Origin of the sequence: uncultured Phyllobacterium sp. (genome assembly GCF_902479695.1) — a bacterium.
Lineage (GTDB): Bacteria > Pseudomonadota > Alphaproteobacteria > Rhizobiales > Rhizobiaceae > Phyllobacterium > Phyllobacterium calauticae.
The window spans coordinates 1-45,316 of sequence record NZ_CABSQF010000038.1; the positions used below are offsets into that span (position 1 = coordinate 1).

At 59.7% G+C, this 45,316-nt stretch carries 42 protein-coding genes and 1 tRNA gene; 25 read left to right on the forward strand and 18 right to left on the reverse strand.

The window, feature by feature from the left end; genetic code table 11:
• Positions 1–179 precede the first annotated feature (179 nt).
• The 4 genes from nth to RDL77_RS19205 form a co-directional block, all read right to left on the reverse strand.
• Positions 180–899 (reverse strand): endonuclease III, encoded by a 720-nt coding sequence (gene nth, locus RDL77_RS19190; protein ID WP_288194311.1) that lies wholly within the window; start codon positions 897–899, stop codon positions 180–182.
• Between the two features lie 79 nt (positions 900–978).
• Positions 979–1,953: a WD40 repeat domain-containing protein gene (locus tag RDL77_RS19195; protein WP_288194313.1), complete on the reverse strand. Its 975-nt coding sequence runs from the start codon at positions 1,951–1,953 to the stop codon at positions 979–981.
• Positions 1,953–3,059 (reverse strand): GTP-binding protein, encoded by a 1,107-nt coding sequence (locus RDL77_RS19200; RefSeq protein WP_288194315.1) that lies wholly within the window; start codon positions 3,057–3,059, stop codon positions 1,953–1,955. Before RDL77_RS19200 ends, RDL77_RS19195 begins: the two co-directional genes overlap by 1 nt.
• 109 nt (positions 3,060–3,168) lie before the next feature.
• The gene (locus tag RDL77_RS19205) at positions 3,169–3,954 is read right to left on the reverse strand and encodes a creatininase family protein (RefSeq protein WP_288194317.1); all 786 of its coding nucleotides are present in this window, start codon (positions 3,952–3,954) and stop codon (positions 3,169–3,171) included.
• Positions 3,955–4,254: 300 nt separating this feature from the next.
• Between RDL77_RS19205 and RDL77_RS19210 the strand changes: the two genes are divergently transcribed.
• From RDL77_RS19210 to RDL77_RS19225, 4 genes are all read left to right on the forward strand, one after another.
• Positions 4,255–4,746: a MarR family winged helix-turn-helix transcriptional regulator gene (locus tag RDL77_RS19210; RefSeq protein WP_223615934.1), complete on the forward strand. Its 492-nt coding sequence runs from the start codon at positions 4,255–4,257 to the stop codon at positions 4,744–4,746.
• 89 nt (positions 4,747–4,835) lie between these two features.
• Positions 4,836–5,729: a DMT family transporter gene (locus RDL77_RS19215; RefSeq protein ID WP_288194319.1), complete on the forward strand. Its 894-nt coding sequence runs from the start codon at positions 4,836–4,838 to the stop codon at positions 5,727–5,729.
• Positions 5,730–5,886: 157 nt separating this feature from the next.
• Entirely contained in the window at positions 5,887–6,906 is a 1,020-nt protein-coding gene (locus RDL77_RS19220) for a LacI family DNA-binding transcriptional regulator (RefSeq protein ID WP_223615936.1), read from the forward strand.
• Positions 6,907–7,004: 98 nt separating this feature from the next.
• Positions 7,005–7,448: a hypothetical protein gene (locus tag RDL77_RS19225; protein ID WP_288194321.1), complete on the forward strand. Its 444-nt coding sequence runs from the start codon at positions 7,005–7,007 to the stop codon at positions 7,446–7,448.
• Between the two features lie 6 nt (positions 7,449–7,454).
• On the opposite strand, the gene RDL77_RS19230 is transcribed toward RDL77_RS19225, so the two are convergent.
• Positions 7,455–8,225 (reverse strand): gamma-glutamyl-gamma-aminobutyrate hydrolase family protein, encoded by a 771-nt coding sequence (locus RDL77_RS19230; RefSeq protein ID WP_288194323.1) that lies wholly within the window; start codon positions 8,223–8,225, stop codon positions 7,455–7,457.
• A gap of 259 nt (positions 8,226–8,484) precedes the next feature.
• On the opposite strand from RDL77_RS19230, the gene RDL77_RS19235 reads away from it, so the two are divergent.
• Positions 8,485–9,591, forward strand: coding sequence for a TRAP transporter substrate-binding protein (locus RDL77_RS19235; RefSeq protein WP_288194325.1), 1,107 nt, complete (start codon positions 8,485–8,487; stop codon positions 9,589–9,591).
• Between the two features lie 66 nt (positions 9,592–9,657).
• Here RDL77_RS19235 and RDL77_RS19240 read toward each other — a convergent pair whose 3' ends face one another.
• Positions 9,658–11,421 carry a TRAP transporter large permease subunit gene (locus RDL77_RS19240; protein ID WP_288194326.1) on the reverse strand — a complete coding sequence of 588 codons (1,764 nt, stop codon included), beginning with the start codon at positions 11,419–11,421 and terminating at the stop codon, positions 9,658–9,660.
• Positions 11,414–11,995 carry a TRAP transporter small permease subunit gene (locus tag RDL77_RS19245; RefSeq protein WP_223615941.1) on the reverse strand — a complete coding sequence of 194 codons (582 nt, stop codon included), beginning with the start codon at positions 11,993–11,995 and terminating at the stop codon, positions 11,414–11,416. The genes RDL77_RS19240 and RDL77_RS19245 overlap by 8 nt, the downstream gene beginning before the upstream one ends.
• Positions 11,996–12,264: 269 nt before the next feature.
• Between RDL77_RS19245 and RDL77_RS19250 the strand changes: the two genes are divergently transcribed.
• Entirely contained in the window at positions 12,265–13,014 is a 750-nt protein-coding gene (locus tag RDL77_RS19250) for an SDR family NAD(P)-dependent oxidoreductase (RefSeq protein WP_223615942.1), read from the forward strand.
• Here the strand turns inward: RDL77_RS19250 and RDL77_RS19255 are convergent.
• Positions 13,011–13,910, reverse strand: a complete 900-nt coding sequence (locus RDL77_RS19255; protein ID WP_288194328.1) for a branched-chain amino acid ABC transporter permease — start codon at positions 13,908–13,910, stop codon at positions 13,011–13,013. The genes RDL77_RS19250 and RDL77_RS19255 overlap by 4 nt on opposite strands.
• A 65-nt stretch (positions 13,911–13,975) precedes the next feature.
• Between RDL77_RS19255 and RDL77_RS19260 the strand changes: the two genes are divergently transcribed.
• The 8 genes from RDL77_RS19260 (at position 13,976) to RDL77_RS19295 (ending at position 21,569) form a co-directional block, all read left to right on the forward strand.
• Positions 13,976–14,584 (forward strand): CGNR zinc finger domain-containing protein, encoded by a 609-nt coding sequence (locus RDL77_RS19260; protein ID WP_288194329.1) that lies wholly within the window; start codon positions 13,976–13,978, stop codon positions 14,582–14,584.
• Positions 14,585–14,588: 4 nt separating this feature from the next.
• Positions 14,589–15,089, forward strand: a complete 501-nt coding sequence (locus tag RDL77_RS19265) for a hypothetical protein (RefSeq protein WP_288194330.1) — start codon at positions 14,589–14,591, stop codon at positions 15,087–15,089.
• 230 nt (positions 15,090–15,319) lie between these two features.
• Positions 15,320–17,626: a bifunctional diguanylate cyclase/phosphodiesterase gene (locus RDL77_RS19270; protein WP_288194331.1), complete on the forward strand. Its 2,307-nt coding sequence runs from the start codon at positions 15,320–15,322 to the stop codon at positions 17,624–17,626.
• A gap of 118 nt (positions 17,627–17,744) precedes the next feature.
• The gene (locus RDL77_RS19275; protein ID WP_091878304.1) at positions 17,745–17,891 is read left to right on the forward strand and encodes a DUF3096 domain-containing protein; all 147 of its coding nucleotides are present in this window, start codon (positions 17,745–17,747) and stop codon (positions 17,889–17,891) included.
• Positions 17,892–18,038: 147 nt separating this feature from the next.
• Positions 18,039–18,260, forward strand: coding sequence for an aa3-type cytochrome c oxidase subunit IV (locus tag RDL77_RS19280; protein ID WP_223615947.1), 222 nt, complete (start codon positions 18,039–18,041; stop codon positions 18,258–18,260).
• Positions 18,261–18,422: 162 nt separating this feature from the next.
• Complete coding sequence (locus RDL77_RS19285) at positions 18,423–19,748, forward strand: Re/Si-specific NAD(P)(+) transhydrogenase subunit alpha (protein ID WP_288194337.1); 1,326 nt, start codon at positions 18,423–18,425, stop codon at positions 19,746–19,748.
• Complete coding sequence (locus RDL77_RS19290) at positions 19,748–20,158, forward strand: NAD(P) transhydrogenase subunit alpha (RefSeq protein WP_223615949.1); 411 nt, start codon at positions 19,748–19,750, stop codon at positions 20,156–20,158. The genes RDL77_RS19285 and RDL77_RS19290 overlap by 1 nt, the downstream gene beginning before the upstream one ends.
• A gap of 10 nt (positions 20,159–20,168) precedes the next feature.
• Positions 20,169–21,569 (forward strand): NAD(P)(+) transhydrogenase (Re/Si-specific) subunit beta, encoded by a 1,401-nt coding sequence (locus RDL77_RS19295; RefSeq protein WP_223615950.1) that lies wholly within the window; start codon positions 20,169–20,171, stop codon positions 21,567–21,569.
• Positions 21,570–21,621: 52 nt separating this feature from the next.
• Here RDL77_RS19295 and RDL77_RS19300 read toward each other — a convergent pair whose 3' ends face one another.
• The 3 genes from RDL77_RS19300 to rpsU all read right to left on the reverse strand — a co-directional run bounded on the left by RDL77_RS19300 (position 21,622) and on the right by rpsU (position 23,441).
• Complete coding sequence (locus RDL77_RS19300; RefSeq protein ID WP_288194338.1) at positions 21,622–22,221, reverse strand: NAD(P)H-dependent oxidoreductase; 600 nt, start codon at positions 22,219–22,221, stop codon at positions 21,622–21,624.
• Between the two features lie 9 nt (positions 22,222–22,230).
• The gene (locus RDL77_RS19305) at positions 22,231–23,076 is read right to left on the reverse strand and encodes a tetratricopeptide repeat protein (protein ID WP_288194351.1); all 846 of its coding nucleotides are present in this window, start codon (positions 23,074–23,076) and stop codon (positions 22,231–22,233) included.
• A 113-nt stretch (positions 23,077–23,189) separates the two neighbouring features.
• Entirely contained in the window at positions 23,190–23,441 is a 252-nt protein-coding gene (rpsU, locus tag RDL77_RS19310) for a 30S ribosomal protein S21 (protein WP_099997993.1), read from the reverse strand.
• A 410-nt stretch (positions 23,442–23,851) separates the two neighbouring features.
• On the opposite strand from rpsU, the gene RDL77_RS19315 reads away from it, so the two are divergent.
• The 5 genes from RDL77_RS19315 (at position 23,852) to RDL77_RS19335 (ending at position 30,415) form a co-directional block, all read left to right on the forward strand.
• Entirely contained in the window at positions 23,852–25,105 is a 1,254-nt protein-coding gene (locus RDL77_RS19315; protein ID WP_288194339.1) for a sarcosine oxidase subunit beta, read from the forward strand.
• A gap of 26 nt (positions 25,106–25,131) precedes the next feature.
• Complete coding sequence (locus RDL77_RS19320) at positions 25,132–25,491, forward strand: sarcosine oxidase subunit delta (protein ID WP_223615953.1); 360 nt, start codon at positions 25,132–25,134, stop codon at positions 25,489–25,491.
• Positions 25,492–25,494: 3 nt separating this feature from the next.
• Positions 25,495–28,500, forward strand: a complete 3,006-nt coding sequence (locus tag RDL77_RS19325) for a sarcosine oxidase subunit alpha (protein ID WP_288194340.1) — start codon at positions 25,495–25,497, stop codon at positions 28,498–28,500.
• Positions 28,493–29,050: a sarcosine oxidase subunit gamma gene (locus tag RDL77_RS19330; RefSeq protein WP_288194341.1), complete on the forward strand. Its 558-nt coding sequence runs from the start codon at positions 28,493–28,495 to the stop codon at positions 29,048–29,050. The genes RDL77_RS19325 and RDL77_RS19330 overlap by 8 nt, the downstream gene beginning before the upstream one ends.
• Positions 29,051–29,230: 180 nt before the next feature.
• Positions 29,231–30,415: an alpha/beta hydrolase gene (locus RDL77_RS19335; RefSeq protein ID WP_223615956.1), complete on the forward strand. Its 1,185-nt coding sequence runs from the start codon at positions 29,231–29,233 to the stop codon at positions 30,413–30,415.
• Here RDL77_RS19335 and RDL77_RS19340 read toward each other — a convergent pair whose 3' ends face one another.
• Positions 30,416–30,898 (reverse strand): MaoC family dehydratase, encoded by a 483-nt coding sequence (locus RDL77_RS19340; protein WP_223615957.1) that lies wholly within the window; start codon positions 30,896–30,898, stop codon positions 30,416–30,418.
• A gap of 71 nt (positions 30,899–30,969) precedes the next feature.
• Complete coding sequence (locus RDL77_RS19345) at positions 30,970–31,890, reverse strand: LysR family transcriptional regulator (protein WP_288194342.1); 921 nt, start codon at positions 31,888–31,890, stop codon at positions 30,970–30,972.
• An 88-nt stretch (positions 31,891–31,978) separates the two neighbouring features.
• Here RDL77_RS19345 and RDL77_RS19350 point away from each other — a divergent pair, with 88 nt between their 5' ends.
• Positions 31,979–32,938, forward strand: a complete 960-nt coding sequence (locus RDL77_RS19350; RefSeq protein WP_288194344.1) for an NAD(P)H-binding protein — start codon at positions 31,979–31,981, stop codon at positions 32,936–32,938.
• Between the two features lie 94 nt (positions 32,939–33,032).
• Here RDL77_RS19350 and RDL77_RS19355 read toward each other — a convergent pair.
• Both RDL77_RS19355 and cpdR read right to left on the reverse strand, forming a co-directional pair.
• Positions 33,033–33,107 (reverse strand) — tRNA-Val (locus RDL77_RS19355).
• Between the two features lie 101 nt (positions 33,108–33,208).
• On the reverse strand, positions 33,209–33,571 hold the full coding sequence (gene cpdR / locus RDL77_RS19360; RefSeq protein WP_091878276.1) for a cell cycle two-component system response regulator CpdR: 363 nt from the start codon (positions 33,569–33,571) through the stop codon (positions 33,209–33,211).
• Positions 33,572–33,846: 275 nt separating this feature from the next.
• Between cpdR and RDL77_RS19365 the strand changes: the two genes are divergently transcribed.
• A complete protein-coding gene (locus RDL77_RS19365) occupies positions 33,847–34,737 on the forward strand; it encodes an N-formylglutamate amidohydrolase (protein ID WP_223615960.1) in 891 nt (296 codons plus the stop codon).
• Positions 34,738–34,986: 249 nt separating this feature from the next.
• Positions 34,987–35,760 (forward strand): histidinol-phosphatase, encoded by a 774-nt coding sequence (gene hisN / locus RDL77_RS19370; protein ID WP_288194345.1) that lies wholly within the window; start codon positions 34,987–34,989, stop codon positions 35,758–35,760.
• A 10-nt stretch (positions 35,761–35,770) separates the two neighbouring features.
• Here hisN and RDL77_RS19375 read toward each other — a convergent pair whose 3' ends face one another.
• Both RDL77_RS19375 and RDL77_RS19380 read right to left on the reverse strand, forming a co-directional pair.
• Complete coding sequence (locus tag RDL77_RS19375) at positions 35,771–36,748, reverse strand: alpha/beta fold hydrolase (protein ID WP_223615962.1); 978 nt, start codon at positions 36,746–36,748, stop codon at positions 35,771–35,773.
• Positions 36,749–36,942: 194 nt separating this feature from the next.
• Positions 36,943–37,392: a hypothetical protein gene (locus tag RDL77_RS19380; RefSeq protein ID WP_288194346.1), complete on the reverse strand. Its 450-nt coding sequence runs from the start codon at positions 37,390–37,392 to the stop codon at positions 36,943–36,945.
• A gap of 298 nt (positions 37,393–37,690) precedes the next feature.
• Here RDL77_RS19380 and RDL77_RS19385 point away from each other — a divergent pair, with 298 nt between their 5' ends.
• Positions 37,691–38,161 carry an Hsp20 family protein gene (locus RDL77_RS19385; RefSeq protein ID WP_223615964.1) on the forward strand — a complete coding sequence of 157 codons (471 nt, stop codon included), beginning with the start codon at positions 37,691–37,693 and terminating at the stop codon, positions 38,159–38,161.
• A gap of 47 nt (positions 38,162–38,208) precedes the next feature.
• Here RDL77_RS19385 and RDL77_RS19390 read toward each other — a convergent pair whose 3' ends face one another.
• Positions 38,209–39,258, reverse strand: a complete 1,050-nt coding sequence (locus RDL77_RS19390; RefSeq protein WP_288194347.1) for a low specificity L-threonine aldolase — start codon at positions 39,256–39,258, stop codon at positions 38,209–38,211.
• A gap of 453 nt (positions 39,259–39,711) precedes the next feature.
• On the opposite strand from RDL77_RS19390, the gene gltB reads away from it, so the two are divergent.
• Positions 39,712–44,430, forward strand: coding sequence for a glutamate synthase large subunit (gene gltB, locus RDL77_RS19395; protein ID WP_288194348.1), 4,719 nt, complete (start codon positions 39,712–39,714; stop codon positions 44,428–44,430).
• A gap of 114 nt (positions 44,431–44,544) precedes the next feature.
• Positions 44,545–45,316 (forward strand): glutamate synthase subunit beta (locus RDL77_RS19400; protein ID WP_288194350.1); only part of this gene is annotated, 772 nt, incomplete at its 3' end.

Here is a 45,316-nt window from a genome sequence, read left to right on the forward strand (position 1 = left end):
CAACCAACCAAACAACCTTCCAACATAGCGCACTTCGCCAGGATCATAACCCAGAGCCTGAGCGCGGCCGCCCAAAGCCCCGGAAAGCAGTCAACCGGACTGTTTTAACACCCGAACGGGCAAAGCCGCGCACCGCAAACAACCAAAGCAACCTTCCAACATAGCGCACATCCTCAGGATCATAACCCAGAGCCTGAGCGCGGCCGCCCAAAGCCCCGGAAAGCGGCATAAGGGCATGCATCCTGTAAAGGACAGCCATGACATCGAGGTGTCCCCGAAACGCAAAATTCCTGTGCCAGCCGCTTTACCAGCACATGATGCTGTTCTGTATCCGCGGCGAGCCACGCGTCTGGTACCAGACGTTGAATGGCGCGTATTGCAGCTGCAGCATTGGCCCGCATATCCCCATGAACAAGTTGGAAGCGCAACGCAAAGCGTAGGTAATGGGTGTCGATCACCAATGCGCGCATCTGCAGTTCACTGAAATTTAGGACGCATGCGCTGATTTTTGGCCCCACGCCGCGCAAGCTTTGAAGCCACGTCAGTGCTTGTTCCACTGCCATACTGCGTAATGATTCCAGATCCAGTGCACCACATTTCCGGATAATGGCCTGAAGAGCTTCGGGAATGTAGGCTGCGTATGTCCTTGCAAAAGTGATCTCGCGAATACAGCCATAGACATCTTCGGGATCAGCGTAAGCCAGAACTTGGGGCGTTTCAAACTTCCTTTGCAGCTTATGATAAGCTCTTAACGATACATGATCACGAGTGCGGCTCCCCAGCATCGCCACAACAAGCATCTCTATGAGCGAAAATCTTAACCCGGCAGCGGGGCTTCCATAATGTGCTTTCAAGCGATTATGGATAATATCAAGCTGGTTCGGAGTTCCAAAATCCAAACTATACTGCATGATTGAATTATAGAACAAAACGCGAACAAATCAACTGATAATCACGAAGCGAAAAATGATCGACTTTTTAAGCCGTGATATCGACAACCCCGCAGTCGCCGCTCTCGCTGCCGAACACCAGGCGGTGCCCGGTTCTGTCCCAGTCCATGGACGAAACCGCGCCCTTGCCGGGACGGCGCAGCAGCACTTCCTTCTGATCGCCGAAGCGTCCGACGAGGATCATGCCATCGGCATAGCCGATGGCGACGATATCCTCGACCGGATGACAGGCCACTGCCGTCACCGCGCTGTCGCCGCGGGTTCCCAGCTCCAGCGGCGCCTTGCCCATCGGTCCGTCCTTGCCGGAAAACGGCCAGACGACCGTTGCCGGGGCGCCCGAAGTCGCCAGCCATTTGCCCTTCGGGCTCCACGACCAGCTTTTGACCTTGTTGGGATAACCCGTCATGCGCATGTGGCGGTTGTCTTCCAGGCGCCAGCCATGCAAGGCGTTTTCCTGCATGGCGGTAACGAGAAAACGGTTGTCGGGCGAAAAGATCACCGAGACATGGGCACCCTTCCATTCAAGTTCGGTCGGCGTGCCGTTGGTCGCCGGCCAATGCAGTGTCACGCCATTGTAGCGCGCGACCGCCAGCCGCATGCCCTTGGGCGCAAAGGCAAGCCCTTCGACGCTGCGTTCATGGGTGAATTCACGCACCGATCCGTCGGGTGCACGCACCCAGGCAGTCTTTCCCGATGCATAGGCCACCGCACCATTCGGTGCCGCCGCCAGCGCCGTCATCCACTTGCGCGGTATCCTGCTGAGTTCGGTGACTTCGCCATTCAGACCGATTGAGCAGACGCGGCCATCCTCGCCACTTGTAAGCAATGACTTGCCATCGACGGATGGTACGGCGCAAAGCAGGCCGTCATGGGCTTCCACGGTCTTGTGGCCATTGTCGAGCCGATGCACGCTACCGTCGGCAAGCGCGAAGAACGGGACATCCTGGATAAAGCGCGCATCAACGCAATGGCCGGCGAGGTCTAGCGGGGCAATGGTCGGCATCAGGCAAGGCAGCTTTCAAGTCCGGATTTCAGCGCATCATGGTCGAGTTCACGGCCGATGAAGACAAGGCGGCTCTCGCGCTTCTCGTTGTCTTTCCACGCGCGCTGATGATCGCCCTCGATGATCATATGGACGCCCTGGATGACATAGCGCTCGTGATCGTTCCGGAAGGCAAGAATGCCCTTGAGACGCAGGATATTCGGGCCCTGTTCCTGGGTGATCTTCTGCACCCACGGAAAGAACTTGTCGGGATTGAGCTCGCCGACGCGCAAGGAGACCGAGACGACCGTGGTGTCATGAATCGGCGATGCATGATCATGGTGGTGATGCCCATGGTCATGATCGTGATGATGATGCGCGTGATCGTGATCGTGATCATGATCGCAATCGGGCCCGCAGGCATGATCGGGGTGATCGTGGTCGAGGAAATGCGGATCGTTTTCCAACGCGCGCGTCAGGTCGAAAGCGCCGCGATCGAGCACCCGCGTCAGGTCAATGTCGGCGCGCTCGGTCCGGTGGATGACGGCATAGGGGTTGATGGCGCGCACCGTGGCTTCGACGGCGGCGAGTTCCTCCGGCGTGACCAGGTCGGTCTTGTTGAGCAGAACAACGTCGGCAAAGGCAATCTGGTCTTCCGCCTCGCGGCTGTCCTTCAGGCGCAGCGGCAGGTGCTTGGCGTCGACGAGCGCCACGACGGCATCCAGCATGGTCTTGCTGCGCACATCATCATCCATGAAGAAGGTCTGGGCGACAGGGACGGGATCGGCAAGGCCGGTTGTTTCGACGATGATGGCATCGAAACGGCCGGGACGGCGCATCAGGCCCTCGACCACGCGGATCAGGTCGCCGCGCACGGTGCAGCAGATGCAGCCATTGTTCATTTCGTAGATTTCTTCGTCGGATTCGACGATCAGATCATTGTCGATGCCGATCTCGCCGAACTCATTGACGATGACCGCATAACGTTTGCCGTGATCTTCGCTGAGAATGCGGTTGAGCAGCGTCGTCTTGCCGGAGCCGAGATAGCCGGTGAGCACGGTGACGGGGATCTGGGGGATGCGCGCCGCATCCGGCGCAGCACTGGTGGTCGTTTGAGCTTCACTCATCGTGTGCCTCTTTGAATGGATGAACACAGGATATAGGTGATCGCCGCCGCTTTTGCTACATCAACTATATTCAATTGCATGAATGGTTTGTTCAACCGGATTGAGCCTGTCAAGGCCGCAAGACCGAAACGTCGAAGCGGTCGACATCCTCGAGCAGTTCAATGATGCCTCGCACACTGTGCGCAATGATCTGTTCGCCCGCTTCTGCGGTGGCGCGGGCGGCATTGCCGGCAACGCCCAGCCGGTTGAGATCCGACATCTTCCAGCCAAAGGCATGCGGGCCGTAGGCGCGCAGGTGCTTGTAGTCCCGGATATAGGCGCGTTGGTTCGAATCGAAGTCCCGCGCCTTTGTCATATCAACTGTTTCCGGGTAGAGCGCCAGCATCACCGATGTTTCGATAAAGCCGCCATGAATGTCGAGCGCCTTGTCTTCCGGCGAAATCAAGCCATCCGGCAAACCAAACCGTGTCCAGCTTGTTGCCACGGCAAGCATATTGCAATGCACGCGCAGTTCCGTCGCGACGATGGTCATCAGCGGCGCATTGCCGCCATGGGCGTTGAGGATCACCAGTTTGGACTGGCCGCGGCCGGCAACCTGCCTGCCGATGTCGATCCAGCGGCGGACAGCCGCATCGAAGGCGAGGGTCTTCGTACCGTCCACATCCATATGCTCGATGGAGTAGCCGACGGGTTCAACCGGCAGGATGTCGACCGCAAGTGCGGGGGGAAGCGCCCGTTTCAGCCGTTCCGTCAACCCTTGCGCGATCAGCGTGTCGGTGTCGAAGGGCAGATGCGGGCCATGCTGCTCGTGGGCACCAAGCGGAAGGAGGGCAATGGTTCTGGCGGAAGAAGCGGGCATGGGGCACTCACGCGGTTTGACGGACCCTGTTAGCATAATTGTCGCGATGCCACGAGGATAGGCGCCGGAGGCCGGATTTTTACAGGCTTATTTCAAGCGCAACAGCAATTCGTCGGCAAATTTCATCAGAATGTCATATAAGAATTGTAACGCGGATTCATCGGGGGGATTGGACTTATGGTGCGGAGCTGAATGTTGGGGCGCCAAGATCTGTTTTCCATACAATTGCGGACTGCGCAGCGCCGATATTCTTCGCCTGATAATTGCCATTTACCAAAAAGAGCTAGCCGCCTTATCATCAACCGGACAATGGGTTCATAGCGAGCAGGAATTTGAATGGTCAAGGAACGCAAGCCTCTCATCCTTCATCGTCTGCAATCAACCGCTCGCTTGACGCGAACGGCACTGGCAACCCGGCTGCTGGCCCATGGTTTCTACGCCGGGCAGGATGCCGTCATGTTGCAACTGGCCCACGAAGACGGCCTTTCGCCGAGCGTTCTGGCAAAACGCCTGGGTGTCCGGCCGCCGACGATCACCAAAACCATCTCCCGGCTGCAAACACAGGGTTTCGTCAAGAAGGAAGGGTCGGCGACCGATCAGCGCCAGGCCCATATCTTTTTGACCGATACCGGCAATGAGGCGATCCGGGCGATCGAAAAATCCATCCGCAAGACCGAGAAGGATGCGATGAAGGGCTTCGACAAAAAAGAGCGCAAAGCCCTGATCAAAATGCTGCAGCGGCTGGAGATCAATTTGTCGGCTGCCGAACTGCTGCGCCAGACCGGCTCGGAGGACGATCACGAGGAGGATGAGGGAGAAGAAGAGTAATTTTCTCGTCGCTCGTGGTGATTTACCGTTACAAATGATGTGAAATTGCTAACATGACGGCACGTCCCGCCGTCTGATTGGTTAGCTCCTTGCCTGTACCCGCTCCTTCCTCCCAGGAAGCCGTTCCTGCTGCCGCAATTCTTTATATCTTTGCGGCGGGCATCCTGTTTTCCTGCCTGGATTCGAGCGCCAAATATCTGGTTCTCCAGGGTATTCCGCCCGCATTCATTTCGTGGATGCGGTTTGCCGAGCATACGGTGCTGGTTTTCATCTTCTTTCGCGGCTGGACCAATCCGGCGCTGTTCAGGGTCAAGAGCATCCGCTTTCAGCTGCTGCGCGGCCTGTGCCTGTTCGGTTCCACCTATTTCAATTTTTATGCGCTGCAGACAATGCAGCTGGGCGAGACGATCACGATCACCTTCGCCGCGCCGATGGTCATTGCCGCCCTGGCAGGACCATTGCTGGGGGAATGGGCCGGCTGGCGCCGCTGGGCGGCGATCATCGTGGCATTCATCGGTGTGCTGATCATTGCGCGGCCCGGCTTCGGAACGCTCAATCCCGGCTTGCCCTATTCGATACTGGCCATGCTCAGCTATTCGCTCTACGTGCTGCTGACCCGCCGCATGGCTGCCACCGAATCACCGGAAAGCCTGATCTTTTTTTCAGCGCTCGCGCCTGCCGTCCTGATTTCGCCCGCCATCACCCAAGCCGTGATGCCGCAGACATGGTTCCAGATTGCGCTTCTGCTCATGCTCGGTTTCTTCGGCGGGGTAGGGCACTATCTGATCATTCTGGCCTACCGGCGCGCGACCACGGCTGCGCTTGCGCCCTATCCGTTTCTGCAGATCGTCTGGATGCTCGCGTTCGGATATGTGTTTTTCGGCCAGTTTCCCGATGTTTACACGCTTGTTGGCGCGGTTATCGTCATTGGCAGCGGGCTTTACGTCGTGCATCGCGAACACCGGTTGCGGCGGCGGTCCTGATCGCAGTCCGCATCCGCACGTCACCGGTTCAATTGCTGCTTTGCGGGGCACGGGCGGCGAAAGGGCTTTGATTTATCGGGTTGCAGTGGCATAACGCCAGAGAATGACAATGTACTTGTCCGGGTACATGTCTGGCTAGACGGCGGGGAGGCGGTTTTTGGCGCAAAAGATCAAACTATCGACAATTGCCGACGCGCTGAAAGTGTCCACGGCAACCGTGTCGCTTGCGTTGCGCGACAGTCCGCTTGTCGCCGATCAGACCCGCGAAAAGATCAAGGAACACGCGCGCGCCATCGGTTATATCTACAACCGCCGGGCGGCCAGCCTGCGCACGTCGCGCTCGGGCATTGTCGGTGTGGTGGTTCACGACATCATGAACCCGTTCTTTGCCGAAATTTTGCGGGCAATCGAAGGAGAACTTGATCGCTCCGGCCAGACCTTCATCCTGTCGAACCATTACGACCAGCTCGACAAGCAGCGCACCTTCATCGAGACCGTTCTGCAATTGGGCGGTGACGGCGTCATCATGTCGCCGGCCATCGGCACCCCGGCCGAAGATATCCGCATGGCGGAAGACAATGGTCTGCCGGTCGTCCTGATTGCGCGTACGGTCAAGGATGCCAATGTGCCCGTGTTCCGGGGGGATGATTCCTACGGTATCAGCCTGGCAACGAACCATCTGATTTCACTCGGGCACACGCGGATTGCCATGGTCGGCGGCACGGACCAGACGTCGACGGGCCGCGACCGCTACGAAGGTTATCTCCTGGCGATGCAGAAGGCCGGCCTTGAGGTCAAGCCGGAATGGCGCATTCCCGGGCCGCGCACCAAACAGGCCGGTTTTGATGCCGCGCCGCAGTTTCTGGCGCTGAAGGATCATCCGACGGCGGCCGTCTGCTGGAATGATCTGGCCGCCATCGGCATGATGAACGGCATTGCCCGTGCCGGGCTGGTGCCCGGCGTGGATATTTCCGTGACCGGTTATGACGACCTGGAAGAAGCGGCGATTGCCACGCCGGCGCTGACGACCGTGTGGAACGGCCAGCGCGAGGTCGGCCAGCGCGCCGCGCGCGCCTTGCTCGACCAGCTCAATGGGGCGGATACCCACGCACGGCAGGAGCTGATCAAGCCGGAACTGCGCATCCGGCAGTCCACATCCAAACCCAAGGAACGGTAAGTCCGGTTCACAGCCGTGTTTTCAACAGGCGGCTTAAAGCTTGATTAAGGCTGTTTGCCTAAGGTCCCTCCAGGCCAGTAATCCCCGGGGAGATCGTCGTGAAGCTGAGTTTGCCTGCCGGGATTGGCCTTGCCGCCTTTTTCGCCGCCGTTGCGGTGCTTGGGAATTTTTTGTCGTCCGCCAGCGCGCCGTCCGTGCAGGTTGATCCGACGACGACCGCCTCCATCGGACTGACAGATTTCGACCGGCCCGCCTTTCTCATCAGCAGCCCGGGAGGCGCGGCAAAGTGCAAGATATTCCCGCAAGGCAACGGCATTGCAGGGCATGACGCGCTGCGCGTCGCCAGGGAGTGTGCGGCGCTGTATGCGCCCCTGGCCGACGCAACGGAGTGGCGCAACAATCAGGACGGAACCATCGCTCTTGCGGATCAGTCCGGGAAAACCATCGTTGAATTCAGCCCCGGCGATGGACGGGCCTATGTCAGCGTTGCGCCGCGTTCCGTCCTGCTCTCGCTGTCGGCGAGCGGGCTGAATCTGTTCTAGCCGGGATCATTCTGCCGCCTGAAGCCTTTCACGGGTGGCCTTGTGCGCCCGGGCGGCATCACCGAAAGCGGCAAAAATCTTGCGCGACGGGCTGTCGCTTTTCACCCAATATTCCGGATGCCATTGCACGCCGACAGCAAAACCGCGGGCGTTTTTGACCGACACGGCCTCGATGGTGCCATCCTCCGCCACCGCTTCGATATCCAGCTGGGCCGCCGGCTTGTCGATGGCCTGCCGGTGCACGGAATTGACCTGAACCGTATCCGCCTGCATGACATTGGCGAGGCACGAGCCCGGCTTGATGCGCACGGGATGGCGGATGGCAAAACGCTCCGCCTGCTGCTCTGATTGCGGCGCCCGGTGATCCATGCGGCCATCCAGTTCCTGTATCTCGGTGGCGAGCGTGCCGCCAAGCGCGACGTTCAGCTCCTGAATGCCGCGGCAAATGGCGAGCAGCGGAACACCGCGCTCGATGGCGCGCCGGATCAGGGGCAATGAGGTCGCGTCGCGGGCGGGATCGTAGGGCTCGTGTGCTTCGGTGGGCTCGACGCCGTAGAGTGCGGGATGGACATTGGATTTGGAGCCTGTGACCAGAACCCCGTCCACGCCGTCAAGAATGGCATCGATATCGAGGCCTTCGCCGAAAGACGGGACAATCAGGGGGATGACGCCCGCTGCCTCGTAGGCAGCCTTCAGATACTGATCGGGCGCTGCGTGCCACGTGTAATTTTCAAAGGCACGAACGTCTGATGTGATGGCGACGAGTGGCTGCCGCATGGGGATGCTCCATAAACAAATCTTGATAGAATGTAGTGCAGTTCGGGGGTGTTTCCAATGGGCCCGGCCCTGAGAGCCTTTCGGCCGCAAAGACGGCTTTTCTGTGAGGTTTTCCCGGATTTTCGCCGGCTTTGCACCGCGCCCCGTTTGTGTTTTCAGCGACTGGACTTGAAGAGTCGAGTGTGTATGGTGGTCGGCGGACCGGGAGAAATGGACTGTTTGTCCGGGGGGTCTGAACCGAAATACTGGAGGAGAGTATATGGATCGTCGTTCATTCATCAGGAATGCCGGATATGCCAGCGCGGGGGCGGCTGCGGCTACCACACTGGCCGCGCCGGCAATCGCGCAGTCGATGCCGAAGATCACGTGGCGCTGTGCGTCGTCATTTCCAAAATCACTCGATACGATCTATGGCGGTGCCGAGGTTCTGTCGAAATACCTGAAAGAAGCCACGGACGGCAATTTCGTCATCCAGCCCTTCGCGGCCGGCGAAGTTGTTCCGGGATTGCAGGCTGCCGATGCGGCCGCAGCGGGTACTGTCGAACTGTGCCACACCGTTGCCTATTATTACTGGGGCAAGGACCCCACCTGGGCTCTGGGTGCAGCCGTACCCTTCGCGCTCAATGCCCGCGGCATGAATGCCTGGCAGTATCAGGGTGGCGGCATTGACCTGATGAACGAGTTCTTCAACAAGCAGGGCCTGCAAGCCTATCCGGGCGGCAATACCGGCGTGCAGATGGGCGGCTGGTTCCGCAAGGAAATCAAGACCGTCGAGGATTTGAAGGGCCTCAAGATGCGCGTCGGCGGTTTTGCCGGCAAGGTGCTGGAAAAGCTGGGTGTCGTGCCGCAGCAGATCGCCGGCGGTGACATCTATCCATCGCTCGAAAAGGGCACGATTGATGCCGCCGAATGGGTTGGCCCCTATGACGATGAAAAGCTCGGCTTCCAGAAGGTGGCGCCCTATTATTATTATCCCGGCTGGTGGGAAGGCGGTCCGACGGTCAGCTTCATGGTCAACAAGCAGAAATGGGATTCGCTGCCGCCGAGCTATCAGTCGCTGTTCCGCACGGCGGCCCAGGCAACCGATGCGAGCATGCTGCAGAAGTATGACTATGTGAACCCTCCGGCCATCAAGCGGCTGGTTGCCGGCGGGGCGCAGCTGCGTCCGTTCACCCCGGAAATCCTCAATGCCTGTTTCGAGGCGGCCAATACGGTCTATGCCGAAATTGAAGCGACCAATGCGCCGTTCAAGAAGATCTGGGACTCCATCAAGGCTTTCCGCAACGAGCATTTCCTTTACGCTCAGGTGGCCGAATACACCTTCGACACGTTCATGATGGTCCAGCAGCGCAACGGCAAGCTCTAAGCCAGCCGTTTCGTTTTGAGCAAACAAAAGCCCGGCAGCGATGCCGGGCTTTTTCGTGTCCTGCCGTCACATTTTCGGCGGCTGGCTCAAATCCGGTGCCGCCGGTTGCGCGGGCGGCGCCGGATTGGGCGCGGGACCGCCAAGCGGCGGTGCACTGAGGTCGGTGCCCAGTCCGCCGCCAAGGCCACCACCCAAACCGCCGCCAAGCCCGCCGCCGAGATCGGAATTGGGAATCTGGATCGTCGCCGGATTGATCGTGCTGGCAGGGCCGGTGTAGTGCATGACCATTTGCGGGAACATGATCGTCAGGGCCACCATGACGATCTGGATGCCGACGAAGGGCACGGCGCCCCAATAGATCTGCCCGGTGGTGATCGGCTGGATTTTCCTGCCCGTGATCTTGTCCATATAGGGCACCTTGGCCGCCACGGAACGCAGATAGAACAGGGCAAAACCGAAGGGCGGATGCATGAAGCTGGTCTGCATGTTGATGCCGAGCAGCACGCCGAACCAGATCAGGTCGATGCCGAGCTTGTCCGCGACAGGCGCAAGCAGCGGCACGATGATGAAGGCCAGCTCGAAGAAATCGAGAAAGAACGCCAGGAAAAACACGAGGATGTTGACGACGATCAGGAATCCGACCTGTCCGCCCGGCAGGGATACCAGCAGGTGCTCGACCCAGACCTGGCCGTTGACGCCGTAGAAGGTGAGCGAGAACACACGGGCTCCGAGCAGGATGAAGAGCACGAAGGATGACAGTTTCGTCGTTGACGCCAGCGCCTGATTGATCACGCTGAAACTGAGGCGACCCTTCGAGGCGGCCATGAGCAGGGCACCGACGGCCCCCATGGCGCCGCCTTCCGTCGGCGTGGCGATGCCGAGGAAGATCGTGCCGGGCACGAGGAAGATCAGGGCGAGCGGCGGAATGAGAACGATGATCACCTGCTGCGCCAGCCGTGACATCAGATTGAGGTGGAATGAGCGGTCTGCCAGCGCGAATGCGTAGACGGCGATGGTGCCGATGGTCGCGCCCCAGATATCCGCGTTGGTTCCCGCCACGGGTTTCAGCCAGACAATCGCGGTGTAGGCGATCGCACCGGCAACGGCCAGAGCAACGATGAGCGATGTGACGCCCGATCCCAATGTGCGCGCCTCGACAGGAAGAGCCGGCATGGATTTCGGTTTGAAGATGGACAGGGTCAGGACATAGGCCATGTAGAGACCCGTCAGCACGAGGCCCGGGATCAGCGCGCCATGATACATGTCGCCGACGGAACGTCCGAGCTGGTCGGCGAGAACGATCAGGACGAGGGATGGCGGAATGATCTGTGCAAGCGTGCCGGATGCGGCGATCACGCCGGATGCCACACGGCGGTCATAGCCGTAGCGCAGCATGATCGGCAGCGAGATCAGGCCCATGGAGATGACCGATGCCGCGACGACGCCGGTGGTGGCCGCGAGCAGGGCGCCGACGAAGATGACGGCATAGGCGAGGCCGCCGCGAATCGGACCGAACAGCTGGCCGATCGTATCGAGCAGGTCCTCGGCCATGCCGGAGCGCTCGAGGATGATGCCCATGAAGGTGAAGAACGGAATGGCAAGCAGGGTGTCGTTCGACATCACCCCCCAGAACCGTTCGGGCAGGGCGTAAAGAAACGGCCAGTCGAGGGTGATCGTGCCGTTGGAATAGGGGGCAAGCTCGACGCCAATGAAGAAAAACAGCAGCCCGTTTGCAGCAAGGGCAAAGGCGACGGGGTAGCCGATCAGCATGAAGACGATCAGCGAAACGAACATGATCGGCGCCATGTTCTGCGCAATAAATTCAATCATTGCGCGCCTCCGCCATGGCGACTTCCTGCTCCGCAATCTCTTCGAGGCTGAGAGGCGGATTGGGATCGGGGATATCGCCGCGCATCACCGCAATCTTCTTGATGATTTCCGAAATGCCCTGAATGGCCAGAAGCAGGAAGCCGACCAGCAGGATCAGCTTGCCGGGCCATTGCACCAGCCCGCCGGCGCTGGGCGAGCCTTCGCCGCTGCGATAGGACAGGCTGACATAGGGGACGAAGTAAAAGCACATGAGCAGGACGAAGGGCATCAGGAAAAACAGATGCCCGAGCAGATCGATCCAGTGCTGCACCCGGCGCGAAAAGGCGCCGTAGACGATGTCGATGCGGATATGCTCGTTCTGCTGCAGCGTATAGGCCGCGGCCAGCATGAACGCGCCGCCAAACAGGAACCACTGCAATTCCAGCCAGGCATTGGATGACTGGTTGAACACCTTGCGCACGATGGCGTTGCCGGCGCTCACCACCACGGCCAGGAAAATCAGCCAGGCGACGTTGCGGCCAATAAATTCGTTGAAGCGGTCAATGGCTCTCGATACGGCAAGCAAAGCCGACATGCAGTTCCTCCCCCTCAGTCCGGCAACCCTCCGTTGCCGGGAAAAGCGCCCGGACAGCCCTTGGCCGCTCGTCAAAACGGCGGCAATGCCTTCGTTTCGGCTGTCCCTCCCGATATTCCATCTGAACTGTTACCAGCCTCATACCGGTGCAGCAACCCGGGATGTTGCAGCCCGGCCTTTGTTTTCATACGGCGGCGGTTCGGTGGTTGTCATCGCTGCATGGGCAGTCTAACAGTGGATAAAACAATCCGGGGTTGGTATTTATTGTAATGACAAGTGCCTCTTCTCTTTCCGTTGCAGGAAAGACCATTGCGGTAACAGGCGGGTCCTCAGGTCTGGGGCTCAGGATGGTTCATGTGCTTGCCGCGCATGGCGCGAATGTTGTCTCCATTTCGCGCACACCCGCGCCGGACAATGAGCACAGCCCAAATATTCTCAATATTATTGCCGATGTGACGGTTGCCGACGATATCGAGCGCGCGTTCGACGAGGCCGAGCAGAAGCTTGGAACGGTCACGGTGGTTTTCAACAATGCCGGTGTCGCCACGATGGAACGGGCGCTCACCACGACGCGCGAACAGCTGCGGCATATTTTTGAAGTGAATGTCGAGGGCGCGTTTTTCATCGCGCAGGAAGCGGCCAAACGGATGATTGCCGCCGGGGTCGGCGGATCGATCATCAATTCCTCCAGCATCCTTGCCGATGCGCCGGTCAAGGGGTCGGCGGGCTATGCCATGTCGAAGGCGGCGATCAGCCAGATGACCCGCTCCCTGGCGCTGGAATGGGCGTCGCATGCGATTCGGGTGAATGCCATTGCGCCAGGATGGTTTCCGACGCGCCTCAACGAATCCATCATGAGCGGCCCGGCGCACGGATTCCTCAAGGGCAAGAACCCGATGCGCCGCCTCGGCGAGCCTGAGGATATCGATGGCACCGTTCTGCTGCTCGCCTCCGATGCCAGCAGCTACATCACCGGCACCGTCATCACCATCGATGGCGGCCACAGCCTGCAGGGTTAAATTCGCTCCGCTTCGTTGTTGTTGGTGCGCACCGCAAGAACAAAGACCAGCAGCGCGAAGACGGCGGCATCGCGCCACAGGACCGGAAAATATCCGCCCCACAGGGATTCGATGACACCGACAGCCGCCGCGCCCAATGCCGCGTGGAGCGGTCTCGACAGGCCTCCGGCGGCGGTGATGAACAGGATCTTCAGACCGAAGATCATTCCGGTATTGAAGCTGACATTGCCGTAGTACAGCGCTGCGAGAAAGCCGGCGAGGGCGCAGACCGCACAGGCGGCAAGGATTGCCCGTGTCCGCACGCGGCGCGGATCAATCCCGCACATGGATGACGCAAACGGCTCGTCGCTCACCGCACGCCATATCCGCCCTGCGGATGTGCGTTGCATGATCACTTCACCGAAGGCGATGACGATCAGGGCCACGCCGATGTTGACGAGTTGAATCTGTGTCAGGCTGATATCGACGGCCGTGCCCAGCACATGCACCGGCTCGGCCAGCATGGGCGGAAGCCAGTAATCCCTGGTATCGGCGGCCAGGCGCGACAGTTCCATCAGGAAAATGCTGAGGCCGAGCGTCGCCACCAGAATCGTGTTCCTGTTCCCTGCCTCGAGCGGCGTGTAGATCAGTCTGGCGATGGCATAGCCGCCGAGCCCGACATACACCGCGGCAACGGCCAGCCCGAACCCGAGCGCCAGCGGCAAGGTCATCCACAGGACCGTCCAGCCGAACGCCGTGGCCAGGATGAATGTCTGGCCTGAAAAGGCAAACAGGGCGCCGAGCGACAAATCCGTTCGATGGGTCAGCCCGTGGATCAGGACATAGCCATAGGCCAGCAGCGCATAAAGCGCGGCGTTGTGGATGCCATTGATCAGCAATTGAAGGAAATAGGTCATCGGTCACCCGCAGATTCTCCTATATACTAACTTGCAAAATCGATTTTACCAGTTAGAATTTCGCCATGACCTTTGACTGGAATGCACATCGATTCAGTGGCGGCGTGCTGGCTCTTGACCTGGCCAATACGGTGGTTTTTCGTGACGCGCGCGACCGCGCGCTGGACCGGTTTTCAGACCGTTCGGAACTGCGGGGATTTGCCGAAGCGGCGGCGCAATTCCGGCAGGCGGAGTGGGGCGATGCCCGCTTCCACCCGCCGGTGCAGCCAGCGCAGATCAACCGGCTTATCGATGTGCGTGAAGCCATCAATAAGCTCTTTCGCACGGCCGTGCGGGGTGGAGGGCTCCCGCCTGCGAACATGGCGGCATTTCTGCAGCTTGGCTCGGCGCTGGTGTGCGATGAACCGGGCAGGCAGGATCTGGCGTTGCCGGGCGCAGGCAAAGGCGAACGCGACCTGTCGCTCGGCACCGCCGCTTTCCTGTCCGCCATGCGCCTTCTGGAGCCGGCGCGGCTGGAGCGGATCAAGATCTGCCCGAACTGCCATTGGCTTTATCTGGATGAAAGCCGCAACCGTAGCCGCCGCTGGTGTGACATGACCGTATGTGGAAACCGGGCCAAGGCGCAAAGACACTATCGCCGCAATCGCGAACCATCGGAATCCGGCCATGGATAGGAGCATGAATCACTGGCGCCGCCTTGTCCTGTTGCCCGTACTGGCGGGCGCATTGGCCTTGGGAGCCTGCCGCGATTCGGGCGAGGGGGATTACCTCGCCGTTGCCGGAAAGCTGTTTGTCTTCAACTACCGGATTGCCCAGGCAACCTATCATCTGACGCTGACAAAGGTCCGCAAGGTGCCGGATGATGCCATGCTCGAGACCACCTTTGAAAACCCGGCCGGAGGAGAGCCTTTCATTGTCCGGCAGAATGTCTGGCCCGCAGCCGAAAAGATTTCGGTCGACAGTCCGCCGGTCAAGTGCGTGAAGGCCGATCGTGGCTACAAGGTGACGATCCGCCTTAGGGATGCCGGAGGCAAGCTGCTGCAGACAATCGACCGGACGATGATATCGGACACGGATGAATCGGTGCTGCCCAACAGGCCGCTGGTCATCGGTCCGTTCTACGATCCCAACCCGGACAAGGACAAGCCCGACAGCGATGCTGTTGCCTGTCCGGCGTGATCCTTGGTGCCAGGGGGCATCCATACACGGGATGGCGGTTTCATGACGCCCACGCAGTCGCTTTAGGAATTGGTAATTGTGTTTCCCATTTGATAAATATCAGTTTGACATGGGGGGCAAATAAATATTCTAAATGCATGCCTCATACATAATCTGAGTATCGTTGGCGTTTGTTCGAAAGTATTCGTTAACGTATCCAATTATGGGTACAGTTATTCACGGACATTTTGATGAAAATTGAACGCAACGAGAGTATTTTTCTCGAAATTTTGTTCCTTCGCACGCTTTATGCGAACAAGAAGGCTGTCTGGTGGACCTCGGTCATCCAGATTCTTGCGACATTGGTTATTTATGTCAAAACCGATCATCCCATTTATGCGGCCTTTGCCCTCGCATTCTTCTTGATTGTCCTTGGGCGTACTGCAAACGCCAGCGCATTCGAACGAAAAGATCTTTCATCCGCCACCATGGCGGACCTGCGGACCTGGGAGTGGCGCTATCTCCTCGGGGCCATCAGCACGTGCATCCTTCTCGGCCTGCTTTGTCTGGTCAGTATCTATGTTCTCGCGGACCCCTCGGCTGCTATCACCAGTGTCGCAATCGTTGTCGCGTCGATGGTGGCGCTGGTGACGCGCAACTACGTTTCACCGACGGTCGTCATCGGCATGTCCATTGGCATTCTGGCGCCGCTGTTCCTGACATTCGTGCTTCTGGGCGGCATTTACAACTGGCTGCTGGCGCTGCTGATCCTTCCCTATTTCTGGAGCAATATCCGGATCGCATCCAAGCTGCGGCAATCGCTCTGGGATGCACTGCTGGGCAAACAGCAATTGAGCGTCGTTGTCAGCCACTTCGACGCCGCGCTGAACGGCATGCCGCAAGGGTTGCTGATGTTCGACCGCAACCAGACAATCACCGTCGCCAATATGAAGGCGGCGAAAATGATGGGCTTTGACGAGCCGGAGCAGGTTCACGGCCATTCCCTGCAGAGCCTGCTGCGGCTTGCCCGGGTCAAAGCCTATTTTCCCGAGGAGACGCAGGCTTCGTTGTCCGGCAAGATGCAGGACCTGCTCAGCGGGCGCAAGGAGCGCGACATGTTCATGTCTCCCGCCAAGCGCCATTATGAATTCACGGCAACGCCGGACCCGCAGCACGGCACGGTACTCATTTTCCAGGATGTGACCCGGCGGGCGGAAGCGGAGGCGCAGATCAGCCGCATGGCGCGCTATGACAGCCTGACGGGCCTGCCCAATCGCAGCCAGTTCGCCGAGATTGCCAGGACCTATACCGATGGCATCGAGCCGGGCACGCAGATCGCGCTGATGGTTGTCGATGTCGACGGTCTGAAGCGGACCAATGACACGTTCGGCCATCGCATTGGCGATGAATTGCTGCGCGCCTTTGCTGACCGGCTTGCCTCGATCGACGTGACGCATCCGGTCATTTCGCGCTTCGGCAGCGATGAATTCGTGCTGCTGTTTTCCGCCGGCACGCGCGATGACGTGCTGCAGAGTGTGGAGCGCATCATGGCGGCCATATCGGGGCAGTACACGATCTCCGGTCATGAAATCCTGACCGGCGCGCATGCCGGTGTGGTGATCGTCTGCGCGGCGGAGTTTGATCTTGCGGTCATGCACATGAATGCCGATCTGGCGCTCGATGTCGCCAAGAAGGACAGCCAGAAACAGTGGATGGTTTTCGTCGAGACGATGGACCATTCCTTCCGCAGCAAACAACGGCTCAAGTCGGATTTGCGCAAGGCCATTGCCGAGGGCACCCTGTCGGTCGCCTATCAGCCCATCATCAATGTCCGTACCCTGCGCATGGTCGGGTGCGAAGCGCTTTCGCGCTGGAACCACCCGGAATACGGGCAGATTTCCCCGGCGGAGTTCATTCCCATGGCGGAAGAGATGGGGCTGATCTCGGATTTGACCCAAAACGTTGTGGAGCAGGCGATCAAGGATTGCAGCCTTTGGGGGTCGCGGATTGCGGTCTCCATCAATCTGTCGTCGCACGACCTGCAGAACATGGACATGGCCGACATCATCCGCTCTGCCCTGCATCGCCACAATGTGGAGCCGGAACTGATTGAAGTCGAGGTGACGGAAGGGGCGATCATTACGGACCGCGAGGCGACGGGAGGCGTTCTCCAGAGCCTCAAGGCCATGGGGCTGCAGGTTGCCATCGACGACTTCGGCACCGGCTATTCCAGCCTGAGCTATCTGAAGGATCTGCCGGTCACCAAGGTGAAGATCGACCGCTCCTTCATCACCGATATCACAGAGGAAGGCCGTTCCCTGAAGCTTCTGCGCGGCATCGTCCAGATGACGCATGAGCTGGGCCTGTCCGTGACAATCGAGGGTCTTGAGACGCGGGAACAGTTTGCCTTGATCAACCGCTGGATCGGCGCCGAATATGTGCAGGGGTTTCTCTATGGCGCGGCCACCACGGCGGAGAATATCGCCAAGAACTTCGATATCGAGATGGTGCAGTTGCCGGTGAAGCCGCGAAACAGCGAGATCGCTGCGGCCAGCTGACCGGCGGCAGCGGCAACTGCCGCGCCATGTTCTGCGTGCTTGTGCTTGACCTGCTCCCGATCTTGTCGAAAACTCCCCCCGCTGACAAAGCCAGACTCAACAGGAAAGTATCGCTGTCATGATTGCACAAATTGCCATTGCGCCGCTCGTCGCGCTGATCGCCGGGATCATCATCCTGATCGCGCCGCGCCTGCTCAATTACGTGGTTGCGCTCTATCTCATCATCATCGGCGTGACCGGACTTTTCCCGCATCTGCTCAGCTGAGTGCAGCGGGAAGAAAGGCCCGGCCGGTAAAATCAGCGCAGTTGCCATTTTTATCGATTGAGAGGCTTTTCAGCGACCATCTGCGCATTGCGCTGCTGCAGGCTTTTCGCTATTGCCAATAGGACTAAGACTTTATGAGGTTTGAAGATGGCTGAACATCACGACACGGCGCCCGCAGAACTGGGTGCACCCATGGACTACAACGAGCATGAAAAGACGTATGATCTGTTCATTGCTCTTTCAAAATGGGGTGCGGTTGTCTGCATCGCTTTGGTAGCTGCGATGGCGTTCGGCTTTTTCGCTGGCGGGTTCTTCTCCGCAACTATTCTGTTTATTCTTATTTGCGTTGCTGCCTGGTTCGTTCTGTAAACACGCTCCATCAGCGTTGTTCATGAGCCGGGCGGATAATCCTGTTGACATCCGCTTGCATGAGCGGGCCCATCACCAGGATTGCCAATCGTCATAGCGGGGCAGGCGCGCTGGTCTTCGGGCCACTGCCTGTATAGTGGCAACATGCTTGGGGGTGAGGGCTTGGCTCAGACACTGTTCATACCGAAAGAGACCGACGTAAATGAACCGCGGGTTGGCGGTTCGGCGGAAACGGTCAAGAAACTGATCGGTCTTGGTTTTTCAGTCATTGTGGAAGGCGGCGCGGGTGTCCTGTCCCGCATTCCGGACCGCGAATTCGAAGCGGCGGGCGCGACCATCGGCAAAACCGCCGACATCCGCAATGCCGATGTCGTTCTGAAAGTCCGGCGTCCATCCACGGCTGAGCTCAAATCCTATAAAAAGGGCGCTGTTGTCATCGCCATGCTCGACCCTTACGGCAACGATGCTGCCGTCAAGGAACTGGCCGATGCGGGTGTCACCGCCTTCACCATGGAATTCATGCCGCGCATCACGCGGGCGCAGGTCATGGACGTGCTGTCGAGCCAGGCCAACCTTGCCGGCTATCAGGCGGTGGTCGATGCTGCCGGGGAATATGACCGGGCCCTGCCGATGATGATGACGGCGGCCGGTACCGTTCCTGCGGCCAAGATCTTCATCATGGGCGTCGGCGTTGCCGGTCTGCAGGCGATTGCCACGGCGCGCCGCATGGGCGCCGTCGTCACCGCGACGGACGTGCGCCCCGCCGTGAAGGAACAGGTCGCTTCGCTCGGTGCGAAATTCCTCGCCGTCGAGGACGACGAGTTCAAGGCGGCTGAAACCGCCGGCGGCTACGCCAAGGAAATGTCGAAGGAATATCAGGCAAAGCAGGCGGCGCTGGTTGCCGACCATATTGCCAAGCAGGATATCATCATCACCACAGCGCTCATTCCCGGACGGCCCGCACCGCGGCTCGTCACCCGGGAAATGTATGCGCGCATGCGTCCTGGCTCGGTCATCGTCGATCTCGCTGTCGAGCGCGGCGGCAATGTCGAAGGGGCTGTGGCGGGCAAGACCGTCGATGTCGACGGTGTGAAGATCGTCGGTCATCTCAATGTCGCCGGCCGTATCGCAGCGACCGCCTCGCAGCTCTACGCCAAGAACCTCTTGGCTTTCGTCGAGACGCTGGTCGACAAGGATGCCAAGGTTATCAAGATCAATTTTGATGACGAGCTGGTCAAGGCAACCGTGCTGACCCATGACGGCAAGGTGGTCCATCCGAACTTTGCCGCAGCGGCAACAATGGCTGCCGCACCTGCGGCGAAACCCGCAGCCAAAAAGGCTGCGGCCAAGGCAGCGCCAGCCGCACCGGCGGAGGCAAAGGCAGAGCCCAAGAAAGCTGCGGCCAAGGCAGCGCCGAAAAAAGCAGCCGCACCCAAGAAAACCGCGCCCAAAACGGCGGCCCCCAAAACGACTGAAGGAGAGGCGTGATGGCTGATACCGCACTCGAAAAAGCGCTTGATAGTCTCAATCAGGCGGCCGAAACGGTTCGCCAGGTGGCTGAAAACATGCCGGAAGCAGCCGGCGCTGCGGCCCATGCGGTGACCGGCGGTGCCGTCGATCCCTTCGTCTTCCGCCTCGCGATCTTCGTGCTGGCGATCTTTGTCGGCTATTACGTGGTCTGGTCGGTAACACCGGCCCTGCACACGCCGCTCATGGCCGTCACCAACGCCATCTCGTCGGTTATCGTCGTCGGTGCGCTGCTTGCGGTTGGCCTGTCGGCCAGCGGTTTTGCCACCGGCTTCGGCTTCATCGCCCTGGTGCTTGCCAGCGTCAATATCTTTGGCGGCTTCCTTGTGACCCATCGCATGCTCGCCATGTACAAGAAAAAAGAAAAGTGAGACCTGGGCAATGAGCGTAAATCTCGCAGCTTTTCTTTATCTTGTCTCCGGCGTCCTGTTCATTCTGGCGCTGCGCGGCCTGTCGCATCCCACCACAAGCCGTCAGGGTAATTTCTACGGCATGATCGGCATGGGCATATCGATCCTCACCACACTCACCCTTGCCGAGCCGAGCTTCAGAGGTCTTGGCCTCATCGTCATCGGTCTTGCCATCGGCGGCGGCGTCGGTGCCTATACGGCCAAGCGCATCGCCATGACGGCCATGCCGCAGCTGGTTGCCGCCTTCCACTCGCTGGTCGGTCTGGCCGCCGTCATGGTGGCTGCGGCCGCCATCTACTCGCCCAACTCCTTCGGGATCGGCGAAGTCGGCTCCATTCACGGGCAGGCGCTGGTGGAAATGTCGCTGGGTGTCGCCATCGGCGCGATCACCTTTACCGGCTCCATCATCGCCTTCCTCAAGCTCGACGGCCGCATGTCCGGCAAACCGATCATGCTGCCGGGCCGCCATGTGCTCAATGCGGGCCTGGCGATTGCAATCGTCGTGCTGGTCGTGGCGCTGGTGATGAGCGAAAGCCATTTCGTCTTCTGGCTGATCGTCCTGCTCTCGCTGGTTCTGGGTGTACTGATCATCGTGCCGATCGGCGGCGCCGACATGCCCGTCGTGGTGTCGATGCTCAACTCCTATTCGGGTTGGGCGGCGGCCGGTATCGGCTTCACTCTTGGCAACCTGGCGCTGATCATCACCGGCGCGCTGGTGGGCTCTTCCGGTGCCATTCTGTCCTATATCATGTGCAAGGGCATGAACCGCTCGTTCATCTCGGTCATTCTCGGCGGCTTCGGCGGCGAGACCGGTGGTGCTGCGGCCGGTGAAGTCGAACAGCGCCCGGTCAAGCAGGGCTCGGCCGACGATGCCGCCTTCATCATGAAGAACGCCTCCAAGGTCATCATCGTGCCGGGTTACGGCATGGCGGTGGCGCAGGCCCAGCACGCCCTGCGTGAAATGGCCGACAAGCTGAAGGCTGAGGGTGTGGAAGTCAAATATGCCATCCATCCGGTCGCGGGCCGTATGCCCGGTCATATGAACGTGCTTCTGGCCGAAGCCAATGTTCCCTATGACGAAGTATTCGAGCTGGAAGACATCAACTCCGAGTTTGCGCAGGCCGACGTGGCTTTCGTCATCGGTGCCAATGACGTCACCAACCCGGCGGCGAAGACCGACCCGAAATCACCGATCTTCGGCATGCCGATCCTCGATGTGGACAAGGCTGGCACGGTTCTGTTCATCAAGCGCGGCATGGGCTCCGGTTATGCCGGCGTCGAGAACGAACTGTTCTTCCGCGACAACACGATGATGCTGTTTGCCGACGCCAAGAAGATGGTCGAAAACATCGTCAAGGCGCTGGATCACTGATCCGGTTGCCTCCGACATATCAACTGAAAGCCCGCCGCATCGGCGGGCTTTTTCATTTCAAGGTCTGTTGGATTGTCCGCTGAATCTTTTGCTCAAATGCGGCCAGCCGGGCAGGGTCGAGTTTCTCGCAGTTGTAGAGCGACAGCATAGAGAAGCGCGCCTTGGGTGCGCAGGTGCCGATGATGGCCGTGCCCAGGATACGGCGCACCGGACGGAACATGATCAGCCGGTCGATCCACCAGGGCGATCCGAGCGTGGTGATGGCGATGCACGCGGTCATGGCGTTGAGACGGGGGATCATCCGGCCGAAGTCCGGCGCATGATCGTAGGCAGTGCCTGGCACGAAGACCCGGTCGATCCAGCCCTTCAGGATGGCAGGCAGTCCGAACCACCAGGTGGGAAAAATCAGGATGAGCACATCCGCATTCTGCAAGGCGTCGTCGTCGTCCGTGACGCCGGAGGCATCGTATTGCGTGGTGTAGTAGCTTTGCCTTTCCTCGGGCGAAAGCCTGGGATCAAAACCACGCCGATAAAGATCGAACAGCTGCAGTTCATGCGGTGACGCGGCAATCTGTTCCGCCACCAACGCGGTCAGGTGCCCGCACAGGCTGTCTTTCAGGGGGTGAGCGGAAACAACGACGAACCGCTTCATGGGATGGGATCAGGAGCGCGTGCGCGCCAGGCCATCAAGGGCAGGCTTGTACTTGGGATCGAGCTGTGCCGCCTTGGCGTAGGATTTCGCCGCGCGGGCCTTGTCGCCGCGATGCTCATAGATCAGCGCCTGATTGGCCCAACCCTCGGCAATCGTGCCGTCCAGCTTGATCGCATTGTTGAAATCGTCAAAGGCGTTGTCGTCATCGCCCATGGCCACATAGGAAATGCCGCGGCCGTTATAGGGCTCGGCGGCATCGGGCTGCAGCGAGATCGCCGTGGAGAAATCTTCGATCGCCTGCTTGTGCTGGCCGCGCGCCTGATAGATCAGGCCGCGATTGTGATAGGCGCGGGGATCGGTGGTGTTGAGCTGGATGGCCTGCTGGAAATCGCTGAAGGCGCGGTCGAGCTGCCCCGACAGGCGGTAGAGATTGCCACGGCCGATATAGGCGGCGTCATATTGCGGATTGATCTGGATGGACTTGCTGTAGTCCGCTGCCGCCTGGGCCGTGTTGCCCATGTTGCGGTAGACCAGCGCGCGGTTCGCATAGGCCTGGTAGAAATTCGGGTTCAACTGCAACGCCGTGTTGAAATCCTTGATCGCATCGCTGTTGCGGCCGGCCCGGCCAAAAGCGGAGCCGCGCACATTGTAGGCTTCGGGATCACGGGGATTGCTGCGGATGACGCTGTCGAGCGAACTGATGTTCTCGGAAGACCCTTGCGCCTTGTCGATCCCGGTCATGTCACTGGTCGAGGTCTGGCACCCGGCAACCGCCAGGGTGAGAACCGAAGCGATCACCAGTCCGGTGGTGCGCAACGCCTTGAATACCGATTGCGGGTCGCGATACGAAACCATTTCAAGTGAATGTGTCATACTCTTGGTATCCCGTTCAATCGAAAACGCAAAAAGGGCGGTGTGACGCAAGCCACTCCACCCCGTTATTGTGTCAAGGCGTTAATAAATGCTGATCAACGAGCCGCAGAAGCGCGGACCGGTGCCTTGCGTGCTGGCATTGGCAGAAGACCTTCGCGCTGTGCCTGCTTGCGGGCAAGCTTGCGGGCGCGGCTGATGGCTTCTGCCTTCTGGCGGGCGCGCTTGATCGAGGGCTTCTCGTAATGATCATGCATCTTCATTTCGCGGAACATGCCTTCGCGCTGCATCTTCTTCTTGAGAACGCGGAGAGCCTGATCAACATTGTTTTCGCGTACGAGTACCTGCACGTTTTATCCTGTATCTCTTAGAATTTCGTTGAGCTTGAATCCGAACCCATATCCTTGGTCAGTGGGTCAGCAATCCAAACTTCGCGACGGTCATCCATCGCAAACTGACGAGGCCATTATCAGAATGGCAATGGAATGTCCATGGTGAAGCTGTTTAAAATGGCGGATATTCTTCCCCGCCGCCGGTTCACGCGCCCGTGCAATTTTAGAATAACCGGCACGGAACGCCAATCTCCGTCGCAAAATGGCAAAAGACCTTTGAGCGGATGCGTTACTGATGCATAAAAGTGCGATCCTGCGCTTGAAAATCGATGTCGATTTCAGGACAGGATACTGCTCTCGCAAATCGTGGAACAAAACGCTCTGCCAAGGTCACCGGTATGGCCGAAAGCTCTGCAAAGGATTGAATGATGCGGAAATATTCAGTGTTTGCTTTGGCCCGCGAGGCATTGCGTGCCCACAAGGGGTGGGAGCAGCAATGGACGTCGCCCGAACCCAAGTCGGAATATGACGTCATCATTGTTGGCGCTGGCGGACATGGTCTTGCCACCGCCTACTACCTGGCGAAGGAACATGGCATCACCAATGTCGCAGTTCTGGAAAAGGGCTGGCTGGGCGGCGGCAACACCGGCCGCAACACCACGATCATCCGGTCCAACTATCTCTATGACGAATCGGCCGGCATTTACGAACATGCGGTGAAATTGTGGGAGGGCCTGAGCCAGGACCTCAACTACAACGTCATGTATTCGGCGCGCGGCGTGATGATGCTGGCGCACAATATCCACGACGTCCAGGTGTTCAAGCGCCATATCCACGCCAACCGGCTGAACGGCATCGACAATGAATGGCTGACGCCGGAACAGGTCAAGGAATTCTGCCCGCCGATCAACCTCTCCGCCGATGCGCGCTATCCCATCATCGGCGCGGCCCTGCAGCGGCGCGGCGGCACCGCCCGCCATGATGCAGTCGCCTGGGGCTATGCCCGCGCGGCTGCCGATCGCGGCGTGCATATCATCCAGAACTGCGAAGTGACCGGCATTCGCCGCGCGCCCAATGGCGCGGTTGTCGGTGTCGATACCAATCGTGGCCCGATCAATGCCAAGAAGGTCGGTGTGGTGGCCGCCGGTCATACCTCGGTGATCATGAACATGGCCGGCGTGCGCATGCCGCTGGAAAGCTATCCGCTGCAGGCGCTGGTATCCGAGCCGGTCAAGCCGCTGATCCCCTGCGTGATCATGTCGAACACCGTGCACGCCTATATCTCGCAGTCCGACAAGGGCGAAATGGTCATCGGCGCGGGGACGGACCAGTATACGTCCTATTCCCAGACCGGCGGCCTGCACATCATCAATCACACGTTGGATGCGATCTGCGAAATGTTCCCGGTGCTGACACGGCTGAAAATGCTGCGGTCCTGGGGCGGCATCGTCGACGTGACGCCGGACCGTTCGCCGATTCTCGCCAAGACACCTGTCCCCGGCCTCTACGTGAATTGCGGCTGGGGTACCGGCGGGTTCAAGGCAACGCCCGGCTCCGGCAATGTGTTCGCCCACACGATCGCCCGGGACGAGCCGCACCGGATCAATGCGCCGTTCACGCTCGAGCGCTTCACCACCGGGCGCCTGATCGACGAAGCCGCTGCCGCCGCCGTGGCGCACTGACAGATTCAAGAAACGAGACGACGACAATGCTTCTCATCAAATGCCCCTATTGCGAAGAAGAGCGCCCGGAACTGGAATTCCGCAACGCGGGTGAAGCGCATCTCGTGCGCTCCCCGGCCATATCGGAACAATCGGACGAAGACTTTGCCGCCTTCCTGTATTTCCGCCAGAACCCCAAGGGGCTGCAGTTCGAGCGCTGGCGGCATATCCATGGCTGCGGACGTTTCTTCAATGCCGTGCGCGATTCCGTCTCCGACAAGTTCCTGACCGTCTACAAGGCGGGCGAGCCGCGCCCGGATGTCGAAACGCTTCTCAATCCGGAAACCGTTTCCGATGCTGAACCTGCAAAGAAACGCGCCCCCCGCGCCAAGAAAGGGGAGCTGTAAGCCATGAGCATTCCATCCCACTCCGGAAGCAACCGTATTGCCGGTGCCGGCCGCCTGGTCCCGGCGAAGACCGTCCGCTTCACCTTTGACGGGCAGAGCCTGACGGGTCTTGAAGGCGACACGCTGGCCTCGGCGCTGCTGGCCAACGGCATTCATCTGGTCGGCCGTTCGTTCAAATATCACCGTCCGCGCGGCATCCTCTCCGCAGGCAGCGAAGAGCCGAATGCGCTTGTTGATATCGAGCGGGACAAATCCCGCAAGCAGCCGAACGTGCGGGCGACCGTGCAGGAGATCTATGACGGGCTGCAGGTCAAGTCGCAGAACCGCTGGCCGTCGCTGACCTTCGACGTTGGTGCGATCAATGACGTATTCTCGCCCATGCTGCCCGCAGGCTTCTATTACAAGACGTTCATGTGGCCGAAGTTCGCATGGAAAACCATCTACGAGCCAAAGATCCGCGCTGCGGCCGGTCTTGGCGTTGTTCCCGGTGAAGCCGATACGGACCGCTATTCGAACCGTTTCGCCCATTGCGATGTGCTGGTGGTCGGCGGCGGTGCCGCTGGTCTGGCCGCTGCGCTGAGTGCCGCGCAGACGGGTGCCAAGGTCATCATCTGCGATGAGCAGGCGGAAGCGGGCGGTGCCCTGCGCTACGAGACCGACGTGACCATCGACGGCAAGCCGGGCTATGACTGGGCGACGGAAACGCTGGCATCCCTGCGTGCTCTGGAGAATGTCACGGTTCTCACCCGCACCACGGCGTTCGGTTACTACGCCCAGAATTTTGTCGGCCTTGTCGAGCGGATCAGCGATCATCTGAGCAATCCGGGTTCCGACATGCCGAGGGAACGCCTGTGGCAGGTGCGCGCCAAGAAGGTTGTTCTGGCAACCGGTGCCATCGAACGGCACATGGTTTTCGCCAACAATGACCGTCCCGGCATTCTGCTGGCTTCGGCAGCGCGCGCCTATCTCAACCAGTATGGTGTCGCGGTCGGCCGCAAGGTCGGGGTCTATACCGCCAATGATTCCGCCTATGCGGCGGCCATTGACCTGAAGCGTGCCGGCGTCGATGTCCCCGTCATTGTCGATACGCGCGACAATCCGTCTTCGCCGGTTATCGAAGAAGCCCGTTCACTCGGCATCGATGTCGTGACCGGGCATGCGGTGTTCAGCGCCGGCGGCAAGCGCCGCGTCTCCTCCATCAGCATCCGCCCGAACAAGGGCGGCAATGAGCGCAAGGTCGTTGTCGACGCGCTGATCATGTCCGCCGGCTGGACGCCCTCCGTGCATCTGTTTTCGCAGTCGCGCGGCAAGGTGGCGTGGGATGCTGCCAATGAGCGGTTCCTGCCCGGCACCTATGCGCAGGATTGCGTCTCGGTCGGTGCCTGCAATGGCAGCGACGGGCTGCAGCAGGCGCTGGACGAAGCCGTTGCCGCCGGCGGCAAGCTCGCCGGTGAGGCCGGTTTCAAGGGCAAGACCGTAGCACTCAAGGCAACGGGCGGAACCGACTGGGTTCTCGGCATGATCGGCTCGGCGCCGGGTGCCGGTGCCGATACGACGGTCAAGGCTTTCGTCGATTTCCAGAACGACGTGACCGCCAAGGACGTGCGCCTTGCGGTGCGCGAAGGCATGCATTCCATCGAGCATGTCAAGCGTTTCACCACCAACGGCATGGCCACCGATCAGGGAAAGACATCCAACCTGCACGGGCTGGCCATTGCCGCTGAAGCGCTCAACCGGCCGATCCCGGCCGTCGGCCTGACAACCTTCCGTGCGCCGTTCACGCCGGTGACCTTCGGTGCAATCGTCAACCATGCCCGCCATGACCTGTTCGATCCCACCCGCCGCACGCCGATGCATGCGTGGCATGCGGCACAGGGCGCGGCCTTCGAGGATGTCGGGCAGTGGAAGCGCGCCTGGTACTATCCGCAGGCAGGCGAAGACATGCATGCGGCGGTGAACCGCGAATGCGTCGCCGTGCGCAACCAGGCCGGTATCTTCGACGCCTCGACACTCGGCAAGATCGAAGTGGTCGGCCCCGATGCGGCAAAATTCCTCGAGCTGCTCTACACCAATCCATGGGAAAAACTCGGTGTCGGCCGCCTGCGCTATGGCATCATGCTGCGCGAAGACGGTTTCATCTATGATGACGGCGTCGTTGGCCGATTGGCCGAGGATCGCTTCCACGTGACGACGACGACCGGCGGTGCGCCGCGCGTCATGAACCACATGGAAGACTATCTGCAGACGGAATTCCCGCATCTCAACGTCTGGCTGACCTCGACGACCGAGCAATGGGCCGTCATTGCGGTGCAGGGGCCGAAAGCCCGCGAGATCATCGCGCCGCTGGTGGAAGGCATCGACCTTTCCAATGAAGCCATGCCACATATGAGCGTGCGCGAAGGCAGGATATGCGGTGTGCCGACACGCCTGTTCCGCATGTCCTTCACCGGTGAAGCGGGCTATGAAATCAACGTGCCTGCCGACTATGGCCGGGCCGTCTGGGAAGCCGTCTACGAGCGCGGCAAGCCGCTGGGCCTGACGCCCTACGGCACCGAGGCCATGCACGTGCTGCGCGCCGAGAAGGGCTATATCATCGTCGGCCAGGACACGGACGGCACGGTGACGCCGCAGGATGCGGGCCTGACCTGGGCCATCGGCAAGAACAAGACGGACTATGTCGGCATTCGCGGCCTGTTGCGCCGCGACCTGGTGGCGGATGGCCGCAAGCAGCTGGTTGGCCTGAAGACCAAAGATGCCCATGTGGTGCTGGAGGAGGGCGCGCAGATCGTCGCCAATCCGAACCAGCCCGTGCCGATGACGATGATCGGCCATGTGACGTCCTCCTACTGGTCGCAGAATTGCGGCCGGTCGATTGCCATGGCCCTGGTGATCGACGGAACAAAGCGGCTCGGTGAAACGCTCTATGTGCCGATGCCCGATGGTGTGATCGAAGTGGAAGTGACCGGAACGGTGTTCTTCGACGAAAAGGGAGAACGGTTGAATGGCTGACCTTGCTCAAGCAGCGCAGCGTGCGCATCCATTGCAGACCGGCCATGCCGGGGTCGGGTCCGTATCGGTAACCCTTGCTGATAACGCCACCCGCGTTTCGCTGCGGGCACGGCCCGATGCGGTGGCGGCGCTGTCCAAGGCGCTTGGCCTGTCCCTGCCGCTGAAGCCGAAGACAACGACCAGTCAGGGCAACCGTGCGGCCCTGTGGATCGGTCCGGATGAATGGCTTCTTCTCGACGTGGACGGCAGTTCGCTGGTGGCCGATCTTGCCAAGGTGAAGGTGCTGCATTCCGCCGTCGACGTCTCCCATCGCAATGTCGGGATCATTGTCTCCGGCAAGGGTGCCGACGCTGTTGTCAATGGCGGTTGCCCGCAGGACCTGTCGCTCGGCGCCTTTCCGGTCGGCGCGGCCTCACGCACGGTGCTCGGCAAGATCGAGATCGTGCTGTGGCGGACGGCCGAGGACACGTTCCGGGTTGAATGCTGGCGCTCCTTCTCCGGCTATGCCTACAGCTTTCTGCAGGAATCCGCGCGGGATGTTGCAGTCTGACGGTTGGACCGGAAGCAACGATGATCTTTTTGCCGAATGCGCGAGTATTTGACAGCCCCGCGTAATAATAGTGTGCAGATTGATCGCCGGTGAAGTTATCGATCACAATTGCGCCGTGCTTTGCCATAATGAGAATGCCGATGGCTGCCGATTCGCGCGGTCGCGTCGCGAGAGTGGTTTATGGCTGTCAAAAAGCGCCTTGTTATCAATTTTACAGGCTATGAAGGCTTGCATCCCGATGCCGTGCGCGGGCGCTATCTCAATGCCTCGGCCGATTTCAACACGCTCTGGCACACGAAAACCAAAGCGGGGCCCATGCAGCCGGAGGGGCCGAACATCGCCTCGATGCAGCTTGATACAACCGGGGCGAACTGGACGGTCGAAACCGAGTTCTGCCAGTACGGCACGGCTGATATCTTCGATGCCTATTCCGCGCGCAATGTCGTAACGCGCTTTGCCACCGGCCTGATGGCGTTTCTCGATATTCTCATCACCGGCACCTTCTGGCGGTATCTGCGCACAAGCTGGCGGTTCTGCATCTTCTTCATGTGGCCGTTTGCGCTGACCTGTTTCATTTCGCTGGTCGCGCTGCTGATCGGGCTTGGACCATTGTTTGGCGGTTTCAGCGCCTACCACATGTTTTGGACCATTCCCCTTGCGCTCGCCATCGCCCGCCTCCTGATCCGCTGGCCGGGGGAAAAGGTGTTCCTTTCCTACCTCTTGGATGACTGGGCGGCGGCGTCAGACCGGATTTACCGCCGCAGTCCGGCTTTGCTGGAACGGCGCAAGGCTTTTGCCGACCACCTGACCGAGAAGCTGCGGGAGAGCGGCGCGGACGAGGTGGTCATCATCGGGCACAGCCTTGGCACGGTGCCGGCTGTCGAGGCCATTGCCGATGTCTGGCGCAGTGCGCCGCAGCTCATCAGGCAACAGCCGGTTTCGCTGGTAGCGACCGGCTCGTGCCTGTTGATGATCGCCTTTCATCCGCGTGCAACGGATTTGCGGGAAGACGTGCGGGTTGTCCTGCAGGATACGCCGGTTCTGTGGGCGGAGTATCAGACCATTGCGGATATCGTGCATTTCTACCGGTCGAACCCGGCGGCGGCGCTGGGGATAATCCCGCGCACCGAACCGCTGATCCGGCGTATCCGGTTCAAGCATATTCACAGCGCCAAGCGCTATGCGCGTGCCAAGAAGAATTTTTTCAAGATGCACCTTCTGTTTCTGAAGGGCGCACAAATCCGCAATGCCTACGATATGGGCATGTTCGTGCAGGGGCCGTTTGCCTTCCAGGATCTGGCCGTGCGCGACAGTGCGCCGCCGCTGGACGATGCCGGGCGGCTTGTCGAGGCGGTCCGCGCCTGATCAGTCCATTTCCGGCGGATGCTCGAGCACGGCAATCGTCAGCCAGTTGGCAACGAGTGCCGGTTTGATCGAGCCTTCGATTTCCAGGGTGACTTCGTAGTTGTTGAGCACGCGGCCGGACGGGCGGATATCCGCATCCACCAGCTTGAAGCGGGCACGCACCTGCTTGCCGGATTTGACCGGTGCCATGAAGCGTACCTTGTCGAAACCGTAATTGATGCCCATCGTCGCGCCTTCGATCATCGGCAATGCCTCATAGGCGAGCGTCGACAGCAGCGAGATGGTCAGGAAGCCATGGGCGATGGTGCCGCCGAACGGCGTTTCCTTGGCCGCGCGCTCCGGATCGGTATGGATGAATTGGTGATCATCGGTTGCATCGGCAAACTTGTCGATCATGTCCTGGCTGACCACGCGCCATTCCGAACAGCCGATTTCTGTGCCGACACCGGCCTTCAACTGCTTGAGCGTGATAGCGTTCTTCATGGTTCCAAGGCTTTCCGAAAATTGGATCAGATCATCGATGGGGCTGTCGATAGACTTTTATGAGCCAAATGTCATCCCTTGCGCGCTGCCGTCTTGCTTGACGCCAGTTCAATATGGGCAAGCATGCCTCTGATCAGCGTATCGAAGATCAGCCGAAAGCGGTGTGAAGACCGCAGGTTTTCGTGCATGGCGATCCAGGTCGGAAGTACGATCGAAAACGCGTCGGGCAGCAGGCACACGAGGTCGGGATTTGCCTGGCCGAGACTGTCCTGGCATATGCCGATGCCAATTCCTGATCGGATAGCGGCGAGTTGGGCCAGATTGTTGTCCGTGCGATAGCTGAACTCAAGCTCATGCGACATCGGAAAACGTTTCTCGATGCTGCGTATGAAGGCGGTCTGTCTGTCGAACCCGATGAGCCGGTGATTTTTCAATTCTGCCAGCGTGCGGGGCGCGCCGTATCTGGCAAGATAGGCACGGTGCGCGTAGAGCCCGAGCGAAATGCCCCCGACATTGCGCACAAGCAGCGCCTCCTGCGTGGGCTCTGCCATTCTGACAGCAATATCAACCTCGCGGTTCAAGAGATTTTCGACCGTATCGGAGGCGGATAATTCGATGTGCAAGGCGGGATATGTCTCAAGCAGTGGCGCAAGTATCTGTGGGAGAACTTCGGTGCCGATAACCTCGCTTGCGCCAATGCGTACCGTGCCTTCCACCGCGTCACGCTGTGCTGTTGCCAGACGGACAAGTGCCGCGGCATTGGCAGCCATGGCGGCAGCGTAGGGTTGCAATTCCAGCGCGGCATCGGTTGCAAGCAGGCCGTTCGGCGAGCGGGTGAAGAGCTGGGCGCCAATAAGGTCCTCCAGCGTATCGATATGCCGTCCCACGGTAGGCTGTGTCAAACCGAGCTCGCGCGCCGCTGCCGACAGTGAGCCTTGCCGGATGACATGAAGAAAAGTCCAGTAAAGATCCCAGTTCGGCATCTGTTGCATTATTTATGTATAGCTAGTCAAGGAATTTTGTCAATTTTGTTTATCTTATTGCTGGTGCACTGTCGCCGAGACAACGGAGAAAACGCGCATGCAATCAACAGAACAGAAGATGGCGCTTGTATTGGGTGCAACAGGTGGCATCGGCGGTGCGGTAGCACGCAACCTCCTGAAGCGAGGCTGGCATATCAAGGCCCTGACGCGCGACATCGGCAAGGCCGGGAAAGCCGCGGGTGATTTTGAATGGATTGCGGGTGACGCCCTCAATCCGGTGGATGTCAGCAAGGCAGCAGAGGGCGTGTCCCTGATCGTCCATGCCGTCAACCCGCCCGGATACCGGGACTGGGAGAAGCTTGTTGTGCCCATGCTCGACAATACCATCGCTGCGGCAAAACAGGTGGGCGCCCGCGTGCTTCTGCCCGGCACTGTCTATAATTTCGGACCCGATGCCTTTCCGGTTCTGGGCGAGGACAGTCCGCAACATCCCGTCACGCGAAAAGGCAGGCTGCGTGTCATGATGGAGCAGCGTCTGAAGGATGCTTCCGCATCCGGTCTCGATGTCCTGATCGTGCGCGCTGGTGATTTCTTTGGTCCGAAGGCCGCAAACAACTGGTTCTCGCAAGGGCTTGTCACGCCGGGAAAGCCGGTATCGCTCGTCAGCAACCCTTCAAGGCGCGGAATCGGGCATCAATGGGCGTTTCTTCCCGATGTCGCTGAAACAATGGCTCAACTGGTCGACCGGGCGGAAACCCTTCCCCGTTTTGCGGTCTATCACATGGAAGGCTTCTGGGATGCGGATGGCATGCAGATGGCAGCCGCCATCAGGCGTGTGGTTGGCCGCCCGGTGAAGGTCAGATCGTTTCCGTGGTGGATCGTGCCGATCATGGCACCCTTCAATGCGTTCATGCATGAGTTGAAGGAGATGCGGTATCTGTGGAAGCAACCGCTGCGCATGACGAACACGCGGCTGGTGGGTACGCTCGGAGCCGAGCCAAGGACACCGATCGACGAGGCAGTACGGCAGACACTGGCTGACCTCGGCTGTCTCTGACAGCCCGGGTTGCCTTTGGCCGGTTTCGCCTTCACGCGGCAAAGCTGCCACGAACCGCAGATGCAAAACAGAATATGGTTCAGGGAAGTTCGGATGGTGGGCGTGACAGGGATTGAACCTGTGACCCCTACGATGTCAACGTAGTGCTCTCCCGCTGAGCTACACGCCCATCCGACAGGGGCGCATACACCATATTGATTCCGGTCCGTCAATAGGGTTGGAAGAAGTTATCAGGCTTTCTTCACCGGAGCAGGCAGATAGGGCCTTTGATCAGGCCGCTACCAGCATTTTTTCGATCTCATTGACGAGATCGCGCAGGTGGAAAGGCTTGGAAAGCACTTTCGCATCCTTCGGCGCTTTCGAATCGGAATTCAGCGCCACGGCGGCAAAGCCGGTGATGAACATGATTTTCAGATCCGGGTCGATTTCCGACGCACGGCGTGCCAGCTCGATGCCGTCCATCTCCGGCATGACAATGTCGGTGAGCAGCAGTGAAAACGGCTCTTCGCGCAACCGGTCGTAGGCGCTTGCGCCATTGTCGAAAGGCGTGACGTGATATCCTGCCTTCTCCAGCGCCTTCACCAGGAAGCGCCGCATGTCATTGTCATCTTCTGCTAGCAGGATTCTCTTCATCAGTCCGTCCGAATTGTCTGTCGCCTGATCATCCCCAGACAGGCGCCCCATCATGCTTAACAAGACGCTTTTTTGGTAAAGATCGCGTGAATGATTTGCTGAAAATAAGGGGGAACCCCGGAAAAGTCGAGCAAGATCGCAGCCGGGCGGCTGAAGAATGCGCTTGGTCCGGTCAGCCCGGAAAAGTTCCGCTGCCTTTGGCGGCTGATCAATTCCCTCCGGGGCGAAGTTGCTCTAAAGTAACGGCATATTCAAGCAAACCGTCGAAGTGAATGATGACCCTCGAGCGCGATTTCCCTGACAAGCTGCCCTATGAACTGCGCCGGCCGGCTGACCAGCGTATTCCGTTTGTGTTCAATTCGCCGCACAGCGGTCAGGTCTATCCGCCGGCCTTCCTGCAGCAGTCGCAGCTCGATGCGCAAACGATTCGCCGCTCGGAAGACTGTTTTGTCGACCAGCTCTTTGCTGCCAGCGTCATGCTCGGTGCGCCGATGCTGGTGGCGCATTTCCCCCGCGCCTATCTCGACGTCAACCGCGAGCCCTATGAACTCGACGCGAAGATGTTCAGCGATTCGCTTCCCTCCTATGCCAATGCAAATTCGGCCCGGGTTGCCGGCGGTCTTGGCACCGTTCCGCGCCTTGTCGGCGAAGGGCAGGAAATCTACGCGCAGAAACTGCCTGTCGAGGAAGCGCTCGGCCGCATCACCACAATCTACAAGCCCTATCATGCGCTGCTTGCCGGGATGCTGGTGGAAACGCGCAGCCGTTTTGGCTATGGCGTTCTCGTCGATTGCCATTCCATGCCCACCGGCATCCGGTTTCCGGAAAGCGGCCTGCGCCCGGATTTCATCATCGGGGACCGGTTCGGCACCAGCTGTTCGCCGGAATTGACGCACACCGCCATCCACCTCCTGCGCGAGATGGGCTATGCGGTGGCGCACAACAAGCCCTATGCGGGCGGTTACATCACCGAACATTACGGGCGTCCGCTCAAGCGTTTCCACGCATTGCAGATCGAGGTCAATCGCGGCCTTTATCTCAATGAGCACAATTACGAGCGCAAATCGGGCTTCGGGCAGCTGCAGCGCGATATCAGCCAGTTCCTGGCCGATCTCGTTTCGCTGCCGGACTTCCACTTCCTCGATGTGCCGCTCGCGGCGGAATAGGGTCTTGTTGCTGTTGCCCGTCTGCAAACAAAAAAAGACCGCGCAAGTGCGCGGTCCAAGTCTAGGGAGGAAACGCCCAAGGAGGGCATAGACAGGTCACCCCGTCTGTTAACCAATCTATGCTGCATCGCACAAATGTCAAGTGATTTGTGCGTTTTTTTAAGCACGATAATTATGTGCCTAAAAAAAATGCAATAATTTAGCCGACAATGCAGGTAAATGAGAAAATTTTGATCGCGAGGAACCATTTTGGCCATTGAACTTTCGTTTTTGCGGCGGATTGCCGAGGTTGCGGCAGCGCAGACATTGCCCCGCTTTCGCACCGTTTCGTCCATCGACAACAAATATCAGGTGGGATTCGACCCGGTCACCGAGGCCGACAGGGAGGCCGAACGGGCGATTCGCGCGCTGATCAACAGCACCTTTCCCGCTCACGGCATCATGGGCGAGGAGTTCGGTTCGGAAAATCTCGACGCCTCGCATGTCTGGGTGATCGATCCCATCGACGGCACGCGCGCCTTCATTTCAGGCCTGCCGGTGTGGGGCACGCTTGCGGGCTTGACCATCGATGGCGATGCGGTGGCCGGCGTCATGGCGCAGCCCTTCACCGGTGAGCTGTTCATGTGCGACGGCACGGCATCCTATTACGAGGGACCGGGTGGCGCGCGCCAGCTGAAAACCCGGCAGAATCCGGATATCGCCCAGGCCACGCTGTTCACCACGACACCAGCGCTGTTCAAGGACAAGAAGCGCGAGGCCTATGACCGTGTGGAGCGCAGCGTGCGCATGCCGCGTTACGGCGCCGACTGCTATGGCTATGCCATGATTGCCGCCGGTTTCGTCGATCTGGTGGTGGAGACCGCCTTGCATCCCTACGATATCGTTGCGCTGGTGCCGATCATCGAAAAGGCGGGCGGTGTCATCACCAATTGGGATGGCGGCCCGGCGGAAAAGGCCGGCGATATCGTGGCGGCGGGCTCAAAGGAACTGCACGCGCAGGCGCTGGAGCTTCTCAACCGCTGAAAGCTCACATCTACGTGGCCTGTTCGTTCTCGATTCCGGCCATGTCGCCGCCGGTTCCGGGAATGAAGGCATCGAATGCCGCGAAAAACTGTTCGCGGTAAAAATCCTTTTCCTGCAGGATTTCATGCTTGGCGCCGTCGATGGTGATCAGTGTCGCATTGCGCAATTGCAGGGCGAACCGTTCGATTGCCGGGGTGGACACAACGCTGTCCGCCCCGGCGGCGACGACAAGGCTGGGGATGCGGATCGCCTCGATATAATCGGGGTTCGTCACGCGTTTGATCGCCTTGGCCGCCGAGGCGATCCATCCGGCCGTCGGGCCGCCAATGGCGAGCTCCGGCGCGGTTTTCAGTATTTCGCTGTTGCGCAGGTAGCGCGCGGCGTCCGATGTAACCTCGTTGAGGGCGAAGGGTTTGATCATCGGCTTGCCGCCGCGGATATACATCCCGCCGAGACCGGTCAGCCGCAGGCTATTGGCGACGGCGCTGAGCAGAATCTTGCCGATCCGGCTGCCGTTGACGTCGAGTAGCGGCACCATCAGCACCATGCGGCGGATGCGGTTTGCCAGGGCAGGCGCTGCGAGAAGCGCTGCCAGCGCGCCGGTGGAATGGGCCAGCACGTAAAACGGTCCGCGGCAGTCGGGCAGGAGCACGCTTTCGAACAGCAGCTCGAAGTCGGCCGCATAATGGTCGAAACTCCGGACATGGCCGCGCAGCGGGTCCTTCAGCAGGCGGCTCGATCCGCCCTGGCCGCGCCAGTCGAAGGTGGCCACGGCAAAACCCCGCTTGGCAATGTCACGGATGGTCTCGAAGTATTTTTCAATGCATTCGTTGCGGCCCTGCAGGATGATCACGGTGCCCTGGACGGGATGGGTGGTGGCGGGGAAAATCGCGTAGCGCAACTGCCTGCCGCCCTTGAGCGGCAATGCGGCAACGCGGGCATCCTGCGGTGTCGGGTTGGCGGCTGTTTCGACAAGCGGATGGGTCATGAATACCGGTCAGTCCTCGTCCCGCCCATGAGGGGATCACACGGGTGCATTTGCATCTTTTGATAAAATGCATGGCAATAAAGGTCAAACCGGGTTCTCGTAAAAACAAAAAAATGACCGGAAACCCTTGGGAGGGCTTCCGGTCAGTACATTCCAGGCGGAAGGGACGTTACACCTGGAACGATCTCAGGAAATCAGTAGCCGTTCGCCGGGCGGATCTCGATGCTGAACCCGTTGTCGCTACGGCGGTCGCGGTAGCCGCGCCGATCGCCCATCACACGGGTATCGAGAATGTCGCCATCGCGGGACACGGTGACCAGAACCGGCGTGCCGCGGCGCCATGCCTGGACAAAATAACGGCCGCGTTCGAAGTTCACATCGCGGACACGGTAGCCGCGGCGCTCCAGCATGCGGGTTACTTCGCGCGGACCGATCTGGTCGCGGAAGCGCTCATCGCGGCGCCATTCTCCACGCCGATCACCATAGAAGCGGCGGTCCTGAACGAGCAGGCCATCCATGTCACCGCGGTCATCCATGTAGATTGCCCGGTCACCGCGATAGGTGAAGTCGTCGGCCATGGCCGAGGCAGAAAAGCCTGTGACCAGCAGGGCGGTGGCGGTCAGTGCCAGAACAGTCTTTTTCATCATCTTGTCCTCGTCTCTTGCCGGTCAAATCCCGGCGTTGGATGTGTTTATAGGGGAGGGCGTGTGAACGTATCCCGAAGGGCGCGTTCATCTGGCGTTCATCGCTGCGGGACGCGTTCGAATGTGTAAAAACCGGAACATTCGGCAGCAAAAGGGGGCTTGAAATGGCTTTGGCCGTTTCCCAAATACCTGTTGTGACCGCCATAACGGGGTCACTGGTTCAGCGGGACTTGCCGATTGAGGGAGTCACTTGACGAGCCAGAACACGCAACATTGTCGCTCTAAAGGAGGGCTTACTATGCGTCACGTGGATTTTTCCCCACTCTATCGTTCGACTGTCGGTTTTGACCGGCTTTTCACCATCCTCGACTCGCTGGCTCAGCCAGACGGTGCCCAGTCCTATCCGCCCTACAATATCGAGCGGACAGGCGAGAACACCTACCGCATCACAATGGCCGTTGCCGGCTTCTCGGAAGACGAAATCCAGATCGAAGCCCATCGCAACCAGCTCAAGGTGACCGGCGAGAAGGCTGCCGAAACATCGGACGATAATGCCGAAACCCTGTATCGCGGCATTGCTTCCCGCGCGTTCGAACGCCGCTTCCACCTTGCCGATTTCGTTGAAGTCAGTGGTGCCAGCCTGAAAAACGGCTTGCTGCACATTGATCTCAAGCGCGAAATTCCCGAGGAAATGAAGCCGCGCAAGATCGCTGTCACTGCCCTGTCGGAAAAGACAGCCAAGCAGATCGAAGCCAAGACTGCGCACTAAGCTCTGAAAGCCGGAGTGAAAGAAGCGGCGCGTTTGCGCCGCTTTTTTTATGCGATCAGGTCGCCGAAGCGGCTGATGTCCTCGGAGGTCGTGGCAAAGCTCGTGACAAAACGGGTGATCGTCTCGTCTTCGGCAACATGGCCCTTTTCGGCATGGGGCGTGTGCCAGTCATAGAAAACGGCGCCTGCCGCCTGCAGTTTTGCCGATGTCTGCTTTTTCATGATCGCGAACACTTCATTGGCGCGCGGCTGCCAGGCGAGACGCAGATCGTTCGAATTGCTGATCAGCTTTGCCAGTTCCGCCGCCTTGGCATTGGCATGGGCTGCGGTCTCCAGCCACAGCCCGTCGGCAAAATAAGCCTCGAACTGCGCCGCGATGAAGCGGGATTTTGAAAAATTCTGCGCCGACCGCATGCGGATATAAGGCATCTGCCTTGCCTGTTCGGGGTTCATGAAAACCAGTGCTTCGGCACACCAGCAGCCGTTCTTGGTGCCGCCGAAAGACAGGATATCGACGCCCTGCTTCCAGGTCATTTCCGCGGGGGAACAGCCAAGCGAGACAAGCGCATTGGCAAAACGCGCGCCATCCATGTGCAGCGGCAGGCCATTTTCCTTGCAGATGGCTGAGATGGCGGCGATCTCGGCCAGTTCATAAATTGTGCCGCTCTCGGTCGACTGCGTGATCGAAACGCTCATCGGCTGGCCTGCATGAACGTGGCCTTCGGGAAAGCCGTTCATCGCCGCTTGCAGATTGGCAATATCGATGCGGCCTGTCGGCCCGTCGATGGCCTGGACCCGTGCTCCGCTCGCGAAAAATCCCGGTGCGCCGGCCTCATCCGCAATCATGTGCGCTTCGCGGTGGGCAAAGGTGATGCCGCCCGGGCGGGCGATGCTGGCCTGTGCCAGGGAATTGGCCGCTGTTCCGGTCCCGACAAAGAAGACGGCGACGTCGCGCTCGAAAATTGCGCTGAATGTCTGCTGGACGGCGCGGTCGAGATCGCCCGTGCCATAGGCCGCGGCGAAACCGCTGGCATGTCTGGTCAGATTTTCGGCAATTTTCGGATGGGCTCCGGCCCAATTATCGGATGCGAAAAGCATGAAACAACCTCGGATGTGAAACTGACGCCGCCACGCTTACGCTTTTCCCCGCGGGCTGGAAAGCAGAAGATGATGTCTTTCCCGCGAGGGATTTTCGGGGTGCGTGGCGGAACCATCTGTTTTTCCTTGCTTATTTAGGGGAAAACGCCTGCCTCGAAATGAAATGCATAAATCACCCGATGTTTGCGCAATGATATTTCGTCCAATGCTGTTATTTTTTGCTTTTCCATCTTGTTTGTTTGGAATTATTCTGGCATACGAGGATATGACAGCAATGCTGTCCTAATTTGCGCGATCCAAGCGCGGGATGGCAAGCAAGGGTGCTTCCGTCCTCAAAATGGTGACCGCAGTTTGCAACCGGAAGATATGCCGCACCAGAAGGGGCAGGAATATATGCTATTCCGTCCCGCGAGGAATTGACCGCCCCAAGGGGCCCATTTGGAGGGATTGACGATGTCGGATTTGACGCCATCTGTAACGACTGAACTTGCTCAGGCCGTACAGAACCGTGCGGTCAAAACCAATAAATCGTCCGGCATTCCCACCCGACAAGGCTTGTACGACCCGCGCAATGAACATGACGCCTGCGGCGTCGGCTTCGTCGCGCATATGAAGGGCGTCAAGTCGCACAAGATCATTGAAGACGGGCTGTTCATGCTCGAAAACCTGACGCATCGCGGTGCCGTCGGCGCCGACCCGCTGATGGGCGATGGCGCAGGCATGCTCGTGCAGATTCCCGATGCGTTTTTCCGCGCGGAATGGGCCGAAAAGGGTGTCGAGCTGCCGCCGGTCAATCATTACGCCGTCGGTTATCTGTTCATGCCGCAGGATGCCGAAGAGCGCGCCCATATCGAAACCGTCATCACGGAAGTGATCGCCTCGGAAGGCCAGACGCTGATCGGCTTCCGCGATGTTCCCGTCGACAATTCGTCCCTGTCCAAGGCGCCGCATATCGCGGCGACGGAACCGTTCCACCGCCAGGTGTTCATCGGGCGCAACCCGAACATCGAATCCAATGAGGATTTCGAAGGCCGGCTGTTTATCCTGCGCAAGGTGATTTCCAACCGCATCTATCAGGAGAATGGCGGCAAGGAGAGCGACTTCTATGTCGTGTCCATGTCGGCGCGCACCATCGTCTACAAGGGCATGTTCCTCGCCTATCAGGTCGGCGCCTATTACAAGGACCTGAAGGATCCGCGTTTCGTCAGCGCGGTGGCGCTGGTGCATCAGCGGTTCTCGACCAACACCTTCCCGTCATGGAAGCTGGCGCATCCCTACCGCATGGTTGCGCATAATGGTGAAATCAACACCCTGCGCGGCAACGTCAACTGGATGGCGGCGCGTCAGGCGTCGGTCGACAGCGAATTCTTCGGCAACGACATCTCGAAGCTCTGGCCGATCTCCTATGAAGGCCAGTCCGATACGGCCTGTTTCGACAACGCACTGGAATTCCTGTTCCAGGGCGGCTACTCGCTCGCCCATTCGATGATGATGCTCATTCCCGAGGCATGGTCGGGCAACAAGCTGATGTCGGACGACCGCAAGGCGTTCTACGAATATCATGCCGCCCTGATGGAACCATGGGATGGCCCGGCGGCGGTTGCCTTCACCGATGGCCGCCAGATCGGCGCGACGCTCGACCGCAACGGTCTGCGTCCGGCCCGCTATATCGTCACCGACGATGATTTCGTCATCATGGCGTCGGAAGCTGGCGTGCTGCCGGTTCCGGAAGAAAAGATCGTCAAGAAGTGGCGGCTTCAGCCCGGCCGCATGCTGCTGATCGACATGGAAAAGGGCGAAATCGTCTCCGACGACACGATCAAGTCCGAGATCGCCAACCGGCATCCCTACAAGACATGGCTGAAGAACACCCAGCTCATTCTTGAAGAGCTGAGCCCGGTCGAGCCGCGCGCGCTGCGCAAGGATGTCAGCCTGCTCGACCGCCAGCAGTCCTTCGGTTATACGCAGGAAGATACCAAGCTGCTGATGTCGCCGATGGCGACGACAGGGCAGGAAGCCATCGGCTCGATGGGTACGGACACGCCGATCTCGGCCATGTCCGACAAGTCGAAGATGCTCTACACCTATTTCAAGCAGAACTTTGCGCAGGTCACCAACCCGCCGATCGATCCGATCCGCGAGGAACTGGTGATGAGCCTTGTTTCGTTCATCGGTCCGCGTCCGAACATTTTCGATCTGGTCGGCACGTCCCGCCGCAAGCGTCTGGAAGTGCGCCAGCCGATCCTGACCAATGGTGATCTGGAAAAGATCCGCTCCATCGGCCACACGGAAGACCGCTTCGATACGAAGACACTGGATATCGCCTATAATGTCGAGGAAGGCGCGGCTGGCATGGCCGGTGCGCTGGAGCGTCTGTGCGAACGCGCCGAGGCGGCCGTGCATGGCGGTTACAACATCATCATCCTCTCCGACCGTCAGGTCGGGCCGGACCGGATTCCGATCCCGGCACTGCTGGCAACGGCGGCGGTTCACCATCACCTCATCCGCAAGGGCCAGCGCACATCGGTCGGCCTCGTCGTGGAATCGGGCGAGCCGCGCGAAGTGCATCATTTCTGCTGCCTCGCCGGTTATGGTGCGGAAGCGATCAATCCTTATCTCGCCTTCGATACGCTGCTTGACATGCACAAGCGCGGCGAGTTCCCGCCGGAGGTGGACTCCAAGGAAGTCGTATCGCGCTACATCAAGTCCATCGGCAAGGGCATTCTCAAGGTCATGTCCAAGATGGGCATCTCCACCTACCAGTCCTATTGCGGCGCGCAGATTTTCGATGCGGTCGGCCTCAAGTCGGAATTCGTCGACCGCTTCTTCTTCGGAACGGCAACGACGATCGAAGGTGTTGGCCTGGAGGAAGTGGCTGAGGAGACGGTGCGCCGCCACCGCGATGCATTCGGCAATGATCCGGTCCTGCTCAGCACGCTGGATGTCGGCGGTGAATATGCCTACCGCATGCGCGGCGAGGCACATCTCTGGTCGCCGGATGCGGTAGCCAAACTGCAGCACGCGGTGCGCACGGACTCTGCCTCGACGTTCAAGGAATATTCCGACCTCGTGAACAGCGAGTCGGCCCGCGCCCAGACAATCCGCGGTCTCTTCAAGATCAGGATGGCTGGAGATGCCGGACGCAAGCCTGTCTCCATCGACGATGTCGAGCCCGCCAAGGAAATCGTCAAGCGGTTCTCGACCGGCGCCATGTCGTTCGGCTCGATCAGCCGCGAGGCGCACACCACCCTTGCCATTGCCATGAACCGGATCGGCGGTAAGTCGAACACGGGTGAGGGCGGTGAGGAGCCGGATCGTTTCTATCCGCTGCCGGACGGCAAGCCGAACCCCGAACGCTCGGCCATCAAGCAGGTCGCATCGGGACGCTTTGGCGTGACGACCGAATATCTCGTCAACTCCGACATGATGCAGATCAAGGTGGCGCAGGGTGCCAAGCCCGGCGAGGGCGGCCAACTGCCCGGCCACAAGGTCGATGCGACGGTTGCCAAGACCCGCCACTCCACGCCGGGTGTCGGGCTGATTTCGCCGCCGCCGCACCATGACATCTATTCCATCGAGGATCTGGCGCAGCTCATCTACGATCTGAAGAACGTCAACCCTGAAGCCGATGTTTCGGTCAAGCTGGTGTCGGAAGTCGGTGTCGGTACGGTTGCGGCCGGCGTTGCCAAGGCGCGCGCTGACCATATCACCATATCGGGCTATGACGGCGGCACGGGTGCATCGCCGCTCACATCGCTCAAGCATGCCGGTTCCCCGTGGGAAATGGGCCTTGCCGAGACCCAGCAGACGCTGGTGCTCAACGGCCTGCGCTCGCGTATCGCCCTGCAGGTCGATGGCGGTCTGCGCACCGGCCGCGACGTGATCATCGGAGCCCTGCTGGGCGCCGACGAATTCGGCTTCTCCACGGCGCCGCTGATTTCCGCCGGCTGCATCATGATGCGCAAGTGCCATCTCAACACCTGCCCGGTCGGCGTGGCAACGCAGGATCCGGTCCTGCGCAAGCGCTTCAAGGGCACGCCGGAACACGTCATCAACTTCTTCTTCTTCATGGCAGAAGAAGTGCGGCAGTTCCTGGCCGACATGGGTTATACCCGGCTGGAAGAGATCGTCGGCAAGGCCGAACTGCTCGAAAAGCGAGAGATGATCGATCACTGGAAAGCCAAGGGTCTCGATTTCACCCGCATCTTCCACAAGCCGGAAGCGCCGGAGGAAAAGACGCGCTGGACCGAACGGCAGAACCATCCGATCGTCGATATCCTGGATCGCAAGCTGATCGAACAGGCAATGCCTGCGCTCGAAAGCAAGCTTCCGGTCAGGATCGAAATGCCGATCAAGAATGTTGATCGTTCTGCAGGGGCGATGCTGTCGGGTGAGGTAGCCAAGCGCTACCGGCACAAGGGTCTGAAGGAAGACACGATCTCGGTCACGTTCACCGGGACGGCCGGGCAGTCCTTCGCGGCATTCCTCGCACGCGGCATTTCGTTCGAGCTGATCGGCGACGGCAATGACTATGTCGGCAAGGGCCTGTGCGGCGGACGCATCGTTATTCGCCCGCCGGACAACACGAAAATCGTGCCGGAGAATTCCATCATCGTCGGCAATACCGTGCTGTACGGGGCCATCGAAGGCGAAGCCTATTTCCGCGGCGTCGCGGGCGAACGCTTTGCCGTCCGCAACTCCGGCGCCATCGCGGTGGTCGAAGGCACGGGCGATCATGGCTGCGAATACATGACCGGCGGTGTCGTCGTGGTCATCGGCCAGACGGGACGCAACTTCGCGGCCGGTATGTCCGGGGGCGTGGCTTATGTGCTCGATGAAGCCGGTGATTTTGCCCAGCGCTGCAACATGGCGATGGTCGAGCTGGAGCCGGTGCCGGAAGAGGACGATATCCTCGAAAAACTGCACCATCACGGCGGCGATCTGGCCCATAAGGGCCGCGTCGATGTCTCGGCCAATATGACCAGGCATGACGAGGAACGCCTCGTGCAGCTCATCTCGAACCACATGCATTACACGGGCTCGGGCCGGGCGAAGGAAATTCTCGACAATTGGGAAGCCTTCCGGCCGAAATTCGTGAAAGTCATGCCGGTCGAATACCGCCGGGCGCTCGAAGACATGGAGCGCATGCGGATGGGTGTCGCAGCGGAATAAAATCAACGCACTCCTGCTTCGAGCGTCATCACAATGATGCTCGGCATGGGGTCCAATGCTGCCCAGACCCAACACGGGAACGGGTGGTCCTCCAAGGGTGAGGGGAGCAGTTTTATGGGTAAGGTTACAGGTTTTCTCGAGATCGACCGGCAGGTCGGAAAGTATCAGCCCGCGTCTGACCGCATTCGCCATTTCCGGGAATTCACCATTCCCATGACCGATGGCGAAGTGAAGAAGCAGGCGGCCCGCTGCATGGATTGCGGTATCCCGTTCTGCCACGGGCCGACCGGCTGCCCGATTCACAACCAGATTCCAGATTGGAACGATCTCGTCTACAACGACAACTGGGATGAGGCGATCCGCAACCTGCATTCCACCAACAATTTCCCGGAATTCACCGGCCGCATCTGCCCGGCCCCGTGCGAGGAAGCCTGCACGCTGAACCTGGAAGACGTGCCGGTGTCCATCAAGACGGTGGAGCAGGCGATTGCCGACAAGGCCTATGAAAAGGGCTTTATCATCCCGCAGCCCGCTGCGTCGAAGACCGGCAGGAAAGTGGCCGTCATCGGCTCCGGCCCGGCAGGCTTGGCGGCTGCCCAGCAGCTTGCCCGCGCGGGCCATGAAGTGCATGTCTACGAGCGCGAAAGCCGTGCAGGCGGCCTGCTGCGCTATGGCATTCCCGATTTCAAGATGGAAAAGCACTTCATCGACCGCCGCGTGGCGCAGATGGAAGGCGAGGGTGTCACCTTCTTCTACGGCGTCAATGTCGGCATCGACAAGCCGGTGCAGGAACTGCTCGATACCTATGATGCGGTGCTCTATTGCGGCGGCGCCGAAACGCCGCGCCCTGCGGGCATTCCGGGTGCCGAGCTCGACGGCGTCCACG

Bases quoted from the DNA above. Each gene is read 5' to 3' on its own strand.
- RDL77_RS19195 (WP_288194313.1), bottom strand. From the start codon at position 1,953: ATGCCGACCATTGCCCCGCTAGACCTCGCCGGCCATTGCGTTGATGCG.
- RDL77_RS19200 (WP_288194315.1), bottom strand. From the start codon at position 3,059: ATGAGTGAAGCTCAAACGACCACCAGTGCTGCGCCGGATGCGGCGCGC.
- RDL77_RS19205 (WP_288194317.1), bottom strand. From the start codon at position 3,954: ATGCTAACAGGGTCCGTCAAACCGCGTGAGTGCCCCATGCCCGCTTCT.
- RDL77_RS19210 (WP_223615934.1), top strand. From the start codon at position 4,255: ATGGTCAAGGAACGCAAGCCTCTCATCCTTCATCGTCTGCAATCAACC.
- RDL77_RS19230 (WP_288194323.1), bottom strand. From the start codon at position 8,225: ATGCGGCAGCCACTCGTCGCCATCACATCAGACGTTCGTGCCTTTGAA.
- RDL77_RS19235 (WP_288194325.1), top strand. From the start codon at position 8,485: ATGGATCGTCGTTCATTCATCAGGAATGCCGGATATGCCAGCGCGGGG.
- RDL77_RS19240 (WP_288194326.1), bottom strand. From the start codon at position 11,421: ATGATTGAATTTATTGCGCAGAACATGGCGCCGATCATGTTCGTTTCG.
- RDL77_RS19245 (WP_223615941.1), bottom strand. From the start codon at position 11,995: ATGTCGGCTTTGCTTGCCGTATCGAGAGCCATTGACCGCTTCAACGAA.
- RDL77_RS19250 (WP_223615942.1), top strand. From the start codon at position 12,265: ATGACAAGTGCCTCTTCTCTTTCCGTTGCAGGAAAGACCATTGCGGTA.
- RDL77_RS19255 (WP_288194328.1), bottom strand. From the start codon at position 13,910: ATGACCTATTTCCTTCAATTGCTGATCAATGGCATCCACAACGCCGCG.
- RDL77_RS19260 (WP_288194329.1), top strand. From the start codon at position 13,976: ATGACCTTTGACTGGAATGCACATCGATTCAGTGGCGGCGTGCTGGCT.
- RDL77_RS19265 (WP_288194330.1), top strand. From the start codon at position 14,589: ATGAATCACTGGCGCCGCCTTGTCCTGTTGCCCGTACTGGCGGGCGCA.
- RDL77_RS19270 (WP_288194331.1), top strand. From the start codon at position 15,320: ATGAAAATTGAACGCAACGAGAGTATTTTTCTCGAAATTTTGTTCCTT.
- RDL77_RS19275 (WP_091878304.1), top strand. From the start codon at position 17,745: ATGATTGCACAAATTGCCATTGCGCCGCTCGTCGCGCTGATCGCCGGG.
- RDL77_RS19280 (WP_223615947.1), top strand. From the start codon at position 18,039: ATGGCTGAACATCACGACACGGCGCCCGCAGAACTGGGTGCACCCATG.
- RDL77_RS19290 (WP_223615949.1), top strand. From the start codon at position 19,748: ATGGCTGATACCGCACTCGAAAAAGCGCTTGATAGTCTCAATCAGGCG.
- RDL77_RS19295 (WP_223615950.1), top strand. From the start codon at position 20,169: ATGAGCGTAAATCTCGCAGCTTTTCTTTATCTTGTCTCCGGCGTCCTG.
- RDL77_RS19300 (WP_288194338.1), bottom strand. From the start codon at position 22,221: ATGAAGCGGTTCGTCGTTGTTTCCGCTCACCCCCTGAAAGACAGCCTG.
- RDL77_RS19305 (WP_288194351.1), bottom strand. From the start codon at position 23,076: ATGGTTTCGTATCGCGACCCGCAATCGGTATTCAAGGCGTTGCGCACC.
- RDL77_RS19315 (WP_288194339.1), top strand. From the start codon at position 23,852: ATGCGGAAATATTCAGTGTTTGCTTTGGCCCGCGAGGCATTGCGTGCC.
- RDL77_RS19320 (WP_223615953.1), top strand. From the start codon at position 25,132: ATGCTTCTCATCAAATGCCCCTATTGCGAAGAAGAGCGCCCGGAACTG.
- RDL77_RS19325 (WP_288194340.1), top strand. From the start codon at position 25,495: ATGAGCATTCCATCCCACTCCGGAAGCAACCGTATTGCCGGTGCCGGC.
- RDL77_RS19330 (WP_288194341.1), top strand. From the start codon at position 28,493: ATGGCTGACCTTGCTCAAGCAGCGCAGCGTGCGCATCCATTGCAGACC.
- RDL77_RS19335 (WP_223615956.1), top strand. From the start codon at position 29,231: ATGGCTGTCAAAAAGCGCCTTGTTATCAATTTTACAGGCTATGAAGGC.
- RDL77_RS19340 (WP_223615957.1), bottom strand. From the start codon at position 30,898: ATGAAGAACGCTATCACGCTCAAGCAGTTGAAGGCCGGTGTCGGCACA.
- RDL77_RS19345 (WP_288194342.1), bottom strand. From the start codon at position 31,890: ATGCAACAGATGCCGAACTGGGATCTTTACTGGACTTTTCTTCATGTC.
- RDL77_RS19350 (WP_288194344.1), top strand. From the start codon at position 31,979: ATGCAATCAACAGAACAGAAGATGGCGCTTGTATTGGGTGCAACAGGT.
- cpdR (WP_091878276.1), bottom strand. From the start codon at position 33,571: ATGAAGAGAATCCTGCTAGCAGAAGATGACAATGACATGCGGCGCTTC.
- RDL77_RS19365 (WP_223615960.1), top strand. From the start codon at position 33,847: ATGACCCTCGAGCGCGATTTCCCTGACAAGCTGCCCTATGAACTGCGC.
- RDL77_RS19375 (WP_223615962.1), bottom strand. From the start codon at position 36,748: ATGACCCATCCGCTTGTCGAAACAGCCGCCAACCCGACACCGCAGGAT.
- RDL77_RS19380 (WP_288194346.1), bottom strand. From the start codon at position 37,392: ATGAAAAAGACTGTTCTGGCACTGACCGCCACCGCCCTGCTGGTCACA.
- RDL77_RS19385 (WP_223615964.1), top strand. From the start codon at position 37,691: ATGCGTCACGTGGATTTTTCCCCACTCTATCGTTCGACTGTCGGTTTT.
- RDL77_RS19390 (WP_288194347.1), bottom strand. From the start codon at position 39,258: ATGCTTTTCGCATCCGATAATTGGGCCGGAGCCCATCCGAAAATTGCC.
- gltB (WP_288194348.1), top strand. From the start codon at position 39,712: ATGTCGGATTTGACGCCATCTGTAACGACTGAACTTGCTCAGGCCGTA.